The following is a 57,671-nucleotide window of genomic DNA, read 5'->3' as shown; positions in this document are numbered from 1 at the left end:
TACAACCGGTTCCATGCAGTGAGCAGAAGGAGTGGTAAAAGTAGCAGCAGTCCCAAATTATACCATCCTGGCCCGCTGCAACACTTTTAACCAAAGCCTGCACACCGGCCATCAAATTCTGAAACAGAAAACATTACCCGGATGAACTTAGCAAAAGAGAAACAAGTAACCAGCCAGCCCCTGCAAATGAACAGACCACACAACTGGCATACCATCGAGGCTGCCGAAGCCATGGACCTCCTGCAGGTGTCGCCGGAAATGGGCCTGAACACAGAGGAAGTAGAGAAGCGGACGGAGCAGTACGGGCGCAACATCATGACGCCTAAAAAAAGGCAAAGCGCTTTTGTGCGGTTCATGCTGCAGTTTCACCAGCCCCTCATCTACATCCTGCTTGCTGCTACCGTTGTTACCATTGTGCTGGGCGAGTACATCGATGCGGCAGTCATTTTCGGGGTGGTGTTCATCAATGCCGTTATCGGCTACATCCAGGAGTCGAAAGCACTGGAAGCTATTGATGCGCTGGCCAAAAGCATGACCGCCCGGGCACACGTTATCAGGGGCGGCCGGAAGCAGGACATTAATGCGCAGGAGCTGGTGCCGGGTGATATCGTGCTGGTGCAGTCCGGCGACAAATTTCCGGCGGATGTGCGCCTGGTGCAGGAGCGCGACCTGAAAGTAGACGAGTCGGCCCTGACAGGCGAGTCGGTGGCAGTGGATAAAAACACCCGCCCCGTGCCTGCCGATGTCGTGCTGGGCGACCGGCTGTGCATGGGCTTTTCCTCCACGGTTGTCACCTACGGGCAGGGCAAGGGGGTGGTAGTAGCAACCGGCGACCATACCGAAGTCGGCAAAATACAGCAGTCCATCTCAAGTGCACAGAACCTGGAGACGCCGCTTACCAAAAAAATAAAAGAGTTCAGCCACCTGCTGCTATGGGTTATTTTAGGTCTTTCGGTAGTTGTGTTTATCATTGGCCTGCTGCGTGGCGTGGCATTGGCCGACACGTTTATGATGGCAGTGGCGCTGGCCGTTGGGGCCATACCTGAAGGGCTCCCGGTTGCCGTTACCATCATGCTCGCGCTGGGAGTTTCCAAAATGGCCAAACGCCGCGCCATCATCCGGAAGCTGGTGGCCGTAGAGACCTTGGGCAGCACCAACGTTATCTGCTCCGACAAAACAGGCACGCTCACCGAAAACCAGATGACGGTACAGAAAATTGTAGCCGGCGGCACAGCCTTCGAGGTAAGCGGCATTGGCTACCGCCCCGAAGGCGAAATTCTCGAAAGCGGGAAAGCCGTGTACCTGGCGGGCAACAAGGCACTGGAGTTCTGCCTGAAGGCCGGCATGCTCTGCAACGACAGCGCGATCAAAGAAAAGGACGGCCTCTGGACCGTGGAAGGCGACCCAACCGAAGGCGCCCTGATCGTAACGGCACGCAAAGCAGGGTTCGAGGAAACACAACTGGAGCAGGAACAGCCACGGAAAGACACCATCCCGTTTGAGTCGGAGTACCAGTACATGGCCACCCTGCACTGTGGCGACAAACCATCCGTTTACCTGAAGGGCTCCCTGGAAGCGGTGCTGGAGCGCTGCACCAAAATTATGCAATCCGACGGAAACCTCCTGGACCTGGAAAAAGAGCCCATTCACCGGCAGGTAGAGGCCATGGCCGGGGAAGGGCTGCGCGTACTGGCCTTTGCCATGGCCGAAGCTCCTGCAGACAGGCGCAGCATCGCACACTCCGACACCGGCACCGGGCTTGTTTTCCTGGGTGTGCAGGGCATGATCGATCCGCCGCGCCAGGAAGCAGTGGAGGCCGTAAAGCTGTGCCAGTTGGCCGGCATCGATGTAAAAATGATTACCGGCGACCACGCCGTCACCGCTGCCGCCATCGCCAGCCAGATAGGCCTGAAAGGCCGCGAGGAGAAGGGCAAACTGCTTGCCATCACCGGCAGGGAACTGCAGCAGATAGAAGACAAGGAGCTGGAGGAAATTGCGGAGAACACCTCTGTTTTTGCCCGGGTGTCGCCGGACCAGAAACTGCGGCTCGTAAAAGCCCTGCAGGCCCGCGACAAAGTGGTAGCTATGACCGGCGACGGCGTAAACGACGGCCCTGCCCTCAAGCAGGCCAACATCGGCATTGCCATGGGCATAACCGGCACCGATGTTGCCAAAGATGCCGCCGACATGGTGCTCACCGACGATAATTTCTCCTCGATAGAAGGCGCCGTAGAAGAAGGCCGCGGCGTGTTCGACAACCTGACCAAGTTCATCGTCTGGACGCTGCCAACCAACCTGGGCGAGGGCCTTGTCATCCTGGCGGCTGTCGTGCTGGGGTCACAGCTGCCGGTACAGCCGGTGCAGATCCTCTGGATAAACATGACCACGGCCGTACTGCTCGGGCTCACCCTGGCGTTCGAGCCCAAAGAACCCGGCATAATGGAGCGTCCGCCCCGCCCTTCCGGGCAACCCATTCTCACACACGACCTGGTGATGCGTACCTTACTAGTGGGGGCGCTGCTGCTGATTGCGTCCTTTGGTTTGTACCTCTACGAAACAACCCACGGCGCTACCATCGCCGAAGCCCAGACCGTGGCCTCCACAGTGTTTGTGGTGCTGGAAGCTGCTTACCTGCTCAACTGCCGCTCGCTGGTAAGACCCATGCGCGAAGTCGGCTACTTCACCAACCTGTGGGTGTACTATGGCATTGCCGCCATGTTCTTCATACAGGCCCTCTTCATCTACCTGCCCGTCATGAACACCCTGTTCTACTCCGCACCCCTCGACGCCATGCAGCTGCTGCGTGTGTTTGGTGCGGGTATTATGCTGTTCCTGATCGTGACGCTGGAAAAATTCCTGCGCCACAGGCACAGCATCCGGAAAAGAAGAAAAGCGGACCGTTGATGGTAGTGATGAAATGATTTTTGTGATGAGGTATCTCTACATACATTTTACGAAAGCATCACATGCATCATTATCATCAACGGTTCAGACAAAACATGTCAGCACCTGCCTCCATTTCCTCTCCTACACATTTAACCACAACCGGTGCATCCACACCAGCAGTTGTAGCCCTGCTGCCCGTTCAGCCGTAAAAATGTATCAAACAGTCCTCAAATTTCATAGCTTTGCAAATAAGGAACTAAACACAGCAGGAACTATGGTAGCATTAGGCGATTTTAACGAACTGGAGATAGCACGGGAAGTAGACTTTGGCGTGTATCTGACGTCGGAAGACGGCGATATCCTGCTGCCCGCCAAGTACGTGCCCGAAGGTGCGAAGGTGGGCGACTTTGTGCGGGTGTTTGTGTACCGCGATTCCGAAGACCGTGTAATTGCCACCAACTTAACCCCCAAAGCCGTAGTAGGCGAGTTCGCCTGCCTTACCGTAAAAGACAGCACGCCCTTCGGCGCTTTCCTGGACTGGGGGCTGGAGAAAGACCTGCTGGTGCCCCTCCACAACCAGAAAGAAAAGATGGTGCCCGGCCGCAAATACTGCGTGTACCTGTACGTAGACGAAACCACCGACCGCATTGTCGCCACTACCAAACTAGGCAAATACCTGGAGCACGACCACATCGACCTGCAAGAGAACCAGGAAGTAAAGCTGCTGGTAACAGGCTTCTCCGATATCGGCATCAAAGTCATTATCGATGGGCGCTACATGGGCATGCTCTATAAAAACGAGGTGTTTCAACCCCTGAAGCTAGGCGACAAGCTCACAGGCTATGTCAAAGCCATCCGGCCTGATAACAAAATTGATATAACGCTGCGCAGGAGCGGCGGCGGGTTCAACGAAGTAGGCGATGCTTCGGGGAAAGTACTCGACCTGCTCCGCCAGGAAGACGGCTTCCTGCCGCTCTCCGATTGCAGCAGTCCCGAGGAAATTTACAGCAAACTGGGCATGAGCAAAAAGGTTTTTAAACGCGCCATCGGCACCCTGTTTAAGGCCGGCAAAATTCATATCGCGCCAACCCACATCAGCTTGCTGGATCCTTCTGATGAGTAGCAACAGCTTATGCTGCGCCCGCTCAGAAACAGCGTAGTGCCACTACATTTTTTAGTTAAAATACTTTCTTTTCAGACCTTTATTCTTCCGATTCCCGTACTCACTGCGTAAATCAGCATTTATGCAAAGAACCAGAACCGCTCTTATTGCCGGCGCCAGCGGACTAGTTGGAGGTCACTGCCTGCGCCTGCTCCTCAACAGCGACCGCTACGACCAGGTGATCTCCATCGGGCGCCGCGAACTGCCCATGATTCACCCGAAACTCGACCAGCAGGTAATCGACTTTGATAACCTGAAGAAATACCGGATGGAAATGGTTGCCGATGATGTCTTCTGTTGCCTGGGCACCACCATCAAAAAAGCAGGTTCCAAAGAAGCCTTTACCCGGGTAGATTACACTTACGTGACACAACTGGCTGAAATTACGGCGAACAAAGGCGCTTCGCAGTTCCTGGTAATCTCGTCGATGGGGGCCGACCCGGGGTCGCTTTTCTTTTACAACCGGACAAAAGGAAAGATGGAAGAGGATATAAAGAAATTCGGGTTTGAAACGGTGCACATCATCCGGCCCTCGCTCCTGCTGGGGGAGCGCGAAGAGCAGCGTACCGGCGAAGAAATTGCCAGCAAAATCATGAAACCCATCAGCTCCCTGATGATTGGCCCGCTCGAAAAATACAAACCCATCCAGGCAGCAACCGTTGCCCAGGCGATGGTAAACCTGGCCGCCCAGGACAAAAAAGGTATCCACCTGCACCTGTCCGACGACCTGGAGGAACTCGGCAACAAAAAATAACTACAGCCCCCACCGCCAGCTATGCAGGAGCGCCGCATTAAACAAGTTTTCCCGAAAGCAGCCCAGTACGACCCGGAGTGGGTGCGCAAGTACTCCATGGGCGAAAATGTGCTGTTCAACCTCGAAAGCCTCACCAAATCCCTGCGTCTGAAACCGGGCATGCGCGTGCTCGACCTGGGCTGCGGCAAAGCCATCAGTTCGATCTTCCTGGCCAACGAATTTGGCGTTACCGTCTGGGCCGTTGACCCTGCTATCTCGGCCAGCTCCAACTACCAGCGCATCCGGAGCGAAGGCTGCGAAAACAAGGTGATTCCGATTGAGGCAGACGCCCGCGCCCTTCCTTTCGCCGACGAATATTTCGATGTGATCATTGCCGTCGACTCCTTCACCTATTTCGGCACCGACGACAAGTACCTGCCCTACATTGCCCGCTTCCTGAAACCGGGTGGCTGCATTGCCATTGTGGATGTGTGTTTTACAAAAGAAATAGAGTCGCTGAACCAGGTGCCGGATTTCCTGCAGCATGACTTTCAGAATTACTGGTACTACATCCACACCATTGCGTGGTGGCGCAAACACTGGGAGAAAACCGGCCTGGTTGAGATAGTAGCAGCAGAAGAACTGGCAGAGGCAGCAGTGGTGCGCCAGGAGTACATCCGGGATTATAAACAAAGCGACAAAACCGACCCTTTTGCCAAAGCGCTGGAGCTTGACAAGCAAGAGTTTATCACTTTTTTAAACTGATAGGCAGGCGCACCCGCAAAACCGCTTACCTGGAGACGTACACCGACGATTCAAAATATTAAGCCGGTTACACAATATTACTTTTTCTCTTCGTTTATTTCGTAATTTTGCACCCGCAAGAGCAGGTTACTTGTCTGCAAAACAAACTTAAATCAATTTATTTACCATGAAAAAATTTTTCTGCGCAGCCGTTATGTGCTTTGCGCTCGTACTGGCTGCTTCTACCACCCAGGCACAAAGCGGGTACAGTACCGGTATCGGTATCAGGGGAGGTGTTGCCTCCGGTCTTACCATCAAACATTTTATTAAAAGCGATGCGGCCATCGAAGGAATTATCAGCAGCCGCTTTAAGTACAGGGGCACCGTGATCACGGTGCTTTACGAAAAGCATGCCCAGGCGTTTAACACCAGCGGTTTGCTGTGGTATTACGGTTTAGGCGGCCACATTGGTTTTCACGATGGCCGCTACTACTACGACAAACACCATAAATATTATTACGACGACCATGTATGGGGTGTAGGCGTGGATGGCATTTTGGGTCTTGAGTATTTTATCAAAGACATTCCCTTTACCATTGGTGCCGACATCAAGCCCTACATCAACCTGAACGGCGGCGGCGGTTACTGGGATTCGGCCCTGCACGTGCGTTTCGTGTTCTAAGCTGCTTTTTTTACGCTAAAAATTCTGCTGCACCTGGCACCACAGCCTCTGCTCCTCTGAGCTTTGCAGGATGACAGTTAAGAAATCTTTCCGGTAGCGGAAAACTAAAAATAAAAGCGACAGTGTCTTGTACCATAACAGACACTGTCGCTTTTTTTATGACAGCATATTTCAATAAGCAATATGCAGCAGCGCGTCGCCCTGGTTCACGACGGGCATGTTGTTGAGCCCGATAATGTAACCTGCAGCCGGAGAGGTAATGCGTACTTCCATTTCGCCGTAGGGGTCGGTGATGCTCCCGATGGTCTGGCCTTTTGCCAGGTAATCACCCAGTTTTACCACCGCCCGGAACAAACCGGCATTTTTGGCCCGCACCCAGATGTCTTTTTTACAAATGATGGAATCCTGCTGCACCACTGGGGCGCCCGCCATCATCCCTAAATGATGCAGCAAACGGCAGGTGCCTTCTATCCCGGTACTGATGCCGAAGTCGTCGAACCGTAGTGACTCGCCCGTTTCATACACCAGAATACTTTTACCGGCTTTGGAGGCCTCTTTGCGCAGCGAGCCCTGCCGCAGCGAAGAGTCCAGCACGAAAGGAGCGCCGAACGCGCTGGCCAGTTCCAGGTTCTTCGGATTGTCGAGTTCACAGCGTATCTGCGGGTAATTGGAACGGCTGGCCCCGCCGGTATGAAAATCAATCCCATACTCCACATACGGCATCACTTCTTTCATAAACCGGTAGGCCACACGACTGGCCAGCGAACCGTCCCGGCTCCCCGGGAAGCTGCGGTTTACGTCTTTGCCATCGGGCACCTGGCGCGAGAAGTTCAGGAAACCGTAAATGTTAAGAATGGGAACGGCAATGATGGTTCCTTTGAGCGGGTACAGCATTTTGCGGGTGAGCATGCGGCGTACTATCTCGATGCCGTTTACTTCGTCGCCATGCATGCCGGCCATGAGCAGCACCACCGGCCCGTCGTTTACCGACCGGAACACATAAACGGGAATCTCGATCACGGTGCCGCTGGGCAGCTTGGACACTACCAGCTTGGTAAGCACTTTTTCGCCCCGGTCTATCGATTTACCGTTAATGACAATGGTTTCGGGCATACAGATTACTCGTTCACGTTCTTTTTCTTGTTCAGTTTCCGCTGCACAAGCTCTTCGGTAAACTCAATTATTTTTCCGGCAATATCTTTCTGCGTGGCTTTTTCAATACCTTCCAGGCCGGGTGAAGAGTTTACCTCCAGTATCAGCGGTCCCCGCTTCGACTGCAGCATGTCTACACCGGCCACATCCAGGCCGAGCGATTTGGCCGCCAGCAGGGCAGCCGCTTTTTCCTGGCGGGTAAGTTTGATGAGTGTGGCTTTGCCGCCCCGGTGCAGGTTTGAGCGGAACTCGCCCTCCTTGCCCTGCCGTTTCATGGCGCCCACTACCTCGCCGTTCACCACAAAAGCGCGGATATCGGACCCGCCGGATTCCTTCACAAACTCCTGCACAATAATGCGGGCTTCCAGGTTATGAAAAGCCTCGATCACGGATTCTGCCGCTTTCTGGGTTTCGGCCAGCACCACGCCCAGCCCCTGCGTGCCTTCCAGCAGTTTTATCACGAGCGGCGCTCCTCCCACTTCCTTCACCAGTTCCGAGGTTTCTTTGGAGTAGTTGGTAAAAGCGGTTTTCGGCATGCCCAGCCCGGCCCGTGCCAGGATCTGGAGGCTGCGCAGTTTATCGCGGGAGCGCACGATGGCCTGCGAATCTACTACGCTTTTCACCTTCATCATCTCGAACTGGCGCACCACGGCCGTGCCGTAAAAAGTAACTGAGGCGCCAATACGCGGAATAATGGCATCGATGCCTTTCAGGCGTTCGCCTTTGTAGAGGATATGCGGGTTGCCCTGCTCCACAACAAGGTCACAGCGCAGATGGTCGAGCACAATGGCCTCGTGCCCCCGCTGTTCTGCCGCCTCCACCAAACGCCGGGTAGAGTAAAGCTTCGGGTTGCGGGAGAGAATGGCTATTTTCATAAAAGGTTCTGTTTCTTTTTCTGTTTGATTTTATACTTGCTCGCGACATTTTTCCGCGACACATCCACCACGAACCTGCCCTGCAGCAGGCTGCGCCCGATCAGCACCGGGTATTTCATGTCGCTGCGATCGGAGAGCGAGAATTCGGCTTCTATCACTTCGTCGAACAGCTGAATTTTTGTTTTGATGACATACCGCTGCTGCACTTCGCCATTGGAACTCCTGATATCACGGAATGTGAAGTCGGAGAACGTAAGCTTGCGGTGGTTGTACTGCGGATGCGACGGGTCCAGCAAATCCAGGCTGATGACACGCGTGCCATCCGGCAGCGCCTCCTCGTGAATGTCGGAGCAGTGAATGGCGGAGGTAAAGGCGCCCGTATCAATTTTGGCCTCGATGTCCACGATATCCAACTCCGGGAAAGCAACCAGCTCGCGCCTCCCGATCATCTTTTTTTCCGGTTTGGGTTGTAGTGTTTTTTCCTCGCTCATCAGAGGTTAAATATACGAGTCTGGCAGGGATAGTTGCTACAGCAGCCGCCGACATTACAGAAAATTTAAACGCAGCTATCCAGGAAGCACAGGTAGTGAGGCAGTTATTTTATTGCAGCACAAGCAGCAGCGGCTGTGGTGGCAGGTGCAGAAAACTTTTTCAGACGGATTCTTCGCTGAGCGCAGCCGCAATGGCCTCCCACTCTTCCTGCAACGATACTTCGGGTCTTTTCCGGCCGGCTTTACTGTACCAGTAATCGGCATTCCAGAGGTCGCCTTCTTTGCGGTGCAGGTAAGCATGTATCCAGGAAGCATCTTTATCCAGTACATCCTGGATGAGCACATGCGCTTTCTCCCAGTCGCCGCGGGCATCGTGCCAAAGTGCCTGCAGGTAAACAGAGGCAAAGGCAGGCAACTTACCTGTTGCGACACTTTCCTTAAAAGCTTTGAAGTTCATGTTTGTAGAGCGATACATTTTTGAACATTGCGTTAAAACAGCAGTTCTTACCCACCTGTATAGGTGATCCGGTAAACAGCATCGTTTTTATCGTCGGACACCAGCAGCGAGCCGTCGGGCATCACGAGCACATCTACGGGGCGGCCCCAGTCGTTGCCATCCTGCAGCCAGCCTTCGGCGAAGGGTTTGTAGGTAGTGTTTCCGCTGCCATCCTGCGTGACGAGCATTACCCGGTAGCCAATTTTCTCGGAGCGGTTCCAGGAGCCGTGTTCGGCAATAAATACCTGGTTTTTGTACTGACCAGGAAACATGCTGCCCGTGTAAAACTTCATACCAAGCGCAGCCACATGCGGCCCCAGGTTCTGCACGGGTTTGGTGAACTCGCTGCAGTTCCGATTGCTTCCGAATTCCGGATCGGAGATGGTGCCGCCGTGGCAGTAGGGGTAGCCGAAGTGCATGCCTTTGCGGGGCGCACGGTTCAGCTCGTCGGGCGGCACATTGTCGCCCATCCTGTCGCGGCCATTTTCGGTAAACCACAGCTCTTTTGTTTCGGGGTGCCAGTCGAAGCCCACGGTATTGCGGATGCCTTCGGCAAAAATTTCAAGGCCGGAGCCATCCGGGTTAATGCGGGTGATGGAAGCGAAGATTGGCTTTTCAGGTTCACAGATATTGCAGGGCGCCCCCACCGGTACATACAGTTTGCCATCCGGCCCAAAGGCAATGTACTTCCAGCCATGCGAACGCTCGTCGGGGTACTGGTTGTAAATAACCTCGTATTTGGGTTTGTTCCGGAAAGTGTTTTCGATATCGGGAAAGCGCAGGATGCGGCTGACCTCTGCTACATACAGCGCTCCGTCTCTGATGGCCACACCATTGGGCATGTTTAACCCTTTAGCTACTTCCACAACTTCCTCTGCTTTGCCGTCTTTGTTCTTGTCTACTACCGCAAACACTTTTTCGTCGCGGGTACCTACAAACAGGATACCCGAAGGACTCAGCACCATAGAACGGGCACCATCCACCTCTTTGGCATAATAATCGATCCGGAAGCCCTGCGGCAGCTTTATCTTCGCCAGGTCCTTATCTACCGGTCCGCCGGGGTTATCAACGGCAGGAGGATTCCCACTACGGGTATCGCCCTCATTGGAGGAGCAACTTACACTTATCAATGAAAAATAGCAGAGCAAGAGACAGGCAATATATTTCATAGCTTGGATTTAATTCCGGTAGAAGCACAAATAACCGATGGTCAGCTTACCTAAGCGGACACAACCTTTACCTATACTGTTCTGGCTTGGTTTGGTTATTAGATGTGGGAGGTAGAAAGTTTGGAAGTTAGAAAGGTAAAGAGGTAGTTCTTTTGTTGGGGTTGAACATTTTTAACCCTGAAATTTCTTTCTGCTCCTGCCTCCATTGCCTCTGCTGTTTGTCTGAACACGATTAAAAGATTTATGGATTACCAGGAGGAGAGGCAATGGAGGCAGGAGCAGAAGACTTTCTCTGTGCAATTTGAAAAAGGGTTGAAGATTTTCAACCCCTACCTTTCTACCTCCTAAACTCTCTAACTCCTAAACTCCCAAACTCTCTAACTTCCCCGCCGCTGGTGCAGCAGTTCGGCTACTTCGTGCAGGAGGTGCGAGTGGCCTGTCTTCAGCACAATCAGTTCGCCTTTATCGAGGGCTTTTATGAAAGCTTTCATGCGTTTGGCCGTGATGATCTGGTCATATTCTCCCAGGATCATGGTGACGGGGATCTGGTACTTGTTCAGTGTTCGCACCAGTTGGCGGATGTCGACTTTGAGTTTCCGGAACCCGATCCAGCTACGGTAGATGCGGAGGCGCTTGGGTGTGCTGTCCATCTGGCTTCGGGTAAAGCGCAGCAGGCTCCGGGGCATTAAGTTGGCTTTATCGAGCACCCGCACGAGTTGGAAGAAAAAGCCCGGTTTGAGTACCGTTCGTTTAAACAGCTGCTGCAGCCAGCCCGGATAGGTGGCTATATTGTACCAGAAGCTTGTTTTGATGCCGTCAGGGGCAATCAGGTACAGCTCCTCTACCCGCTCGGGCAGCTGCTCTGCCAGGGTGAGCACAAACTTGCCGCCCATGCTAAAACCCATCAGCGTAAACCATTCTATTTTCTGCTCCTCCAGGAAAAATGTAATTAGCTCCTGCAGGTGCTCCTTGGAGAGCGGTATCTGCTGTTTGTACAAGCGGCTGTTGCCATGGTAGAAGAGGTCGAAGGCGTAAATCGTGTAATCCTGCCCCAGCGCCTTCTCCATCGGCAGGTAATACGCGCTGCTCTGCCCATAGCCATGAAACGCCAGCATTATCCGGCTTCCGGAGCCGAGCTTCCGGTAGTGCAGTTTCGAGCTATTGAGGCTGATGAGAGGCAAGGTTAGTTAGAGAGTTTGGGAGTTAGAGAGTTAGAGAGTTAGAAAGTTTAGGAGGTAGAAAGTTAAAAAGGTAGAGAACATGTAGGGGTTGAAGATTTTCAACCCTGTAACGGAAAGGTAGAAAGGTTAGAGGTCTGACTGTAGAGACGCGGTGCCCGCGTCTCCTACACGAACCACAAACAAATCGAATCAATCCTGCTGTTCCTTAAATCTTCTTAATCGTGTTCAGACAACCTTAATCATGAAAATCCCTAAATTCTGTAAATCCTGATTCAGACAAAGTAATCGTGTTCAGACAACTCCTACAGCTTAGATACACCACCGGATACGATGAATTTCATGACTTCGCTGCTGGGGGCGTCGAGGTAAGTCACATTTTTCTTAGGCACGATGAAAAGCTCGCCCGAGAAGTTGTAGGAGTGCGGGAAGTACACGGCTACCCGGTCCTCTACGTTGATGGTGAGCAGCGTGTCCTGCGTAACAAAACCCAGCTTCAGGTTATCGGACTGCTCCGTCATCTTTACCAGCACAGGCTTGTTAAACTTTTGATTATCACCGACAAAGGCATTAAACAAATCCTTGATGCTGGAGTAGATGATGCTGATGAGCGGCACCCGGTGTACCAGGCGCTCGGTGTACAGGATGAAAGGCTTTACAAAAAAAGAAGAGCCGATATAGCCTACCACCGTAAGCAGAACCACCATGATCAGGATACCGAGCCCGGGAACGCCCAGGTCTAAAATACTATCCAGCCAATCCAGAATAGCCACCACTATCCAAACCGTAATGGTAAGGGGGGCTATAATCAACAAGCCATTTAAAAAATAGCGTACGAAGCGATTCATAAAACAAATTCAGCAAAAAAGGCTTTGCAACCGCAAAGCCTGAAGGTACTATTTGTAAAAGCTAACGCAGAGCAGCATCTTCTTAAACAACTGCTTCGGTAAGCGCCGTAATGCCTTTTGCCACCTGCTGCATGAGCCACATTGGGGTTGAGGTAGCGCCACAAATGCCCACACTGGCGGCATCTGTAAACCACTCCCTTTCCAGCTCTTCCTCGTTCTCTACAAAATAGCTCCTCGGGTTGTGCTGCTTACATACGCTGTAGAGCGCTTTGCCGTTCGAACTTTTCTTTCCGCTCACAAATATGATCACATCATGCTCTGCAGCAAAACGGGTCAGCTGTGGCTCCCTATTAGACACCTGGCGGCAGATGCTGTCGTTGGCATCGAAGGCTGGCAGTTTGCTGTCCTGGTTGGCCTGCTGCAGGCGTTCCTCTATCAGGGCTTTGATGTGGTAGAAGCCTTTGGTGCTCTTGGTGGTCTGGCTGAAAAGCGTAACAGGCCGGTTAAAGTCAATTTTGGCCAGGTCTTCCTCGGTTGTTACTATAATAGCCTCGTCCCTTGTCTGGCCTGCCAGCCCGATGACTTCGGCATGGCCCACCTGCCCGTAAATTACGATCTGCGTATCGGCGGCTCTGCCGGAATCAAAGGCATGCTTCACCCGGTTCTGCAGCTTAAGCACCACCGGGCAGGAGGCATCTATCAGCTCGATGTTATTCTCCAGCGCCAGCTTGTACGTCTCCGGCGGCTCGCCGTGCGCCCGGATCAGCACTTTGCAGTCCCGGAGTTCTTTCAGTTGCTCCCGGTCTATAATGCGGAGGCCTTTGGCGTACAGGCGCTGCACTTCCATGCTGTTATGCACAATATCACCGAGACAATAGAGTTCTTCACAGTTCCGCATCTCGTCTTCGGCCATCTCAATGGCAAACTCTACGCCAAAACAGTAGCCAGAGTTTTTATCTATTGTTACTTCCATGTTTACCACTCAACTCTGTTGCTCAGAGTATGCTTCATTTAATATTTTTGAACCCACCTTATGCAGCACAAAATCTACCTGTTCCTCGATCACCATGTGCGAGGTATCGAGCAGGTACGCATCTTCGGCACGGCGCAGCGGACTTTCGGCACGGGTCGAGTCTATCAGGTCGCGCTTTTCGAGGTTGGTTATGATTTCGTCGAGGTTTACAAGCTGTTTTTTCTCCAGTAACTCCTGCTGCCGCCTTTTGGCGCGTGTCAGCACATCGGCAGTCATAAAAATTTTCACCTCGGAATCCGGGAAAACCGCTGTGCCAATGTCGCGGCCATCCATTACCACGCCACGCTTTTTACCCATCTTCTGCTGCTGGGCTACCAGCGCCCGGCGCACCTCTGCAATAACGCTTACCTCACTCACCTGGTTCGAAATATACATTTTGCGTATCTCGTCCTCCACGCTCAGGTCGTTGAGCACCACCTCGTTGCGTTTGGCTTTTGCATTGTACCAGAAGGTAATATCGATATTACTCAGGGCCTTCTGAATCTCTTTGGGATTGGTAAGCGAGATGTGGTGCTGCAGAAAGTAAAGTGTAACCGCTCTGTACATGGCGCCCGTATCGATGTAGGCGTACCCGAGTTCGGCGGCTACTAATTTGGCGGTGGTGCTTTTCCCGCATGAGGAGTAGCCGTCAATGGCGATTACGATCTTCTTCATAAGAGGCTGAAAAGGGTGTTAGTTCGATTCGCAGGGACAAGGTACATTGCCCCGTTTGCTCTTTCTTAGATATGCCGCTGTTTTCTTTTGCTGCGGTGTTTTCATGCTGCAACCGGCCAGTGTGCCTGTTGCCAGAAAGCCGGCCAGTATCATGTATGCAAATATCTTTCTCAAAACGGCTAAATTTAACGCAAATATAAACTAATTTAGGGTTCCTGCCTTACCTGAGGGCAATTTATCTAACCACACACATCCCCATGCAAAGCAATTTTTCCATCAGCGGACGCATTGTAGACCTGCACCAACAGGAGATTTACGAAGGCACTGTTCACGTAACTAACGGACAGATAAAAAAAATAGTTCGTGAAGCCGTAGAAGCCACCCATTATATTCTGCCCGGTTTTGTGGATGCCCACGTGCACATCGAGAGTTCGATGCTGGTTCCCAGCGAGTTTGCCCGCCTGGCTGTTGTGCATGGTACCGTTGCCACGGTGTCGGACCCGCACGAAATCGGAAATGTGCTGGGGGTGAAGGGCGTGGAGTACATGGTGGAGAACGGGAAAAAGGTGCCGTTTAAATTTTATTTCGGGGCGCCGTCGTGCGTGCCGGCTACGCCTTTCGAGACAGCGGGTGCCGAGATTACAGCTGCCGACATCGAAACCTTGTTCAAGCGCGACGAAATAAAGTACCTGGCCGAGATGATGAACTGGCCCGGTGTGCTGCACCGCGACCCGGTGGTGATGGAGAAGATTGAGCTGGCAAAGAAATACGGAAAAGCCGTAGACGGCCACGCGCCGGGGCTGCGGGGCGAGCAGGCGCGGCAGTACGCTGCGGCCGGCATTACTACCGACCACGAATGCTTTACCGCCGAAGAGGCGCTGGACAAGCTGGCCTGCGGCATGAAAATCCTCATCCGGGAAGGCAGCGCCGCCAAAAACTTCGAAGCGCTCATCCCCCTCCTCGCCGACTACCCCGACCGCATCATGTTCTGCTCCGACGATAAGCACCCCGACAACCTGCTGGAGGGCCACCTGAACCTGCTCGTAAAACGGGCGCTGGCCAAAGGGCACAACCTGTTCCATGTGCTGCGGGCCGCCTGCCTCAACCCGGTGGAACATTATAAGCTGGAAGTGGGCCTGCTGCGGGAAAACGACCCGGCTGATTTTATCCTGGTGGATAACCTGGAGGCTTTCAATGTTACCGCTACCTACATCGATGGCACTTTGGTGGCAGCAGCTGGAGAAACGAAGATCAGCTTTACACCCAGCGAGGAAATCAACAACTTTAACACGACACCCAAAATACCTGAACAATTTGCCGTGCCGGCTACCGGCGAGGCCTGCATACGGGTAATCGACGCATTCGACGGGCAGCTGGTTACCCGCGAAAGCTGGGCCACATTACAGGCTCCGGATGGCCTGCTTGTTTCTGATACGAGCCAGGATGTGCTGAAGCTGACAGTGGTAAACCGCTACCACGAGGCTCCTCCTGTAGTGGCCTTTATCCGGAATTTCGGACTGCAGCGCGGTGCTATTGCCTCTTCTGTAGGGCACGATTCGCACAATATCATTGCCGTGGGTGTAGACGACGAAAGCCTGTGCCGGGCCATAAACCTGGTTATAGGCGCAAAGGGTGGCGTATCGGCGGTAGATGGCGCCAGCGAACAGCTGTTGCCTTTACCTGTGGCCGGCATTATGTCTGCCAACGACGGGTACAAAGTAGCAGCAGCTTATTCGGCTATCGACCGTATGAGTAAAGAGATGGACAGCAAACTTGCTTCTCCGTTCATGACACTCTCCTTTATGGCGCTGCTGGTTATTCCGTCGCTCAAGCTTAGCGACAAGGGGCTGTTTAACGGGGAAACTTTTGAATTCGTATCTGTTACCGGGCTGTAGCTAAGCACACCCCGGAAGTTTATACATGCTGGCGCCCTGGCGCTGTTGCGAATGGAAAACTTTTTAATATTTCTTCTGGGCGTTCTGGTAAGCGGATTCGGAACTATCATCGGGTTTGGGGGTGGTGTGTTTATGGTGCCGATCCTGATTATCTTTTTCGGGTATAACATGGAAATTGCCGTAGGCTCCACCATGACAGCCGTAGTACCCGCCGCCATCATTGCCTCTCTTTTCAACCTGCGCGACAAAAGCATCGATTACCTGGTGGGCACGCTCATCCAGTTTCCGGCCGTGGCCGGCACCGTGGTGGGCGCTTTCCTGGTCGCTTTTCTGCCTGTTTTCAGGCTGCAGGTTATTTTTGCAACTTTTGTTGTGCTTATTGGCTCTTTAATGGTTGTACCGCACCGGCTCCGGACACCACCCCGGCATTCGGGCCTGATGTACTCCATTCGCAACATTCCTACCTCGTTTATCCGGGTAAACCGGGAGCACCACCTGGCCTACCGCATCAATGCTGGCCTGGTCGTAATTTTTGGGTTCTTTTCGGGTATAATGGCAGGATTGTTTGGCATTGGCGGTGGTTTTTTGCAGACCCCCATGATGATAAAGCTTTTCCGGATACCGCCTAACGTGGCCACCTCTACCTCGCTGTTCATCCTAGTGATCACCAGCGTGACGGGCTCCATCAGCCATTACCTGATCGGCAACGTATTCTGGCACCGGAGCCTGCCGCTGATTATTGCATTTGCCGTGGGGGCACTAGGCGGAAACATATTCAAACGTTACCTCACGCCCAGGCAAAGCATGGAAACCCTCATTGGCATTGGATTACTGTTGGCCGGCATTGGCGTGGCCATCAACCTGGCGGTTAAATCGCACTTCGGATTTTCGTTTTAAGAGCGAAAAGGTACAGCAGCGGCTGTGGTGGCTGGTGCAGAGAACTTTTTCAGCCCGTCACATCTCGGACAAAGGTTCTTCCTTGCCCTTAAAATATTTATCGAGCAGCATGTTTATCTTCTCGGCAGTCAGCGGCTTGGTCAGGTATTCGGCGGCAAACTTCCGGGAGGTGTCGGTATCATACGGGTGGGTGGAGGTGGTAAGTACCGTCATCACAATCCGGTTCCGGAATTCAGGATTCAGGCGCTCAAACAGGTCCAGCATTTCAAAGCCATCCATTACCGGCATGTTGATATCCAGGAAAATAAGCTCCGGCTGGAAGTAATCCGGGCTTCCGGGCTCATAGTTTCCGTTGCTCACGTTGTAGAGGTAATCAAATGCCTGTTTCCCGTTCACAAAAGTCCGGATATTATCCGCTATCCCCATCCTGCGTAACAGGCGTTCGTTCAGAAAGTTAGTTGTATCATCATCATCGATGAGTAAGATACCAGTAAGTTTTCTCATCATTCCCTATGCTGCTCAACTTTAAACCATGGAAACCTGCTGCAATAGTAGTTTCCTCCCCTATTTTACTAGCTACCTAAATCGTAGCATTATGGTTATCTTATTTTTGTTTTATTCCAGCCCGATAAGGTAGGCAATAAAAAAGCCTGAAACAATTTCCAGGCTTTCGTTTTTTCAAAAATAACTGTTAATCGATGTAGCCCTGCGAACGCATCCAGTCGTCGTTGTAGATTTTGGCCAGGTAGCGGGTGCCGTGGTCGGGCAGCAACACCACCATCATATCTTTTTCAGTCAGGTGCTCGCGCGCGTACTCCAGCGCCCCATAAACGGCAGAACCGCTCGACCAGCCCACAAACAGCCCCTCTTCCCGTGCCAGCCGCCGCGTCATCAGCGCACCGTCTTTGTCCGATACCTTCACAAAGGTGTCGATCAGGTCGAAGTCTACGTTTTTGGGCAGAATGTCTTCGCCTATCCCTTCGGTGGCATACGGGTAAATCTCTTTCTCGTCGAAAACACCTGTTTCTTTGTATTTCTTGAACACAGAGCCATAAGTATCGATTCCGGCTGTTTTGAGAGACGGGTTTTTCTCACGGAGGTACTTGGAAATACCGGAGATGGTGCCGCCGGTGCCAACGCCACAGGCAAAGCAGGTGATGTTGCCGGATGTCTGGTCCCAGATCTCAGGGCCAGTCGTTTCGTAATGGGCCGCGGTATTGGACAGGTTATCGTACTGGTTCGGGTAAAACGAGTTCGGAATTTCCCGGTTCAGGCGGCGCGCCACCGAGTAGTACGAATCCGGATGATCGGGCGGTACATTGGTGGGGCATACCACTACTTCGGCGCCGACCGCTTTCAGGATATTGATCTTCTCCTGCCCCTGCTTATCCGACAGGGTAAAGATGCACTTGTAGCCTTTGGCAATAGCCACCAGCGCCAGGCCCATACCGGTGTTCCCCGAGGTACCCTCGATGATGGTACCACCCGGGCGCAGGATACCTGCTTTCTCCGCGTCCTCGATCATTTTAATGGCCATGCGGTCTTTTACGGAGTTGCCGGGGTTAAAATACTCAACTTTGGCCAGCACGGTAGCCTTAATGCCATCCGTCACTTTATTCAGCTTTACCAGGGGCGTATTCCCGATGGCTTCGGTTATATGATTCAGATACTTCATTTCTGTTCCAGTTATTAAGATGATGCTACAAAGGTACGCAATTTAATTTTTTTAGCAGGCGCATCAGGCTAAACAAGACGGAAGCGGAGCTGCAAGCAAAGAAGCAGCGCATAAAACTTCTCTGCTCCGGCCACCACTCCTTTTGCTCCTGCTTTCTTGTTAAATAAGGCTACTCCCGGCAACTGCACCTGTTCATAAAGGGGCTGTAGCAGTAGTTTTGCATATGTTTTGGAATTAGACCAACTATTTTTTGCATGCCCCACAAAAAAGCCTATTTTTGCACAACCTTTAGTTAGACCCTCTATACATCAACTATTTAAGATACGCACATGAGTGTTTTAGTAAATAAGAATTCCAAAGTGATCGTGCAGGGCTTCACCGGCTCGGAAGGTTCGTTCCACGCACAGCAGATGATTGAGTACGGCACTAACGTTGTTGGTGGTGTAACGCCAGGCAAAGGGGGCTCTACCCACTTAGACCGCCCGGTATTTAACACCGTAGCGCAGGCTGTACAGGAAACCGGAGCCGATGTTTCCATCATCTTCGTGCCGCCGGCTTTTGCTGCCGATGCCATCATGGAAGCTGCCGACGCCGGCATCAAAGTAATTGTTGCCATCACCGAAGGTATTCCGGTTAAGGACATGGTAGATGTTAAAAACTACATCAAAAACAAAGACCTTACGCTTATCGGACCAAACTGCCCGGGTGTGATTACGCCAGGCGAAGCGAAAGTAGGCATTATGCCAGGTTTCGTGTTTAAGCCAGGCCGTATCGGTATCGTGTCTAAGTCTGGTACGTTAACTTACGAAGCTGCCGACCAGATCGTGAAAGCAGGTCTGGGTATTTCTACTGCTATCGGTATCGGTGGTGACCCGATCATCGGAACACCTACTAAAAATGCGGTAGAGCTGCTGATGAACGACCCTGAGACGGACGCCATCGTGATGATTGGTGAGATCGGTGGTAACTACGAGGCTATGGCATCGCAGTACATCAAAGAAACAGGCAACAAAAAACCAGTTGTAGGCTTCATCGCCGGCCAGACAGCGCCTCCGGGACGCCGCATGGGCCACGCAGGTGCCATCGTAGGCGGCGCCGACGACACAGCTGCTGCTAAAATGAAGATCATGCGCGAGTGCGGCATCTACGTAGTAGAGTCACCAGCCGAAATCGGCGACGCCATGGTAAAAGCACTTCAGGAAACTGGCGTGAAAGCGTAATTCCAGCTAAAAACAACATAAGAAGAGCGGCTGTCCTGACTGGGGCAGCCGCTTTTTTTGTCTGAACCTTTGATTTGTGTGATTTTAGAGATGTACCTGATTTTTTGTCTGAACACGATTAAATGATTGAAGGATCAACAGGATTTTTTAGTCTGAACAGTTGATGGTAGTGATGGAATGATGGGTGTGATTTTATGTTTGCTTTGTTGTCTGAATTCGGATTCGTCAGATTTATGGATTAACAGGATTACAACCATTTAACGATTTAGCCATTCAACAATTCAACCCCATTAGCACATCAGCACATTAAAAAATTAGCACACTACCGAATCGCCACCACCTGCTCTTTTTTCCTGTTCCTGATCTCTTCCGGCACCGATTCTATAATTTCCTGCTGCAGCGCCTCAATCAGCTTTTTCTTCAGGAAGCTGCGGTGTACTACCAGGCTTACCTCCCGCAGCGGCTGCGGTTCCTGGAACGGGCGCACCAGTTTCCGCTTGTCGGCTGGCATGTCGAGCACCGACAGCTCCGGGAGCAGCGTCAGGCCGTGCTGGGTTTCTACAATGCGCCGGAGGGTTTCGAGGGAGCCGCTCTTGTAGTCGAAATGCCCTGAGTGAGCTGCCATGGCTTTGCCGCCCCGGTTGCAGATGTTAAGGACCTGGCTCCGGAAGCAGTGGCCTTCATTCAGCACCCACAGATCTTCGAGGCTCAGCTTGTCCGGATCGATGGTTTTACGTTTTGCCAGGGGGTGGCTGGCGTTGATGTAAGCGACAAAGGCTTCGTAAAACAGCGGCAGTTCCTTTATGCTTTTATCTTCGAGCGGGGTCACCAGCAGCCCCACATCCAGCAGCTCATGGTTTAGCTTCTCCACAATCTGGTGCGTAAGCAGCTCCTGTACCGTAACCTGTACCTGCGGGTACTTTTGCATAAAACCGGTAATAAACAGCGGGATAAGGTAAGGCGCCAGCGTCGGAATGACACCAATGCGCAGCTCCCCTGCCAGCTCCTGTTTCTGGTTCTGCACGATCTCCTGAATCTTCTTCGCCTCGGCCAGCACCACACGCGCCTGCGCAATTATTTCCTTCCCCAGCTCCGTGGGCCGCACCGGCACCCGGCTCCTGTCGAACAGCTGCACCCCCAGCTCCTCCTCCAGCTTCTGCAGCTGCATGCTCAGCGTGGGCTGCGTTACAAAACAATTTTCCGCCGCCGTGGCAAAATGGCGGTACGTATCTACGGCCAGTAAATATTCGAGCTGTACTAAAGTCATTTTAGTTAGAGAGTTAGGGAGTTTAAGAGTTTAGGAGGTAGAAAGTTAGATAGGTAATGACTTTGGTAGGGGTTGAAGATTTTCAACCCTTTCACAGATAGCAATGCGGATTACCTGTAGAGACGCGGTGCCCGCGTGCTGGTGCGAGCTTGTAGCTCGTACCTTCATACCTTGAACAAGATTTTTCAATGTAGGTACGAGCTACAAGCTCGCACCAGCAAAAGCTACAGGTTCAAAGCCTCATTCTTAAATTTCAATCATTTTGTAAATCCTGATTCAGATAAACATTTAATCACAAAAATCATTTCATCCTACCATCAACGGTTCAAAATCAAGCAAATCACCGTTAATCAACGATTCAAACAAATCTATAGATTTAATCTATCATATCATAAAAACAATCGATTTGATTTATAATCACAAACCCTGCACCTTTGTATCGAACCTTAAGCACAAGCACGAAACAAAACGAAATTATGAACAAGCTAAATGAAATAGGACTGCAGCAGAAAGATAGCCAGAAGGTAGCAGACCAGCTGAATGTACTGCTGGCAAATTACCACTTATTCTACCAGAACCTGCGGGGCTTCCACTGGAATGTGAAGGGCGTGTACTTCTTCCAGCTGCACGACAAGTTTGAGGAGCTGTACGACAATGTCCTCACCAAGATAGATGCCATTGCGGAGCGAATCCTGACAATTGGCCAGCAGCCGCTGCACACATTCTCCGATTACCTGAAGGTGTCGAGCATAACAGAAGCAGGAAACCTGAGTAATGGCATCGATATGGTGAAAGCCACCTACGAAAACCTGACGGTACTGCTGGGACTGGAGCGCGAGATTCTTAGCCTGGCTGCCGAAACCGGAGACGAAGGAACCGTAGCGCTCATCAGCGAAGACATCAACGAAAACGAAAAAACACTCTGGATGCTGAAAGCTTTCCTGAGCTAAAAAAACAAAAACTACATCTACAACAATTTAACAAGTAAGCAATTAACCATTAAACAACATGTCACAAAATAGAATTTTATCAGTAGGCGCCACGTTTCCGGCTTTCAAAAAACAAGCAGTTGTATCACTGGAAAAAGGCAAAGAGTTCGCCGACATCACCCACGAAACGCACAAAGAAAACGATCAGTGGATGGTGATGTTCTGGTGGCCGAAAGACTTCACGTTTGTGTGCCCTACCGAGATTGCCGAGTTCAACAAAAACTACGACGAGTTCCGCGACCGCGATGCCTTGCTAGTAGGCGCCTCTACCGACTCTGAATTTGTGCACGCCGCCTGGCGCCGCGACCACGACGACCTCCGTGGCCTCCGGTTCCCGATGCTGGCCGATACTTCCAAATCGCTGGCCGAAGAGCTGGGCATTCTGGAAGCCGAAGAAAAAGTAGCTTACCGTGTAACGTACATTGTAGACCCGCAGGGAATTATACGATGGGTTAGTGTTAACGACCTGAGCGTTGGCCGCAACGTGGCAGAAGTGCTGCGCGTGCTGGATGCGCTTCAGACTGACGAACTTTGTCCGTGCAACTGGACAAAAGGGGAAGAAACGTTAGCTGTTTAACACGCCCACTTTCCATATATATAGTGCAGCTTAAGTAGGTTCAGGAAGGGTGGCTGGTTAACAGCCACTGCTTCCGCTGCTTAGGTTGAACATGATCAAACTCTCATCAAAAAGGAAAAAATACCATGCTACTATCTGCAACACAGGAAACTAAAACAGATCTTTTAAAAGACTTAGGGCTGAACGAAGAACAACCGTTCTACAGCCTCGATAAACTCGCCGACGCCGACTCAAGGTACCTGCGCGACCTGCGCGTGAACCTGAAAACCGCCATCGCCGGCGAAACACTTTCTCCAAAAGAAGCTTACCTGCTGGCCTTAGCCGCAGCAGCCAACGAAGAAAACGTAACCCTGATCAGTGCGTTTGAGGAGAAAGCCAAAGAAAACGGCGCTACCGAAGCCGAGACAGCCGAAGCCATTGCCTGCGCCTCGCTGCTGGCTACGAACAACATCCTGTACCGCTTCCGCCACTTCGCGCACAAAGACATTTATGAGCAGCTGCCAGCCCGCGTGAAGATGAACATCATGGGCAACCCGGTATTGAGCAAAGAGTTTTTCGAACTGGTAAGTTTAGCGGTTTCGGCCATCAACGGCTGTGAGCGCTGCGTGGCTGCCCACGAAGCGTCTGTCCTGAAACTGGGAGCTACCGAACAACGCATATTCGATGCCATTCGCGTAGCCGCCGTGGTAACTGGACTAAGCAAAATCGTTAATTAAGTAAAGTGATATAACACCTTGGAAAGGGCCTGCAGTTACTGCAGGTCTTTTTTATTTTGTACCGACTCAAATACACAACCTATCGTTGCCAGCGCCTCTTTTTTCATGTAGAAAGTTCTACTGCACCTGCCACCACAGCCGCTGCTGCTTTCTTAACGCACAGGCTGTCGCTGATTGAGCACAGTTTGAAGGACCAGCCCAAACAAAATCACGCAGCCGCAGCCAATTACATTAAACCACAGAAAGGCAATATCGGTGAAGTAGTGGCAGTAAAGTACTACCGCTTCGGCAAGCAGGGCAGCCATAAACACCGCGTGGCCTTTGATGTACTTGAAGTAAAACGCCACCAGGAAAATACCCAGAATGGTGCCGTAGAAGAGGGAACCGATAATGTTAACTGCCTGGATCAGGTTATCCTGGCGTGTGGCAAAGGTGGCAAACAGAATGGCAATTACCCCCCAGGCTACCGTATACCACCTCGACGCACTCAGGTAATGGCTGTCGCTCGCATCGGGTTTTACAGACCGTTTGTAGATATCGATGACCGTTGTAGAAGCCAGCGCATTCAGTTCCGATGCCGTAGACGACATGGCGGCCGATAAGATAACAGCCAGCAACAGCCCCACGAGTCCGGCAGGCAGGTAGTTGGTTACAAAGGAGATAAATACATAATCTGTGTCTTTGGTCTCTGCTCCCGGTATAGCTTTGGCTACCAATCCTTTTACTTCTGATGATATTTCTTTCGATGCCTGCTGCAGACGTACCACCTCGGCTTGTGCAGTGGCAATGGTGGCATCATCAGCAGAACGTAAGGCCGTAACAAGCTCCTGTACCGCTTCCTGTTTTTGGTTGAAAACTGCCTCGTGCTGCGCCTCGAGCTGCTGCATTTCTCCGGCGTAACTTGTGGCAAACACGCTGTCGCGGGCGGCGCTGTTAAAAAAGGCCGGCGGCTGGTTGAACTGGTAAAACACAAACACCATCACCCCGATAAACAAAATCATAAACTGCATCGGAATTTTGAGCAGGCCGTTGAACAGCAGCCCCAGCCGGCTTTCGGTAACGGAACGCCCCGTCAGGTAACGCGCCACCTGCGACTGGTCGGTACCGAAGTACGACAGCGCCAGGAACAGTCCGCCCGTAATGCCGGACCAGAAATTGTAGCGGTCGTTCCAGTTGAAGGAGAAATCCACGATGTTCATGCGGCCCATTTTACCGGCCACCGCCACGGCATCGCCCATCGATATTCCCTCGGGCAGGTAATGCACCACCATGTAACCGGCAATCAGCATCCCTCCTATCATCACGGCCATCTGCTGCCGCTGCGTCACGCTCACCGCCTTCGTTCCACCGGATACGGTGTAGATAATCACGACAAGCCCGATCACAATACTCGTCAGGTTCAGGCGCCACCCCAGGATGGTAGAGAGGATAATGGCCGGTGCATAGATGGTAATACCGGCTGCCAGTCCGCGCTGCACCAGAAACAGGAAAGCCGCCAGCGAGCGTGTTTTCAGATCGAAGCGATTTTCGAGGTACTCGTAAGCGGTGTAGACGTTGAGGCGGTAAAATACCGGGATAACCGTGATAGAGATAATGACCATGGCAATGGGCAAGCCAAAATAGAACTGCACAAAGCGCATCCCATCTTCGTAGGCCTGCCCGGGTGTGGAAAGAAAGGTGATGGCACTGGCCTGCGTAGCCATTACGGACAAACCGATGGTCCACCATTTCATGCTGTTGTCGCCTTTCAGGTAGCCTTCAATATCCTTGCTGCCGCGGGTTTTCCAGATGCCGTATATCACAATAAAGCCCAGTGTGCCCAGCAATACGATCCAGTCGGATGGTCTCATTCGTAGTATTTGGTGAGGAAATAGAACACAACAACCAGGAACGCCAGGTTGCCCAGCACCAGCAGGTACAGCTTTTTCCAGCTACCCAGGATGGGAGGTCTGTGTTCTTGTTGTTGTAGTTGCTTGTTGTTTTTGTTCATGAATTGAAGAATCGGGAATTACTTAGAACTGTTAAATCAACCTAGATGGCTTCCAGTTCTGTTTTAATAAACTGGACAAGTTTATCGGTACTTGGTAGTTGGAGGAGGTATTTACTTACAAATAAATTTTGGTCCATCCCGGCTGTAGCATACTCTACCAAAGCCTCATTCTTGTTTGTCACCAAAAGTATCCCAATCGGATCATTATCGTTCTCCTGTTTTACCTCCTTTTTGTAGTAATTGAGGTAAGTGTTCAGTTGTCCGGCATTGGCATGATTAAACTCATCTACTTTGAGTTCTATCAGCACATGGCATTTTAAAACCCTGTGGTAGAAGACAAGGTCGATAAAGAAATATTCACTGCCTATCAAAATCCTTTTCTGACGCGCCTCCAGGCAAAATCCATTCCCCAACTCCAGCATAAACTCACGCAGGTGGTCCAGCAACGCAGCCTCCAAATCCGATTCTTCCACGACATCCTTCATAGGAAGGCCTAAGAACTCAAAGGTGTAAATATCTTTTACTAATCCCCTTGTTGATAAGGTTTGAGATTTAGCTTGAATACTTTTTATTAATTGGCCCGGACTCTTCGATATACCTGAACGTTCAAAAAGCAGCGTGTTTATTTGCCTTTTCAATTCTCTGACAGACCAGGTACCTTTGATGGCTTCAGCAACATAAAAAGTGCGTTTTAGGTCATCGTCCAAGGTTAGCAGCAACGTAATATGGGAAAAGGAAAGCGACTGCACCATTTTAGTTGCAACAGCTAGCTTTTCGGAGGTGGGCTCTTTAGAGAGCATATTTTTTGCATCGCGGTCCAATTGGGCAGACAGTGTCTGCCTAATTTTAGATTCTAACAATTCTGCAGACACCGTCTGCAGAATTTTATCACTAATAAAGAACTGCAGAGAACACCCTATTTCAGGAAAAACTAAATAAAATTGTCTATATAGATTCAAGTTTCTATAAGACAAACCACTTTTGTTTAATTGGTCTGCAATAACTTTAAGTACTTTTTCGCCATACTGCGCCCTTTCTTCTCCATGCTGCTCAAACTCAACAATGTAGTATCCAATAAACCAGTTCCTGAGTGTAAGCAATTGGTTTACTGCCTTGTTTGCTTCCTGCGCAAAACCGGCATCAATAGATTGTATATTATAGACCAGGTCTGTTAACTTCATCCTGAAAAATTTTGAAATGGTAATTTATTGAAAGCAGCCTGCCGCTACAACCCCTTCCCAGCCTTACCCGCTCCGGTCGCCGCCTTCCCCGAAGCAGCATCACGCATCCCCAGCGAAATCAGGTTGGCGAACAGCCGGTACGCGCCTGGCACACCCGCAGGCAATTGCCGGAACCAGGAGTAGCCGGTGTAGATGTAGTTGCCTTTGCCATAGGAGGCGATAAGCAGACCGCCGTCGCGGGCAGGTTCGCCGGGGTCGTTGGAGGAGAGGATAGCCTCATACTCTTTGCTCCACTCGCTCGGAAAGTACAGACCGCGCTCCTGCACCCAGCCTTTGAAATCCTGGTGCGTAATTTTATTGGGCGTGTTGAGTACCGGGTGTTCCGGTTTCAGGAAACGCACCTCGGCCTCCTCCACCGTTACCCGCTCCCGCGACAGCTTTAAGGGATAAGGCGCAATTTCAGGTGTTACCAGCGGACCAACGGTGTTGTACTGCACGATCAGGTTGCCACCGTTCCAGACGTACTGCATGAGCAGGGGCTGGTAGTGCTTCAGGCGGTCGACGGTGTTGTAGGCGCGAATACCCACAACAATGGCATCGAACTGTTGCAGCGTGTGCAGGTTCATGTCCGCTTCCTGCAAAATAGTAACATCGTAGCCCATTTGCTGCAGGGTCAGGGGCAGGTCGTCGCCGGCTCCCATCAGGTAAGCAACCCGCTCGCCCTTCTTTTGCAGGTCCAGCTTTACGACTCTGGAAACAGCTTCCGGGAACGTGGTTTGCGTGGGAATGTGGCTGTAGGCGATGGTGCTGAGGCCTTTGCTGTAGGTTTTTCCGGCTACGGTAGCCACGGCTTTTAATACCGCATCGTGCTGCCCCTGCGGCGGATAAACAGTGAACCGCACCAGTTGCTCGGTCCCTTTGGCTTTGAGGTCGAAGGGAATGGAGGCCGGCTCTATGCGCCAGCCCTGGCGGGGCAATTCCAGGGTTACTGCACCAGCCACGTTTGCCTTTCCTGCTGTTAACTTTACCAGCACTTGCTTTGGCTCCTGGTCCGGAAACACAAATACCTTGTCCGGCAGGTTCACGAGCACCGGCGGCGTTACCTCGAAAGGCTGGTACACCTCCCCCTCCACCGGATCAGAGCGTTTGTAAATTACCGGAACCGTGTAATCGATCACCTGCCCTGCCACCTGCACGGTAAACACGACCGGGGCAGCCGGTTTGTTCTCCGGCAAGCCTACCTCCTGCTGCGTTTGTACATGGTACATGCCCAGGCTCGGTTCTTGCCGGAGCCAGTACGGCTGCGTGTAGGGTGTGGCAGCAGGCAAAACAGGCACAACCGTAAATTTCAAGGGTTTATTTTCCAGCAACCTGGTAGCGAGGGTGGTATCTTTGCGGGCAAAGGAAAACTGCATCCCCTGCAGCGTCACCGGCAAAGCCGAACGGTTGGTTGCTTCCACCTGCAGCCGCACGGGCTCTCCCGGAACAACTGCGACGTCGGTAGCCGCCACCTCCAGGTACAGCCCGAGCGCATGCTTCACCACCTCCTCCAGTTCCTGGAGCTTTACCTGTTTCCAGTGGCTACCAGGCAGCTGCTGCATCTCTTTACGAACTGCCAGTAAAGCAGGCACGATGGCAGCCGGGTTATCGGCACGAAAGTCAGCGATAACTTTTTGCAGCAGTTTGCTAACCTTCTCGCCACCTTTCACGCGGCTCCAGGAGGTGTTGATGCCTTCGAACAGCTCTTTCTGCGCCTTGTCGCCTTTGGTGTGGTCGAGGTACTCGATGGAGCTGCCGCGGGTGCTGCTGGTGCCAAAACCCTGGCTCTTGTGCATGCTGCGGCTTTCGGCAGCGATTTCGGGGTAAGATTTTCCCAGCGTGGGGTTGTAACCGCCCACATCAATTTTCAGCAACTGCGCGCCATAAGCGTCGAACTCCTGTTGGTTCCGGAACGACCACACGCCCGTGTTCCAGAGCAGGCGTTTGGGTTGCCACACCTCCACGTACTGCAGTTGCTCCGGAAAGCGTTTCGGGTCTGCCGCTGCCTCGAAAGCCTCTGCTGCAAGTATGGCCGAGGCGCTGTGGTGCCCGTGGCCGGCACGGGCATCGGGCGGGAAGCGGGTAATGATCACATCAGGCCTAAACTTGCGGATTACCCACACGGCATCGGCCAGCACCTGTTCCTTGTCCCAGATGGTAAAAGTTTCGTCGGAGTTTTTAGAGAAGCCGAAGTCGTTGGCCCGGGTAAAGAACTGCTGGCCTCCGTCGATGCGGCGCGCCTGCAGCAACTCCTGCGTCCGGATAATTCCCAGTTCCTCCCGTATCTGCGGCCCCACCAGGTTCTGGCCACCGTCTCCGCGTGTTGCCGACAGGTAAGCTGTGTTGTACAGTTTTTCGTTGGCCAGGTAGGCAATCAGGCGGGTATTTTCGTCGTCGGGGTGTGCGGCCATGTACAGCGCGCTTCCGAGCACGTTTAATTTTTTTATATCCTGCAACAGTTGGGCGGCAGAAGGTTTGGCAGGCATCTGGGCGTTTGTGCTGCCCAAAAACAGAAACCACAGGAACGGTAAAATAAAAAAAATACGCCTGAAACTGGATACGGTTCTCATGGTTCGGTATTATCTAGTATTATGCGAATAACGGTTATTTCGTAAAGCTAAAAAAATACAGCAACAAAAACTTCAGAATCCGAATGGAACACATGTAACGCTGCTTCTTCAGTTATTCATCCCGGATTGGCACAGACCAGGGCACCTTATTGAGGGCAGTTGTATTCTGGTGGCATTTGTAACATGTAATCCTGTTATCCAGTAGATATGCTAAAATGTTGAACTACTAAAATTTACAGACTATGACCCTCATGCTGATAATCATCCTGGCTGTTGTAATTATCATTGGCATCATCTGGTTTAATGCCAAAACGCCAAAATAAACAGCGGCAGCAGACCGATCGCTTTGCCTGGCAGCTATTCCCATTGCTTCAAACCCGATATGGCACAAAACGGCATGCCTGCCAGTGAGAACCAGGCCACCAGCAGCGCTCCGCCCGCCTTCTTACTCCGGAAGCCGTCGCTACTTTTTGCGCCGGCTCAGCTTTCCCTTACCTTCAGAAAAAAAGCGCTTTGGGCACCTCCTCTGAACAGGAGTTCCGCATGCCAGGAACGAAGGTATCCTGTTGTTACGTCCCCCCTTCCGGAATAGTGCTGCTCCACCAGCTTTTGGTGCCACTTATACCAGGTATAACATACGGTATCAGCTGGTTATACCGAAGCGCGGTTAACGGTAAAATTCAATTTTCCGCACTGTTTCACTTTTTAACGCTGGCGCCAGGTGTAGCTAAAATACGGATGCCTGCATAACAAAAATCCCGGTAGCTCACACCACTGCAGTTCTTCTTTACCAGGCTACGGGCAGCAAAGTTCCTATATAGTCAGGGCGCTAAATAATTTTATCAGATCCATAAAATAAAGCACCTGCAGGAGCAGTCTTTTAAAAGTCCTTCATTATTCTCCTACAACATTTGAACACTTTTCAACTCCGATGGTTTAAAGCAGCTCAAATAAATTCTACCTCAATTATTATTCGGGGAACCTTGTGCACAGTAGAAGTTGTAGTAGTAACTGCCAGCATGATTACTTAACAGTTTTTAACCTAAAAATTTGTTTTACTCGATTAGTTAAATAGATTTGCAGTTAATTTAGAAAATTTAAAATTTTCTCACTCAGTTACAGGTCAGCGTGTTGTACAGAGAAGATCCTGCGGAACGCAAAGCAGGAATGACCCTTTACATTTAAGATTTTTACTCTGATACCGAGTTATTTTAATGTTCATAAACATATGCAAAAGAGGATAAATAAGATTGAAGATTTCGCGGACGAATTTCTTCAATCCTATTACACCAGCCACCACAGTGGCTCCAGCCTGTTAATCCGTAAAGGGGAAAAAACAAGGAAAGGCGTTAAAGTAGACGCACTTATCACATTCAAACATCCGAAAGGCTCCCTTTTTACTGCCACCCTGACCACCGCTCATTCAGCTAAACTTTCCGCGCTGCTCACCGATTATAAAAAGAAAGGCTTAAGCAAATTCCGCTTCCTGACTGCGCTTGTCCTGCTCATTGCCACAACCTACCTGGTATCGCTGGCTTTACACTGGGGTATAGCGGCAGGTGTTGCCTTTGTAACGGCTTTAGCAGGCTTTATTCTTCACACAGTTGCAGAAAAACAAGCTCTCCGGAAAAAAATAAATTCTATCCTCAACACGATGCAGCGCTACCATGCAAACAATCAGTGGCTTGGCATCTCCATCAGCAGCCTCACGTTCAGGAACAACCCCTTGGCGGCTTATTTTCTGTCGCTGTGCCAGGAAAGGGGAGTTGGCGTAATAACCGTAGGCCAGCGCGGAAAAGTTGTACTGATGCAGGAGCCACAAACCGTGGAGCTGCATGAAAATGATTTTCTGGCGGAATATACAGAAGGCGAAAAGATCAGGAACACGTTCACGAATCCAACCCTGAAAGTAGCTTAATTACCGGGATCATATACCGAAAAGCCGCCTGTTACAGCACCAGTAGCAGGCGGCTTTTCTTTTATGCAGCAAACATCGTCCGGTTCAGGACAACCTGTTGCCGCAATAAAGAGTAGTAAAATTATCCTTTTCATTATAACATCAGACAGAACAGAAAGCTGACCACGAAAAACTGCGCCATGAAATACTTAGCCACATTTGTCTTTTTATTTGCTGCCTTTGTAACAGGCTGTACAGGCCAGACAGGAAAGGCTATTCCCGACACAATACCGGACATAGAGGGTAGCATTACTACCCTGAAGCGGACGAACCCTAAAATTGAGCAGTCGGTAGCAGTTGTACTGGTAGAAGCCATCGCTGACCTGGAAACAAACTACCCGAAGGCCAGTATCAAAGTCGATGATAAAACACACATAGAAGATGCCGAGGGAAATGTACTGAAGGTAGAGCAGCTGCAGGAACAGCAGCAGGTTGAGGTATGGTTCGACGGACCTGTAATGGAATCGTTTCCGGTTCAGGCACATGCTGCAGCCATACGCGTAAAACTGTAGCACATGAAACCTATCTTTCCTTTGCCACTCCCTTAGCCACGGCACAACCAACCAGCAGAACGAAGTGATTTGCCCCTGCCACAGTTACCTACCCCTACTACCAGGAAATCAGGTGCCCGCATGACCGCCTTACCCGCAGGGCAAAGCCGGAGGCTGTTTTTTACGGAAAAATACAACATGCTTCCATCGCCGGTTCGTTATAGCGCCTGCTGCTGCTGTTTTTGCACCTCCTCCTGCACTTTTCCGGCAAGAAGCTTATAACGCACTACCAACCCGGATTCAGATACGTATAATCCTTATAAATAACCTTTTAAACAGACAGATCAGCTTACCTTAGCAACATCTGACATGGACTACAATGAACCTGAATTCTTACGCTCACCTGCCGGCCAACTGGCCGGAACCAATTGTGCTGACGCATACTGCAGGCGATGTGTTCCTGACGCTGCGGGCGGAAAACGGGTTTCTTGAGGCCAAGTGGACCGGGCATATTTCGGCAGCCGACGTCATTAAAGCTGCACAGGTATCAATTCCCATTTTACAGGCTATGCACTACCAGGGGCTGCTGAACGACAAATCGGAGGTTAGCGGCGAATGGTACGAAGCCAACGACTGGCTGCAGTACGAATGGATGCCGAAGGCCGTAAAAGCTGGCCTAAAATACCTGGCTTATGTTTATTCCAGCAACATGCTAAGCCTTTATTCCTTCCGTGATTTTAGAAGCAGGATACCTCCGGAACTGCAACTACGGACTTTCCATACACGGACAGCAGCAAAAGTCTGGCTCGATAAAAAATCAGCACTGATAGCACCCTGATAAATCAGCAGCTTACCCTGGTTCTTTTCAGATTCAGCAACGCAGCACCCCGACCCTGGCTATTACCACTATTGTCAAGGAGCAGCGGCTGTGGTGGCTGGTGCAGCAAATTATTTCTTTGGAAAAGGGAAGAAAAAAGTCTGCTGTACCTGCCACCACAGCCGCTGCTCCTCTCTGCCCCCAAAGTTATAGCACCCCGACCTGCCGGTTGTTGAAACTTTCCGGACGAGCTGTTGCTTTACTAAATAGCGAGGGTTAAATTACCTCAGAACGGGTAGCTCCCGTACAAGTTAAACCATGAACACGATCTATTTTATCAGCGGCCTTGGAGCAGACTGGCGTATGTTCAGGTCTTTGCACCTGCCACCAGAACTGCCTTACAAGCATGTGCAGTGGATAGCACCTGCCAGTATTGATGAGCCGATACAGGAATATGTGCAGCGCCTGAAAAGCCAGATCGAGGACCCGCATCCTATTTTGGTAGGCCTTTCGTTTGGGGGCGTGGTGGCAACAGAACTGGCAAAAATACTCAAACCCCGGAAACTGGTGATCATTGCCAGCCTGGCTACCAGCAAAGCCTTGCCCTGGCACTACCGTTTGCTGGGCAGCCTGCACCTGCACCGCTACCTTCCCCTGAAACTGATGCAAAGCATGGTGCCGCTGGCGCCCTGGTTTTTTGGCGCACATACACCGGAAGCAAAAAAACTGCTGCGGGAAATAATCCTGGAGATTGATGAAAAATTTTTGCGGTGGTCGATGGGACAACTGTTAGCCTGGCGCCAGCCAATTCCTTTTCCAGGGGTTATCCACATTCACGGCACCAAGGACAAGGTACTTCCGTTCCGGAAGTGGCCCAACGTGATTAGTATCAAAAACGGAGAACACCTGATTGTGCTGCACCAGGCCGAAGAAGTAAGCGCTATCCTGAGCCAGCTTATAACAGCGCCAGCGTATGAACCACAAAAGTAAGTACCAGGCAGGATAAAAAAAAGGTAAACCGTTTTTGCAGTTTACCTTCTTTAACATCTTTGCAATTCCATATTACACTTGAATCCAGGCTTGGTTTAACGATGGGTTGGGCACCATAAACGGTTTGCTAATTTCTTTTTCGGTACGGGGGGTACTTACTTTTTCGGGCCGGGTCATGCTTTCTTTCTCGGCACTGTAAAATTGGTTATACTCATCCTCGCTTAGTTCTTCGCGCAAGGCAATATGAAATTTTGATAGCTCAGGAAATAACTTTTCTCGCTCCTGGCGCTCCTGCGGGCTATCCAGGTTAAAGTCATAAAAATTTTTCATTACATGCAGCTTTTATAATTTTCATAAAACATAATCGACTGAAAATTAACATACTGCCTATTTTACCAATAGGTTACCCCAAATTCAAATTCATGTAAAATAACATAAGGTGAAGGAAAGTTTAGGAGGTAGAGAGGTAGAAAGGTAGAAATTTTGTAGGGGTTGAACATTTTCAACCCATACAAATTCTACCTTTCTACCTCCTAAACCCTCTAACTCCTAAACTTTCTAACTTTCTACAGTCCCAGCACGTCGACGCCCTGCTCGAACACCACATCTACGGGAATATTGTTGCGGCTCAGGCGGTCCAGGTCGGACTGCAGTTGCAGGCTGATGTTGCCCTGTTTCACCAGCAGTTCGCCTACGCCTTCATAGTCGCCATTGCCTTGTAATGTCAGGATGAGTTCCGACAGCTTGTCCATGGCTTTGCGCATCTTTACGTAATTAACCCGGTACTTTCCTGTTTTGGCATCGCGTTCAAAGGCGCCGTGCTCCTTGAAAAAATTAAAGCGAACCATGTTGGCCTTTCCGTGCGCGCTGGCTGCACCAAACCGCACCGACCTGAAAATGCCGGCCAGAAACGTGGTGTAATAATCTTCCAGCTTCCCTTCGAGTTCTTTCTTATTGTGCAGCTGCGTGATCATGTAAAGCCCCAGGATGTCTGCTTTCCCCTCTTCCAGGGCAGAGGCATGCTCTTTGAGCGCCTCGCGCACGGTGCCTTTCCCGTTGATGGTGTTTTTGATGCCGAGCCCGTGGGCTACCTCATGAAACATGGTAGTGGCAAAAAAGGCATCGAAGGTAACGTGCTGCTGCTGGTCGTCGGCAATAAGCTCCTGCGCAATGGGTACCATGATTTTATCGAACTTGGCGCGCATGGCGTTTTTGAGCTGTAGACGGCGCGTTCCTTTTTTCAGCTGTACCTCCTCGTCGTTTGGCAGGTTGATGGCAATGGTTTTGCTGCCTGCGTTACAATCGCCGGCGTAGTATACCACATCGTAGGCATTGAGGTCGGCATCGGCGCCGGGCATTTCTTTTTTATAGTTTTCGCCCACCGGCAGGCCACGCTGCAGTTCAGGCAGGAAAGCGGCGTATTTTTCCAGGCGCTTGCTCCAGTCCATGTCCTTTATCAGCACATAGGCCTCGTGCGCTGCCTTGTACCCGAACAGCTTGTCTTCGTAGGTTTCGATGGGCCCGATCACAACGTCTATTTTGTTTGTTTTCATGTCCATCCAGGCAAGGTCGCTGGGCTGGTAATCGTCGGTGAGCAGCGCCTGCGCCCGCATGTTCAGGTATTTCCGCAGTTCATCGTTCTCGGCCAGCGTTGCCGCCTGCAACAGCAGGTCCGAGGCACGCGTTACCTGTTCCTTAAACAACTCGTGGTAAGGCACCGTCTCCAGTTTTCCGCCGGAATCGCGGCGAAGAAAGGTGTACTGGCTGGTTTTTTCGGGCAGGCTGGCTGCTTCAAACTCCTCCTTCGTTATGTCGCGCGGGTAAAAGTTTGCACCGGCAGGCTTCATACCTACCCCCGGAATAAAAGGAGTGTTGTCGTTCAGGCGGTCCCAGGGGCCGTAGTTTATTTTAACGAACTGCCTGGCCTCCTCGTCGGTGAGGGCATTGAGCAGGGAGTCGCCTCTGCCATAGGCTTCGTACCAGAACATTTCGTCCATGATGTCGGCGGCCTCTATCAGCAGCGGGATCATCTGTCGTTCGTTTTCACTCAGGCCACTCAGGTCGGCAGTAAGCTTTACAGGCGTATACATTTGCAACTTCTGCTTCAGGTTGATGGCAGAGGTTTCAGCCTGCTCTGTAGCGGTAGTTTCAAGCTCCTCCGGCTTATTGCTGCTACAGCCGGCTAATGCTGTGGCCAGGCCAGAGGCTAAAAGTAGATGAAGAACTTTCATTATGGTTTGCTTAATTACAGCGATCGTAGTTTTTTATGTTGAACAGAAGCGAATGCTGATGCTCCTGCAATCGGGTAGTATGGTTTTATCGAGAATCAGCCAATATACAGAAAATAAACGCGGTTCCCAATTCTGCCGGAAACAGGACTGCCTACCGACAAAAATACAACAGGCCTAAAACAGCCCAAACAGCTCCCGTTGTATTTTCTCGACAATCCCGCCCAGGTCTTCCGGCTTCGACACAAAATCGAGGTTGTTTACATCTACTACCAGCACCTTTCCAAGATTATAAGAACTCATCCAGTTGTTGTAGTGCTCGTTCAGGTTCCGGAGATAGTCCAGGCGGATGTTATTTTCATAGGCGCGGTTTCGTTTTTCGATCTGCCCGATGAGCTTGGGCAGGTCTGCCTTCAGGTAAATCATCAGGTCTGGGGCTTTTACCATCGTAATCATCGACTGGAACAGCGCCAGGTAGTTGTTATAGTCGCGGGTGCTCATATAGCCCGACTGGTGCAGGTTTTTGGCAAAGATATAGGCATCTTCGTAAATGGTCCGGTCCTGTATCACGGATCTGTTCCTGCTCTGGATCTGCTTTACCTGGTTAAAACGGCTGTTGAGGAAGTACACCTGCAGGTGGAACGCCCACCGCTCCATATCCTCGTAAAAATCCTTCAGGTACGGATTATCCTCCACTGCCTCCAGGTACAGGTCCCATTTAAAATGATGCGCCAGTTTGGTAGCAAGCGTCGTTTTGCCGGCCCCAATGTTCCCGACGATGGCAATATGCATGGCAAAATTCCGTTTTGAATGAATGCAGCGGCAAAAGTACAGCTTTTCTGGCAGAAGCCACCCTTGCTGCTTCGTTTAACTACTGTTAAACCCGTGTTGCTACATACTCTAAAAACCGGCAAGCCCCGGCTCTACGAAAGTAAGAACCGGGGCTTGCTGGCACTAAATTCAATGTTAAAAACTATTTCTTTTCTTTTTTACTCTCCAGTTTCTCCCGCACATCGTGGCTCTTCCGGAGGGTATTAAACTCAACCTGCAGCGCCGCCACCTTAATTTTGTCGCCGTTGGTCATCTTGTCCAGCACCTGCTGTTTGCGGTCGCTTAGCTGCAGGTATACATGCTCGGCATAGTCCCAGTCGCGCAGGTTCCAGAGCCCGCGGCTGATGCGCACCTGTTCCATAAAGTAGGTAAACGTTTCGCGCATTTCCTCGGCCGTCACACTACTGATGGCACTTGTACCTACCAGGTCAATTTCCCAGCGCCTGGCCTCGTCCCGGTTCAGCGGCTCGCCGTAGCTGCCTTCGGTTTTCTCCTCCCAGGTCTGGTATTTGCTTTTCAGTTGCCCGTATTCCTGCTTGTCAGTTTCGGTCATGCTGTTGGAGTTTCTGTCGAGGCTTGCAGTCATTTCCCGGAACTCCCGCTTAATGACGGGCCATTCAGCACGTGTTATACTATCGGCCTGGCCGGCTTTCCGGCTCATCCAGTCACGCAGGCTGGCAAGGTCTTTTTCAAGTTTGGATTTCTCCTGGGCCTGCACCCCTACGGCCAGGGTGGCCAGCAGCATGGTCAGCACCCATGTTCTTACTATACGCATATGCTATTTTACTTTTTATTGTAACTGTACCTCCTTAAAAATTATGCCAGAACATAGCGTTTGGCAAATATTTAAATTACATCCGGCTTGCACCAAAGCACGTATGTGTCGTAAAACTAAGGGATAGGAAAGAAAAATGTACCATCTTTTGTGCAGGAATTTCGTTTAAAGTAGGGCTGTTAGTCTGTACCTGCCACATGGTTAGTTTAACCTTCAGTTTCCAGCCCCTAATGAGTATACACGATCAGAACTTTTTATGAGTAATAACAGAGGCAGCTTTCACGAAACCGTTGTTTCTATCACCAATAAAGATAGCATACAACTGAGCACGAATGAGTTTCCGTTTAAAACGTCGCTCAGTTTATGGCCGCTTGCTTCGTACTGGGAGAATAAGTTAAAGTGTACGCCAAACTGTAACATGTCGCGTGTAGAAGAACTTTCTAACCTGCTGAAGCACACCCCCGCCTTGCTAAAACCTATCCACGATAGCAGTGTCATAAAAAAGCATATCAATACGGTAAACACCCTCATGGAAGATATTTTCCCGAGTGCTTTATGGGAAAACGACCTGAGAGCCGCCGTTATACCGTTTCATTTCGAAAGCTTTTATGCCACCCCGCGCCTGGAAGAGTTGCAGCTGCTGGATGGCGCCAACTATCCCGAAAAGCTGAATATCGACAAAAAAACGCTCCTTTTCAGGCAGATCCTGTCGGCCTACACCCTGATCCTGGACAAGTTCTACAACGCGAACTTTACGGTGGATGAGCCGTTCATTTTCACGTTTAAGGATAAGTTTACCCAGCTGGAGCGCCACTACAAGCTTACCATCGATTTGAAGTTTATGGAAGTAAAGGCAAAAGGCGAACTTAAAACGCTCAGCCCCCAGATGATAAACTTCCTGATAAACCGCTACCACGACCTGGACCTGTGGATGCAGAAGCTGCCCCCGGAAAACTTTGAATTTACGGGCTTTGCCATTTACGACTTCACGGATGTTACCAACGAGGAAACCATTTCTTCGCTGCGTTTCGACCTGCTGGACCAAGATGCCATCAGCACGGATGAAGGATTCGAAAATCTGCAGCAGAAGCTTCGGGTGCTCTTTAAACTGCCCGGCATACAACTTGGTATTGCTACCTGCCCGGAGCTGCATGAATTCGACTCGAACTATGCCCGCAAAATATGGCAGGGACTTGTACTTTCTACCACCTGCAGCCTGCGCCTGGCCGACCTGCGGGGCTCCGTTTATGAGCCGGTTATCCGCTACGGGCATACCATTATCGTGGAAGACCTGGAGGTTTTTAAGCACCCCACGCTCGTAGAGAACCAGTTGCTCGAATCGGGCATACGCAACCTGATTATTGCCCCGCTCGAGTTCGAAGGGAAAAGAATCGGCCTCCTGGAGCTGGCCTCGCACATTCCCGGAGAGCTGAACGCCCTGACCACCATCCGCCTGAAAGAAATATTGCCGCTTTTTGCCTTAGCCATGAACCGGGGCCTGGACGAACTCAGGAGCAGCATCCAGAACATCATCAAGGAAAAATATACCGCCATTCATCCGATTGTGGAATGGCGCTTTACGCAGGCCGCCATTAACCTGCTGGAAAAACGCGAACGAAACGCCAGCTCCGAAATCGAGCCCATCGTTTTCAAGGATGTATACCCGCTGTATGGGGTATCTGACATAAGAGGATCGGCCACAGAACGCAACAAGGCCATCCAGGGCGACCTGCTCGAGCAGCTTGTGCTGGCAAAGGAGGTGCTGCTGGCGGCCAAAAACAACCTGTCGCTGTCTATTCTGGATGAACTCGTTTTTAAGCTGGACAAATTCTCGCAAAGCATTGTGCACGAACTCACTACCGGCGACGAAGATGTGATTCTCGACTTTTTGCGAAGCGAGATAGAGCCGCTTTTCGACCACTTCCTGGAAAAGAACCCTACGGCAGCCGGCCCCATAAAGGCCTACCAGAAAGCCATCGATAACCCCTATGGCGTGGTGTTTAACAAGCGGCGGGCCTACGAAGAAAGCCTGTACATGATTAACGAAACCATCTCCTCGTTCCTGGACCGGGAGGAGGCGAAGGCGCAGCAGATATTTCCGCATTATTTTGAGAAGTATAAAACCGACGGGCTGGAATACAACATCTACATTGGCGCTTCGCTGCTCAACAATGGCGCCTTTCAACCTATCTACCTGAAAAACATGCGCCTGTGGCAGCTCATGCTCTCCTGCGAAATTGCGCGCCGCCTACAGAACATGCGTGCTAACCTGAAGCTGCCACTCGAGATCACACAGCTGATCCTGGTTCACAGCGCCTCCATCTCCATCCGGTTCAGGCTGGACGAAAAGAAATTTGACGTGGATGGGGCCGAAAACATCCGCTACGAAATTTTAAAGAAGCGCATCGACAAGGCTACCATCCGCGACACGGAAGAGCGCCTGACGCAACCGGAAAAAATTGCCATCATTTATACCCAACCCAAAGAAGCACAGGAATACATGCGTTACATCGAGTTCCTGCAATCGGAAGGCTATATTACGGATGAAGTAGAGCACCTCGAACTGGAGGAAATGCAGGGCGTACAGGGGCTGAAAGCCTTGCGCGTTTCGGTGAACTTTCAGGAGCACCTGCGCCACGACATCGATGCCGGCGACGAGCTTTTATCCATTGTGCAGAATGCCACCATGCTGTAAATCAGCCTTCGCCGCACCAGGTCCGGGTGCTTTGCCTGTTGCAGCAGCCCTGCAGGCGCCGTAATGCCAGCAAAGTAAACCACAAAAACAGGCAATCTGTAGCGCAAAAGCAGTATATTTGTTAACACGTGTAATATTTAGAACAACGAAACTTATGGCAACAACAAGACTTACAATAAACAACAATGGCTCGGTACGGGTAGAAGGCGACTTCGAGATTGTAGACAAAGACGGAAATGTGTACCACCTGGGCGGCCGGTCTGTGGTGTCGATCTGCCGCTGCGGCATGTCGCAGAACAAGCCTTTCTGCGATGGCTCTCATAAAGGGCATTTCGAGCACAATGCGGTCGCGTTTGACCTTCCTCCCAAAAAACAGTAGCCTGCTAAAGCTGCACAACATATGTCGAATCGCCTGGTAACTATCGCTACGTTCAATGAGCCAACCGAAGCCCATATCGTGAAGGGGCGGCTGGAGGCGGAGGGTATTCCCTGTTACCTCGGCGATGAGCATATTGTATCGGTGCAGCCGTTTTATTCGGTGGCAGTGGGCGGTGTAAAGCTGCGCGTGCCCGAGGACCGCGAAGCCGTTGCCCGCCAACTTGTGGAACAGGTACTGGAAGGTACCAGCGAATATTATATCGACGACGACATTGAACTGGCGCCGCCCATGCCCGAGCATGTGCATGAAGAAACCTGCCCCCGCTGCAACTCCACGCACATAGCAGAAGAATCTTTCTCGAAAACCGTTTTCTCTATTTCTTACCTCATACTTGGTTTCCCGCTGCCTTTCTTCAACCGCAAATTCAAGTGCTACGACTGCGGCTACGTCTGGAAACCGAAAAAAGAAACTAAATAACAGGAGCAGCGGCTATGGTGGCAGCGGCAGCAGATTTTTTTGAGGGCGGAGCTATCATTTTATTCTGCTGCCCCTGCCACCATAGCCGCTGCTCCTGCAAAACGGGGCTGCCGGTGCGGCTACTCCCCTACTTTTACTATTATTTTCCCGAACTGCTTGCCGGCTTCCATGTAGCGCATGGCCTGCTCGGTTTCTTCCAGCGGAAAGATTTTATCAATCACCGGCTTCAGCTGCTTGTCGCGTACCAGTTGCACCATATTGGCAAAATCGCTGGCGGTACCCATGGTACTCCCAAAAATGGAGAGCTGCTTCCAGAAGATATCGGCAGGATTTACAAGTTGAATCAACCCGGTGGTGCCGCCATAGACTGCAATTCGTCCGCCAGGCTTTGCCAGCTTTAGCAGCTGCGCAAAACCTTCGCCTCCGGCAGCATCCAGCACCACATCGAAACCGGTTGCTGCCTTTTTAAGTTCTTTACCCCAGTTTTCCTGCTTATAGCTGATGCCGCCTGCAGCACCCAGCGCTATTGCCTTCGCTATTTTTTCTTCTGAACCGGAAGTTACCCATGCTTCAGCGCCTGTGGCTACAGCAAACTGCACCGCCAGTAAGGCTACGCCACCGCCTGCTCCTGTTATCAGCACACGCTCCCCGGGCTGCAGGCCGCATTTGGTAAACATAGCTCGATAGCCTGTCACACCGGCCAGCGGAAGGGCAGCCGCTTCTTCAAAAGTCAGGTGCTCCGGCTTGGGGTGCAGGTTGGCTGCTTTTACTTTTACAAATTCGGCAAACGTACCTGCTTCGGGCATTCCTAGAACCTTAAAATCAGCAGCCTGCACATTATGTCTATCACCCCAGTCGGTTGTCGGATCAATCAGCACCTGCTGTCCCAGCCAGTCTTCCGTTACCCCCTCACCTACTTCTGTTACTATGCCTGCCCCGTCGGAGCCGAGTATGGCGGGGTATTCTTTTATAAAATACCGCCCCTGCTGTATCCACACATCGCGGTGGTTTAAGGCGGCTGCTTTTACCTGCACAACAACTTCTCCGGGACCAGCCTCAGGCCGGGGTGTTTCTATCAGTTCAAACGGTTTGTTTATATCTTCTAAATAAATTGCTTTCATGAACATTCATTTCAGTACAACAGCAAGGTACTAAAAATTGTAAGTTGCGAAGTTGCTAAAGCGGGTGATTGATATCATCAATTTTCCCCGGGAAACAAACCAACACAGGAAAGCCTGCACCGGATAATTCCGTTTCTGATGATTTTTAGTTTTAACTTGCAGTATCATCATTGGGAATCATGAACAGCAACTTTCATATCCGGCAAGCCACACCTGCTGATGTGCCACTGCTGCACCAGCTTGCCGCCCGCATCTGGGAGCCAACTTACTGCCGCATTTTATCGAAAGAGCAGATCGATTACATGTTCGAAAAGATTTATGAAGAAGAAGCGCTGCTGCAACAGCTGGAAGAAGGGCAGGTGTTTCTGCTACTGTATGCTGCAGATCAGCCGATTGGCTTTGCTGCTTTCTCGCTAAAAGCCACCACTACAGCCACTTATAAGCTAAACAAACTATACCTGCTCCCGGAAGCGCAGGGCAAAGGCACCGGCCGGAAGCTGCTAGAAGCTGCCGAGGAAGCCGTAAGGGCAAGAGGAGCCAAAGTACTGGAGCTGAACGTAAACCGGCATAATCCCGCCAAACTATTTTACGAAACCTGCGGCTACACCATCGCCCGGGAAGAAGATATTCCGATAGGCCCGTTCTGGATGAATGATTTTGTAATGCAGAAGCGGCTGGTATAGCAGCAAAAGCAAGAGAGGCAGCCGCCTGGCTGCCTCTCTTGCTTTTTATCTGAATAGCACTTGGTTATTTGTGGGCAATCGGGTCAGCGTTGCCATCCGGATCATTTAATACATTTCCGTCTGTACCAAGGCTACCACTAGTTCCTTTCAGTAACAGTAATCCTGCAACATGTGGAGCAGCCATGGAAGTACCACTGATTGTAGCATAGCCTTTATCCTTCCAGGTAGATTTGATGCTTACACCCGGAGCGCAGTAATCTACAGGAGGGTTACCATAGTTAGAGAAGCTGGCAAAGATATTAGATGAGTTCATGGCAGACACCGTAAACACTTTGCTATGGTTTACACGAGCAGGTGAATAACTACCGGCATGGCTACCATTGTTTCCTGCGGCTATCGCGAAAAGAACTCCTGCATCAGCAGCTTTCACTACAGCATCGTCCAAAGCCTTTGAGCCAGGTCCTCCCAGACTCATATTGGCAACATCGCCAGAGGAAGCATTAGCAGCTACATAATCTAGCCCGGCTATTACGCCCGAGTAAGAACCACTGCCCTGTGCGTTAAGCACTTTTACAGCCACCACGGTCGCACCGTAAGCTACTCCGATTACACCTGTAGAATTATTTTTGGCAGCTATCGTACCGGCTACGTGAGTACCATGACCGTTACCATCGTCGGCAGATTTGGCATCCCTCCCGGTTGTCACAAATGTTCTGCTTTTGCTGGTATTTACCCTCAGATCTGGATGATCCAGGTCTATTCCGGTGTCTATTATCCAGGCTGTTTTACCATTCCCATCGGCATACCCTACACGGTTGATTCCCCAAGGAGTTTCCTGTGCTGCTGCGTTTACGTCATCTTCTTCTCTACTTGGTTTTCCCAAAGAAATTACCCTGTCCGGCTCAATATAAGCTACTCTGAAATCCTTCCTGAGTTTGGCCACTTCTTCATCAGACAAATCTGCCACAACACCCAGAATTGCTTTTCCGAATACCCTGTCTATTTTTTCTTTGCTGATAGTGCTGCCGCTAAAAACCTGCACCCCCATCTCCCGCACCAATTCAACCCGGTCAGTGTAGCTCGCGTTGGGGCTGATGCGCATGTTTTCATTTTCTTTGAACACCACGATGTATTTACCGGGGATAACTGCTCCGTTATCCTGGCTGGACTGTACCTCCACTACCGGGGATTGTGCCTCTATGGCATCATCGCTACAGGCTGTAAACGAAAATGCTGCTGTCGCCACTGCCGCCCCCATTACCATAGTGCGCAGTAAGTTGCTTGGGTAAAAAGCTTGTTTCATAAGGGATAATTTAAATAGTGGATAGATAAACAGATTGTTTCAACAATAAAACTACTTACTTGTGTCCTACTAACGTACGTAATTGATTTAAAATAAGCAATCATTTTTATCAAAATAAATTACAATAAAAATCCGAATCACTTCATTAATTTTGCATTATATCAACATCATACAAGCAAATAATTAAACACACCCTAACGAGAATTATAATTTTCTTCAAAAAACCTTTTTTTATTCACAATTCAACAACCTTCTATATATACAATTTCTATATTGCTGCTGCACCAGCGCGGCCACACCACTACATGGCTGGTTTAAATGGCTTTGGAGCTGGAAAAATGTGTACCCGAGGTGCGCAGGATAGATTTTTTCAGCCATAATTGTTAGCTTAGAGATTCAGAAAAACAACCTATGATACCGACACTTTCAACTACCTTTTCAACAAAAAGCATGAAACTGCTGATTGGCTGCCTGCTATTCCTTATGGCCTGCAACGGAAAAACAGAACAGGAAACTGCGGATGAGGTAGCTGCAACAGCAAAAAAGGAACCGAAACTGCAGCCCCTGAAAGCAGAAAATGCGGAGGAAGTTTTAACGGCCTACGGAAAAGAACATCCCGATACGCTAGCTGTTATCAGCACCCGCCACGGCGACATAAAAGTGCGGCTCTACAAAGACACGCCCCTGCACCGCGCAAATTTTGTACGGCTTGCCAGGTCCGGTTTCTACGACCAGGGCGAATTTTACAGGGTGGTAAAAGGACTGGTGATTCAGGGAGGAGATTCCGACAACCGGACCATGAAACAGGGCCCCTACAAAGTTCCGGCAGAGTTTAATCCGAAATATGTTCATAAAAAAGGCGCCCTGGCAATGGCACGCTACGGCGACGAGCGGAATCCGGAGAAAAAATCATCGTCTCATAACTTTTACATTGTGCAGGGCAAACCCAGAACCATTGAGGAAGTACGCGCCTACGAAGCCCAGTATGGCAAGAAATACACGCCGGAGCAGGTTGAAGCCTACACCACCATCGGCGGCGAACCCAGCCTCGACCACGAATACACCGTGTTTGGCGAAGTGATTGAAGGTCTTGACGTGGTAGATAAAATTGCAGAAGAGCCGGTTGACGGCAACGACTGGCCGAAAGAAATTGTGCCTCATAAAATTAAAATTATCGAGGCAGAGAAACAGTAAATAATGCAGTAACACAAACGGGGCGGTAACAAAAGTTGCCGCCCCGTTTGTGTTACTGCTGCATGAACATATTTTTCCTGCTGCTACCAGATTTTAATCCGGTCTTTTTCCGGACGGTAGAGCTTGTCGTTTTCGTTGCAGTTAAAGGTTTCGTAGAACTGGGGCAGATTGGAAACCGGCCCGTTGGTGCGGAACCTGCCCGGCGAATGCGGGTCGGTCAGGATTTGCTGGTTCAGATACTCGTCGCGCACATTGATGCGCCAGATCTGCGCCCACGCCAGGAAGAAACGCTGCTCCGGTGTAAATCCTGCAATTTTTCCGGGGTTCTTTTTGCTGAGCGCCTTCTGCAGCGCCGTATAGGCAATGTTCAATCCGCCGATATCGGCAATGTTTTCGCCCATTGTCAGTTTTCCGTTTACGTGCAGGTTGTCGAGCACGGTGTACTGGCTGTACTGGTCGGCTACTACGTTAGCGCGCGCCGTAAACTGCTCCTGGTCGGCTTTGGTCCACCAGTCTTTCAGGTTTCCTTCAAAGTCGTACTGGGCGCCCTGGTCGTCGAAGCCGTGGGTAAGTTCGTGCCCGATCACAGCTCCCATGCCGCCATAGTTTACCGCATCGTCGGCCTGTGGGTCGAAGAAAGGCGGCTGCAGGATGCCTGCCGGAAACACAATTTCGTTCATGGTGGGGTTGTAGTAGGCATTCACCGTGGGCGGCGACATAAACCACTCGGCCCGGTCCACGGGTTTCCCAAGCTTGTCGATGTTCTCCTGGTACAGGAACTGGTTGGCCCGCATCACGTTCGAAACATAGGCATCGCGGCTGATGCTCAACCCCTTGTAGTCTTTCCACTTATCGGGGTAGCCGATTTTAACGGCAAAGGCATTTAGCTTCTCCAGCGCCTGCTGCTTGGTTTCTTCGCTCATCCAGTCCAGGTCGCGCACGTGCTCTTTAAACGCCAGTTGCAGGTTGTTCACCATCTCCAGTGCCTTCTGCTTTGCCTGTGGTGAAAAGGTTTTCTGCACATACAGCTGCCCCAGCGCCTCGCCCAGCGCGGCATCGGTGGAGCGGAGTACCCGCTTCCAGCGGGGCTGCATCTGCTCGGTCCCGCTCAGGACTTTGCCATAGAAGTTGAAGTTCTCCTGCACAAACTCCTGGCTCAGGTAAGGGGCTGCGGTCTGTAACAAATGCCACTGCATGTAGGTTTTCCAGTCGTTTACAGCAGTGGGCGTAAGCATGCTGTTCAGTTCTTTAAAGAAAGGAGGCTGGCCTACAATGATTTCATTTACATTTTGTGCGCCTACACCCGCCAGCACCAGTGGTAAGCGCAGGTTCGGGTACTGCCTGTTAAACTCCTGCACACTAATCTTGTTGTAGTTCGCATAAGGGTCGCGCAGTTCCACCCGGGTCCTGGAGGCTTTGGCCAGGCTTGTCTCGAAACGGAACACCGTCTGTGCCTTTTGCTGCGCCGTGGCCGCATCATCGCCCAGCAAGCGGAATATGTTCTGCAGGTGCTCTACATAGGCTGTTCTTATTTTTTTGGAGCGTTCGTCGTTTTTCAGGTAATAATCCCGGTCGGGCAGCCCGAGCCCATCCTGGTAGGCCTGCAGCGCGTATTGGGTGCTAATTTTATCGTCCTGGGCCACATAGAGGTTATAGAAGCCGGTCATGCCTTTCTGCAGGAGCTCCGCCTGGACCTTTACCAGGTCATCTGCCGTTTTAATAGCTTCTATCTTTTCCAGTTCCGGCTGAATGGGAGCCAGGCCAGCCTTGTTGGCAGCAACAGAATCCATACCGGTTGCATAGAAGTCGCCGACGAGTTGGGTGGCAGTGCCTTTGGCAGCGGTGGCATTGGAGGCAGCTTCCGTGAGCAGTTCCAGCAGAATAGCATAGTTCTTTTCGGCCAGTTCGTTAAAAGCACCCCAGCGGCTCTCCGAAGCCGGAATCGGGTTGTTCGTGATCCAGCCTCCGTTTGCATACTGGTAGAAATCCTCGCAGGGATTAACCGTGGTATCCATGTTGGCAAGATCCAGCCCCTGCCCCATGGCAGCCTCAGCTGAGTCGACGGTAGTTCCTTCTGTAGTAGCGGAAGAACTGCAGCCTGTTGCAAGCAGACCGGCAAAAGCAAGCGATAGAAACGCCAAGTGTCTTTTCTGCATAAAAATTCTGGTATGGTACGCCTACAAGTTAACTATTTTGAAGAGCAAAGTAAATACGCAGCAGGTAAAGGAATGGTGGCAGGTGCAGTACTATTTTTAAACTCCGTTCTGCTCCTTAACTTTAAACCCGCAAAGGAGTACATTAGCATATGAGCAAAGGATTTGAGATACCCGATAAAGTAATTTATGTGTGCACAGGCAGCAAGTGCAAAAAGAAAGGCGGCAAAGAACTGGCTAAGCTCTTCCGAAGCATGATTAAGGATATGGGCCTGAAAAACACCGTTGAGGTAATAAAAACCGACTGCACCGACCGCTGCGACTTCGCTCCTGTTATGAGCATGCAACCCGCCAATGCCTGGCTGCACCATGTAAACGAACAGCAGGCGAGGCAGGCGTTCCAGGAGCACATCCTGGATTCTGACAAAAAGTAGCCATGCACCACTGCTGCTGCTGCAGAAACCACAAAAAAGGCCTCCGGACATTTCCGGAGGCCTTTTTTGTTAAGCTTCGTAAGTGTCTTCGTAAGAGATCTTGGGAACCCGCTTGTCTATTTCGTAGCGTCCGGTTCCTTCCTCTCCAATCATTTCGAACAGCTCCAGGGCACGACGCGCCACGTATTCTTCTTCTATCTGCTCTTTCAGGAACCACTGCACAAACGAGAAGGTCATATAGTCTTTGGCCTTCATGCAGCGGTCGGCGATGCGGTTAAAGGAGTTTGTCACATCGATCTCCTGCTGCAACGCCAATTCAAATATTCCCCTGAACGAGTCGAACTCCACCGGCACGTTGGCGATGGACGGCGAAACGGCCCTGCCTCCCATGTCGGATACATATTTGAAAAGCCGCAGCATGTGCTCCCGCTCTTCGTCGGATTGTTTTTTAAAATAGCCTGCACTAAAGTCGAAGCCGTTGCGGTCGCACCACGACGACATAGCCAGGTACAAAGCCGATGATTCGGCTTCCATTTTTATCTGATCGTTTAGAATTTTCTCTATCTCTTCTGTAAGCGATGTTCTGAGCCTGAGTAAGTCCTTCATAGTTATTTCCTGTTTTTTATATTTCTGATAAAGCGGGTGCCTTTAACGGAAAGCACCTCTTCTGTAATACCCTAAATATAAGCGATTGGTTGTTACGAAGTATGGCTGCGCAGAAATATGGAAGAAGTCTAAATACAAAAAGCACAGCCTTCGCTGTGCTTTCCACTATAAATAATTGCTCCTGTTATTGTTAGGCAAGGGTGCAGCTCAGGCACTCGTGCAGCATGCGGTTGAGCTCCAGAGCAAACTTTGCGCCTGCCAGTAAATCGTTCAGTGCGTAAAGTTCGGGCAACGTGAGCACAAAACAACGATCGCAGCCGAAAACCGAAATTATTTCCAGGTCCGAAGCACGGTTGGTACTTGCTGCCATTTCCTCCAGGTCGATGGCGTCAACGGCTTTCTGCAGGCGCAGGAACGTATCGAGTTTCAACACCGTTACGGAACCGGAAAAGCTCAGCAGCAGCCTGTTCCGGCGGTCGCACTGGTAAACGGTTCCTGCTGGGGTTGCGTAAATTTCGGTTTTATCTGTTGTCGGGTGCATGGTCTTCTGTTGTCTTCGCAGGGGCTGCTGTTCAATTACACAACAAAGGTAACACCTATTTAGAATCAGTCCAAATAAAAAGAAAAATTTTTAGCAGACCATTTGCCCACCTGTGGCGCCTATACTTTGCCTGCCTTTATTTTAGGCTCGCGGGTAAGCACGGTTTTCAGGTTCAGCCGCACCAGGTCGCCCATCGACTTGCATTTCAGGAACTCATCCGACTTGTGGTGTTTGGCCAGTTCCTGCTTCAGCATCTCCACTTTTTCGGGTGTCGAGATGGTGTCGCAGCGCATGCAGTCGATCAGGTCTTTAAGGCGGTAGCGTGCCGTTTTCAGCCTCCGGAACAGCAGCGTGCGCTCCTCGCTCTGGTACTGCTCCATGGTTTTGGGGTCGAGCAGGCTGAGCACGAGGTTGATTACCTTGTTGTTGTCTTTAAAGTACTTGGGAAAGTACATGGACTTGTGCCCCTCGTACGACTGCTGGTCGAAGTCGATGGCCCGCACCCGGTACTGCTCATCCTCGAAATCAGGCGTTATGTCGATCACGTAGTTGTAAGAGCGCATATCGCCCAGCAGCCGGATAAAGCAACGTTCGTTAAATTTCACAAACTCTTTGGCTATGCGCACCTGGTTCGACAGCGGCCTGTTCAGGTACTCGTTCATAAACACGTCGCCCGGAATACCGGCAATATGCTCCTCTATCAGCGTTTCGTCGAACACCAGGTAGTTAATCCGGCTTGGCGAGAGAATGTGCTCCAGCTCCAGCCCGTACACCCGCGACGCATCGGCCCGCTTGATGTAATAGTACTCGTAGTTGTCGTTGAGCTGGTTCATGACCTGTATCCGGAAGGGCTGCGAATTGCCAAAGGTACAGTGGTCGATGCGGGAGATGTAGAGGTGCTCCATCACCGACATATCGCCGTCTGTTTTGAGAAGGGCATAAATCTGGGTAAGCCCCTCGCGCAGCTCATCCTGCATGTAGTTGTCGTACATCACGGTTTCCCATAGCGTGTCCTTTCCCTTTTTGTCGTAATGCGGAAACGAATCGGAGAAGCGCAGCAGGTCCTCGTATTTTATGGGCAGCTTTAAGGTCCGGTGGTACGATTTCAGGTACTGCCGCAGTCCTTTTGAAATCGGGTAGTATTGTTTCTTTTTGGTGATATTCACGATTTAACAGAAATAAATAAGTTTTACGGATGCAGGACGCCACAGCCCGGAAGCCCCGAACGCCTTGTTAATTTCCCGCCCAATGAAGATACAAAGTAATCTGACAGCTTTGCACCTGTTCCTGTAACAACGCTCCTGTATTTTTTAATTCAACAGGCCGCTTTTTTTATCTGCAGCAGCCACCACAGCCTCTGCTCCTCCTGCCCAGCACCGGCACTTATCTACGCAACCTCCTGATTCGGAAGAACATCACGTCACAGCCGCCCTCCCGTTTGTCGATACTTTGCGCTCCTCCAAAAGCGTTTGTCCGGATAATATTGCCCTCGGGCTAGAACTACCCCGGGTTAGTCTAAATCACGAGCCCGGTTCCATAAATTCAGCCTATATTTGTATCGTTCTCTGGCAGTTACAGGCTCCCGGGCAACAACGCAAACTAAAACCTAAAAAAATAAAACAATGAAAAAAGCAGTTATTTTCCTACTGGCAGCCGTGCTGCTGGTATGGGCAGCCCCCATCACTAAAGCGCAGAAAGCAAAAAGAGTTACAACCGAAGAAGCAAATGAACTCCTGCAAAAAGTGGCAGGCAACTGGCAGGTAGATTACTCGTTGTGGCAACCGCAAAGCAAGCAGTTCCTCACTTCTAAAGGCAACGCCAGCTTCAGCAAACAGAACCAGGCCACCTATGTGCGCGAGCAGTTTAAAATTGTAAAACCCGACGGTAGTATCGAAGAAGGCGAAGGCTTTTTAAGCTATTCCGAAAAAAATAAACGCTTTGAGTTTGTGCAGATAGACAACACCGGCAAAAGCACCCTCCTGCTTACAGGCGAGTGGTTCCCGGAAAACAACACCCTGCTGCTGACACCCGAATCGGGGCTGGAGAAATGGGGAAGCCGAAACGGCACCCCTATGCAGCTGCAATACATCTTCTTCCCGGACGGCACCTTCATGAAAGCTATCCGCACGCCGGATGCCCAGGGCAATTATACGCTCTTCTCGCAGTACCACTACAAAGCCAGAAGCTAAGATTTTAGTACAGAGTAGTTTTTAGACAGATTGAGTACAAGCCCCTGACCTGGTAAAAACCGGTCCAGGGGCTTTACTTTTTTAGCAAAACGCTACAACAGTTCTTTGGAAGGATCCCAGAAGAGTTGCTCAAATGCCACTACCCTGTCGTTTTCTACCTGCACACCCTCCTGCTCCAGGCGCTCCTGCATGGCATTGGCCGCTTCGAAATGCTGCTTCCCGGTCAGCAGTCCGTTCCGGTTCACTACCCGGTGCGCGGGAATGCCGGTAAAAGGCTGCGAGGCAATCAGCGCCCATCCTACCATCCGTGCCGATCCTTTTGCCCCCAGGTAACCGGCAATGGCACCATACGAGGTCACCCTCCCCGGCGGGATCAGCTTGACGACTTCGTAAACATTCTGAAAAAAGTTTTCTTTCGTACTTTTCATGTGGCGCAAATTCTTGTTTGTAAATTTTTCAGTTTTATTCCGCTTCCTGTTTAAACCAAACGCGCTGAATTTTGTCTTATACCTACGGAACAACCGGTACCGGAACTAAAGAGGCTTTGTAAGTTTTGTTTTTTAGGGTGAACTTTACAGGCTGATTTACTGGTTTACGCTTAGTTTAATGTTTAAACTTTAAACCAGCTTTCATCTAAACTTACAACAACTGGCCTGGCCAGTTACCAAATTTTGCCATAATAAGCGCTTTATTACCTAAATGAACAAATCGTTAAAGACAATTTTGCTGTTGGCTGCACTTACTGCGGTAGCGTACCTACTTGTTACAAAATTTTTTACGGGCGAGGATACAAAAACACAGGCGGGACCGCCGTCAGGACCGATGGCCCAGAAAGTGGCCGTGGATGTGTTTGTAGTTTCTCCTACTGCTTATCAGAACAGGATCTCCACGACCGGCACCGTACTTCCCAACGAGGAGGTGGAGCTGCGCAGCGAGATTCCGGGCCGGGTCACCAACATCCGGTTCGAGGAAGGCAGCCACGTGAAACAGGGGCAACTGCTGCTCACCGTAAATGCCGAAGACCTGCGGGCACAGCTCCAGAAACTCAAATCGAACCAGAAACTGTACCGCGACATGGAAGAGCGCCAGCGCACGCTGCTGGAGAAAGAATACATCAGCAAACAGGAGTACGAGCAGGTCAGCAACCAGTTGGCCATGGTCAATGCCGATATCCGCGCACTGCAGGCCACCCTGGACAAGGCCTACATCCGGGCTCCTTTCAGCGGCGTGGTGGGCCTGCGGCAGGTAAGCGAGGGGAGCTTTGTAACTGCCACTACGCCTATTGCCCGTATTGTGGATGTGAGCCCCGTTAAAATAGAGTTTTCGATTCCGGGCCGCTACAGCCAGTCCGTTAAAACCGGCGACAAGGTAACATTTACTTCGGAAGGAAGCCCGGAAATGTACGAGGCCCGGATTTACGCCATCCAGCCCAGCATCGATCCTGCTACCCGCACTCTTCCGATCCGGGCGCTGTACGAAAACAAAAACGAGGAAATAAAGCCAGGCGCTTTTGTACAGGTGAACCTCACGTTAAAGCAAATGGACGAGGCAATTCTTATCCCGACCGAATCCATCATCCCGGAAGCCACCGGCCATAAGGTGTTTTTAGCTAAAAACGGCAAAGCGCAGCCGCAGATGGTAAAGATCGGGCAGCGCTCCGAAACCATGATCCAGATCATGGAAGGCATCGAGCCCGGCGACACCATTATCAGCTCCGGTATTTTGCAGGCGCGCCCGGGCTCCGATCTTAGAATCCGGAAAGTAAAAAAAGGCAACGAAGATATTCCGGATCAGCAGCAAACCGCAGCCCCTGCTCCGGGCGTATAGCAACCGGAGCCGAAAAACGAAACCAACACTCCACCTATTCTGCAGACCACTTTTCGAAGCGGAACGCAGTCTCCTGCAGCGGAAACCAATGCTGTTTCTGTTTTGATTTTAGCGTTACCAAAAAGTTAACATAGTACTTCCGGTGAAACGCCACCGGAACTGAAGGAAATATATGGCAAGTTTATCAACCATCAGTATCAGGCGCCCCGTGCTGGCCATCGTGATGAGCATCACGATTATCGTGTTCGGGGTAATCGGCATTAAATTCCTGGGGGTACGCGAGTATCCCAGCGTCGATCCGCCTATCGTGAACGTGTCCACAAGTTATGCCGGCGCCAACGCCGAAACCATCGAGTCGGAGATAACGGAACCGCTGGAAGAGTCCATCAACGGGATTGCCGGCATCCGGACCCTTACCTCTACCAGCAGCGACGGTAGCAGCAACATTACGGTGGAGTTTAACTTAGGTGTGGATATGGAGGCAGCAGCTAACGATGTGCGCGACCGCGTAGCGCGGGCGCAGCGCAGGCTCCCGGAGGATGCTGAACCACCCACCATTGCCAAAGCAGATGCTGATGCCAACCCGATCCTGTTCCTGGGCATCCGGAGCGAAACCCGTTCGCTGCTGGAGCTGTCCGACATCGGCGCCAACGTGTTTAAAGAGCAGCTGCAGACCATTCCGGGCATCAGTGCCATCAGCATCTGGGGCGATAAGCGCTATTCTATGCGCCTCTGGATGGACCCGGAAAAGCTCTCGGCACTACGCATAACCCCGCTGGAAGTGCAGCAGGCCCTGGGGCGGCAGAACGTGGAACTGCCTTCGGGCAGTATAGAAGGTGCCACCACAGAGCTCTCCGTACGGACCATGGGCCGCATTTCCACGCCCGAAGAATTCAACAACCTGATTATCCGCCAGGATGCTGACCGGCTTATCCGGTTCCGCGACGTGGGCTATGCGCAGCTGGCTCCTGAAAACGAAAAAACGGTGCTGCGCTACAACGGCATTCCCATGATTGGCGTCGTGCTCATTCCGCAGCCCGGCTCGAACCAGGTAGAAATTGCCGATGAGTTTTACAAACGCCTCGAATTCATCAAAAAAGACATTCCCGACGACCTGGAGCTGACCATCGGCTTCGATAACTCCAAGTACATCAAAGCTTCCATTTCCGAGGTAAAGGAAACCATTTTTGTGGCTTTCGGCCTGGTGGTGGTCATCATCTTCCTGTTCCTGCGCGACTGGCGCTCTACGGTTATCCCGGTGGTGGCTATTCCGGTTTCGCTGATCGGCGCTTTCTTCATCATGTACCTGATGGATTTTTCCGTCAATGTGCTCACGCTGCTGGGTGTGGTCCTGGCCATTGGCTTGGTAGTGGACGACGCGATTGTGATGCTGGAGAACATCTATACCCGGATAGAGAACGGCGAACAACCCATGAAGGCAGCTAAGAAAGGCGCTGCCGAGATTTATTTTGCCATTATCTCCACCACTGTTGCCCTGGCAGCCGTGTTTATGCCGGTTGCCTTCCTCGAAGACACCACCGGCCGCCTGTTCCGCGAGTTTGGTATCGTAGTGGCGGGTTCGGTAATTATTTCGTCGTTTGTGTCGCTCACGCTCACGCCCATGATGTCGTCGCGCATGCTCAAGCACCGCGAACGGCCGAACTGGTTCTACCGCAAAACCGAGCCTTTCTTCGCTGCCCTCACCAATGCTTACCGCAGCAGCCTGGAGAGCTTTATGCGGGTACGCTGGGTTGCCTTTGTGCTGATCGTGCTATCGGTAGGCGCTATCTGGTGGCAGATGACGAGCCTGCAGTCGGAGCTGACGCCTGACGAAGACCGCAGCGGCCTCCGCATCAATGCCACCGGTCCGGAAGGTGCCTCTTTTGAATTCATGGACCAGTACATGAACGAACTGACCGCTTTGATCAACGATTCGATAAGCGGCATTTCAAGCATCACCACCATGACCCGCAACTCCAACTCCGGTTTTATCCGGCTGCGTTTGGTTGGGCCGGAAGAACGCAATCAATCACAACAGGAGATCGTGGAAGAGCTGCCACGCCTGATCAACCAGATACCCGGCGCCAGGGCTTTTGCTTCCGGCGATAAGGGCTTGGGTGGCGGACGGGGTGCCGGTCAGCCGGTGCAGTTCGTGGTGCAGTCGCAGAGCATGGAGAAGCTGCGCGAGATCATTCCGCCCTTCCTGGAGGCGGCCCAGCAGGACCCAACCTTTGCGTTTGTGGATGTGAACCTGAAGTTTAACAAGCCGGAACTGCGCGTAGAAATTAACCGCGAGAAAGCACAGGCCATGGGCGTCACTATCCGCGATATAGCCCAAACCATCCAATTGGGCATGAGCGGGCAGCGCTTCGGGTACTTTATCCGGGGCGGCAAGCAGTACCAGGTGCTGGGGCAGGTGGCACGCGAAAACCGTAGCGAACCGCTCGACCTGCGCAGCCTCTACGTCAAAAACAACGCCGGCGAACTGGTGCAGCTCGACAACCTGATCGACCTGAAGGAAGAAAGCGCCTCGCCGCAGGTGTACCGCTTTAACCGCTTCGCCGCTGCCACCTTCAGCGCCTCGCTGGCCAAAGGCAAAACCGTGGGCGACGGTATCGCCGCCATGGACGCCATAGCAGACCAGGTGCTCGACGAAACCTACCAGACCTCCCTGGCCGGCCAGTCCCGCGACTTTGCCGAGAGCGCCAGCAGCCTGATGTTTGCTTTCCTGCTCGCCCTGGGGCTGATTTACCTGGCACTGGCCGCACAGTTCGAAAGCTTCCGCGACCCGGTTATTATCATGTTCACGGTGCCGCTGGCGCTGGTGGGGGCGCTGCTTAGCCTCTGGTTCTTCGACCAGACCCTCAACATCTTCAGCCAGATTGGTATGATCATGCTGGTGGGGCTGGTAACGAAAAACGGCATCCTGCTCGTGGAATTTGCCAACCAGAAAAAAGAAGCCGGTCTGCACAAACTGGAAGCAGCCAAAGAAGCAGCCGTTTCCCGTTTCCGCCCCATCCTGATGACGTCGCTCTCTACGATCCTGGGCACCTTGCCGATTGCGCTGGCCCTGGGTGCCGGTTCCGAAACGCGGGTATCGATGGGTATTGCCGTGGTGGGCGGTCTGATCTTCTCGACGGGGCTTACGCTTTACATCATCCCCGCCATTTATTCCTACTTCTCTACGGCTTACATCAAGCCAACCCACCTGGGCGACGAAGATGAAAAGCATCCGAATCAGGCAGCGCAGGAGCCTGTGCCGGCACTAAAGTAACCGGCATATTCAGAGTACACAAAGTTCAATCGCGTTAGAAATAAAAATAAATGTCATCCATAAAGAATACTGCACTTTTCCTGGCCGGTGTCTTGTGCTTTTTCCAGAGTAAGGTTTTTGCCCAGGAACAACTAACCCTGGAGCAGGCTGTCCGGATAGGACTTGCCCATAATTACGATATCCAGATCGTCTCGAAAGAGCAGGAAATTGCCGCAAATAATGTTACCCTGGGAAACGCAGGCTTCCTGCCGTCCGTAGACGCCCGCCATACCCGCGATTTTTCCCGGAACGACGTCCGCAACCAGTTTGAGAATAACGAGCCCCGTATTGTCAACAATTCCACCAACAGGTCCTCCAACAGCAGCATGGTGCTGAACTGGACTCTTTTTGATGGCGGGCGCATGTTTATCAACCACAACCGCCTGAAAGCGCTCGAAAAGTCCGGGGCGTTTTTTACAAAGGCAACAGTGGAGACAACAGTGGCAGATATCAGCAATGCCTACCACGATGTGGTGCGCCAGGCGCGTAAAATAGAGGCGATCGAAGATGCCATTGCCATTTCGGAAATGCGCGTTACCATTACACAGGAGCAATACAACGTAGGGGTAAGTGCCAAAGTGGAGATTCTGCGTGCCCGGGTCGACTACAACGCCGACCGCTCTGAGCTGCTCCGGCAGCAGGAACTGCTGCAGCTGGCCAAGGTAAACCTGAACCAGTTGCTGGGCCGCGACCCCAACACCAACTTTACGGTTGAGGATGTGATTGAAGTGGAAAAAGACCTCCGGTTGCAAACAGTGTCTAACCAGCTGCAGTCTTATAACCCTACCCTGCAGCGCCTGCGCATAAACCGTGAGATTGCCCTTTTTGATTTACGAACTGCCCGTGCACAACGCCTCCCCGTGGTTGGTATTGCCGGCGCCTATGGCCTCAACCGCTCTTTGCAGGATCCTGTTATATTTGGTAATACGGTTGGTACCAACGAAAGCAGAAGACAAGGCTTTAACTATGGCTTAACGATAAGCATACCTGTGTTTAACGGCTTCGAAATAAACCGGCAGGTCCAGAATTCCCAGATTGCCATCGAGACAAATTCACTTGCGCTTCAGCGGGAGCAGAACCGCCTGCAGTCGGATGCGACACGTGCCTACAACCGCTACACCAACCGGCTACAGCTGCTGGACCTGGAGACCTCTAACCTGGACCTGGCCCGGCAGAACGCCGAAATTGCCCTGGAACGCTACAAACTGGGCTTGTTAACCGCCATTGAGCTGCGCGAGGCCCAGCGGAACCAGCTGGTGGCCGAAAACCGGCTCATTGATATCCAGTACGAAGCCAAAGCGGCAGAAACTGAGTTAAAGCGCCTGAGCAGTACCTTACTACAGGAAAACCAGGAGTAATACCAGATAGTATTTACTCAGTTCCACAAAACTTTTCCTCCTTTGTCATCCCCGTGGGGATCTCATACCTTTACCACAAGCGTATACAGTACAAATTTTATATACTTTTAAAAGACAGATGCAGGAAGGTAACTATAGGGAATCTACATACACTTGGTGATATGGACCACAAGGAATCTCCTTCCTGTAT

General features: G+C 51.2%; 51 protein-coding genes and 1 pseudogene. 25 read left to right on the top strand and 27 right to left on the bottom strand.

Going from position 1 to position 57,671, the window contains the following annotated elements; translation table 11 throughout:
• The first annotated feature begins 141 nt into the window (after positions 1-141).
• The 5 genes from DCW36_RS00515 (at position 142) to DCW36_RS00495 (ending at position 6,207) form a co-directional block, all read left to right on the top strand.
• Positions 142-2,904, top strand: coding sequence for a cation-transporting P-type ATPase (locus tag DCW36_RS00515; protein WP_114782496.1), 2,763 nt, complete (start codon positions 142-144; stop codon positions 2,902-2,904).
• 256 nt (positions 2,905-3,160) lie between these two features.
• Positions 3,161-4,009 carry a CvfB family protein gene (locus DCW36_RS00510; RefSeq protein WP_114782495.1) on the top strand — a complete coding sequence of 283 codons (849 nt, stop codon included), beginning with the start codon at positions 3,161-3,163 and terminating at the stop codon, positions 4,007-4,009.
• A gap of 121 nt (positions 4,010-4,130) precedes the next feature.
• Entirely contained in the window at positions 4,131-4,802 is a 672-nt protein-coding gene (locus DCW36_RS00505) for an oxidoreductase (RefSeq protein WP_114782494.1), read from the top strand.
• A 21-nt stretch (positions 4,803-4,823) separates the two neighbouring features.
• The gene (locus tag DCW36_RS00500; RefSeq protein WP_114782493.1) at positions 4,824-5,546 is read left to right on the top strand and encodes an SAM-dependent methyltransferase; all 723 of its coding nucleotides are present in this window, start codon (positions 4,824-4,826) and stop codon (positions 5,544-5,546) included.
• Between the two features lie 166 nt (positions 5,547-5,712).
• Positions 5,713-6,207, top strand: coding sequence for a hypothetical protein (locus DCW36_RS00495; RefSeq protein WP_240675986.1), 495 nt, complete (start codon positions 5,713-5,715; stop codon positions 6,205-6,207).
• A gap of 171 nt (positions 6,208-6,378) precedes the next feature.
• Here DCW36_RS00495 and DCW36_RS00490 read toward each other — a convergent pair whose 3' ends face one another.
• From DCW36_RS00490 to cmk, 9 genes are all read right to left on the bottom strand, one after another.
• On the bottom strand, positions 6,379-7,320 hold the full coding sequence (locus DCW36_RS00490; RefSeq protein ID WP_114782492.1) for a succinylglutamate desuccinylase/aspartoacylase family protein: 942 nt from the start codon (positions 7,318-7,320) through the stop codon (positions 6,379-6,381).
• Between the two features lie 5 nt (positions 7,321-7,325).
• Positions 7,326-8,234, bottom strand: a complete 909-nt coding sequence (gene rimK / locus DCW36_RS00485) for a 30S ribosomal protein S6--L-glutamate ligase (protein WP_114782491.1) — start codon at positions 8,232-8,234, stop codon at positions 7,326-7,328.
• Positions 8,231-8,725: an ATP-dependent zinc protease family protein gene (locus tag DCW36_RS00480; protein ID WP_114782490.1), complete on the bottom strand. Its 495-nt coding sequence runs from the start codon at positions 8,723-8,725 to the stop codon at positions 8,231-8,233. The genes rimK and DCW36_RS00480 overlap by 4 nt, the downstream gene beginning before the upstream one ends.
• Before the next feature lie 160 nt (positions 8,726-8,885).
• On the bottom strand, positions 8,886-9,182 hold the full coding sequence (locus DCW36_RS00475) for a hypothetical protein (RefSeq protein WP_114782528.1): 297 nt from the start codon (positions 9,180-9,182) through the stop codon (positions 8,886-8,888).
• A 47-nt stretch (positions 9,183-9,229) separates the two neighbouring features.
• On the bottom strand, positions 9,230-10,390 hold the full coding sequence (locus tag DCW36_RS00470; protein WP_114782489.1) for a PQQ-dependent sugar dehydrogenase: 1,161 nt from the start codon (positions 10,388-10,390) through the stop codon (positions 9,230-9,232).
• A 377-nt stretch (positions 10,391-10,767) separates the two neighbouring features.
• Positions 10,768-11,571 carry an alpha/beta fold hydrolase gene (locus tag DCW36_RS00465; RefSeq protein ID WP_240675985.1) on the bottom strand — a complete coding sequence of 268 codons (804 nt, stop codon included), beginning with the start codon at positions 11,569-11,571 and terminating at the stop codon, positions 10,768-10,770.
• 302 nt (positions 11,572-11,873) lie between these two features.
• Complete coding sequence (locus DCW36_RS00460; protein WP_114782487.1) at positions 11,874-12,416, bottom strand: DUF502 domain-containing protein; 543 nt, start codon at positions 12,414-12,416, stop codon at positions 11,874-11,876.
• 82 nt (positions 12,417-12,498) lie between these two features.
• Positions 12,499-13,389, bottom strand: a complete 891-nt coding sequence (locus tag DCW36_RS00455) for a 4-hydroxy-3-methylbut-2-enyl diphosphate reductase (RefSeq protein ID WP_114782527.1) — start codon at positions 13,387-13,389, stop codon at positions 12,499-12,501.
• A gap of 9 nt (positions 13,390-13,398) precedes the next feature.
• Positions 13,399-14,103, bottom strand: a complete 705-nt coding sequence (cmk, locus tag DCW36_RS00450; RefSeq protein ID WP_114782486.1) for a (d)CMP kinase — start codon at positions 14,101-14,103, stop codon at positions 13,399-13,401.
• A gap of 257 nt (positions 14,104-14,360) precedes the next feature.
• Here cmk and ade point away from each other — a divergent pair, with 257 nt between their 5' ends.
• Positions 14,361-15,998, top strand: coding sequence for an adenine deaminase (gene ade, locus DCW36_RS00445; protein WP_114782485.1), 1,638 nt, complete (start codon positions 14,361-14,363; stop codon positions 15,996-15,998).
• Positions 15,999-16,049: 51 nt separating this feature from the next.
• On the top strand, positions 16,050-16,895 hold the full coding sequence (locus DCW36_RS00440; RefSeq protein ID WP_114782484.1) for a sulfite exporter TauE/SafE family protein: 846 nt from the start codon (positions 16,050-16,052) through the stop codon (positions 16,893-16,895).
• 57 nt (positions 16,896-16,952) lie between these two features.
• On the opposite strand, the gene DCW36_RS00435 is transcribed toward DCW36_RS00440, so the two are convergent.
• On the bottom strand, positions 16,953-17,402 hold the full coding sequence (locus tag DCW36_RS00435; RefSeq protein WP_240675984.1) for a response regulator: 450 nt from the start codon (positions 17,400-17,402) through the stop codon (positions 16,953-16,955).
• A gap of 187 nt (positions 17,403-17,589) precedes the next feature.
• Positions 17,590-18,570, bottom strand: a pseudogene (locus DCW36_RS00430) (PLP-dependent cysteine synthase family protein); the annotation flags it as partial.
• 329 nt (positions 18,571-18,899) lie between these two features.
• Here DCW36_RS00430 and sucD point away from each other — a divergent pair.
• The gene (gene sucD / locus DCW36_RS00425) at positions 18,900-19,790 is read left to right on the top strand and encodes a succinate--CoA ligase subunit alpha (protein ID WP_114782482.1); all 891 of its coding nucleotides are present in this window, start codon (positions 18,900-18,902) and stop codon (positions 19,788-19,790) included.
• 322 nt (positions 19,791-20,112) lie between these two features.
• Here the strand turns inward: sucD and DCW36_RS00420 are convergent, their stop codons facing one another.
• On the bottom strand, positions 20,113-21,057 hold the full coding sequence (locus DCW36_RS00420; RefSeq protein ID WP_114782481.1) for a hydrogen peroxide-inducible genes activator: 945 nt from the start codon (positions 21,055-21,057) through the stop codon (positions 20,113-20,115).
• 476 nt (positions 21,058-21,533) lie between these two features.
• Between DCW36_RS00420 and DCW36_RS00415 the strand changes: the two genes are divergently transcribed.
• The 3 genes from DCW36_RS00415 (at position 21,534) to DCW36_RS00405 (ending at position 23,339) form a co-directional block, all read left to right on the top strand.
• Complete coding sequence (locus tag DCW36_RS00415) at positions 21,534-22,007, top strand: Dps family protein (RefSeq protein ID WP_114782480.1); 474 nt, start codon at positions 21,534-21,536, stop codon at positions 22,005-22,007.
• Between the two features lie 58 nt (positions 22,008-22,065).
• Positions 22,066-22,623, top strand: coding sequence for a peroxiredoxin (locus DCW36_RS00410; protein WP_114782479.1), 558 nt, complete (start codon positions 22,066-22,068; stop codon positions 22,621-22,623).
• A gap of 125 nt (positions 22,624-22,748) precedes the next feature.
• Positions 22,749-23,339, top strand: coding sequence for a carboxymuconolactone decarboxylase family protein (locus tag DCW36_RS00405; RefSeq protein ID WP_114782478.1), 591 nt, complete (start codon positions 22,749-22,751; stop codon positions 23,337-23,339).
• A 152-nt stretch (positions 23,340-23,491) separates the two neighbouring features.
• On the opposite strand, the gene DCW36_RS00400 is transcribed toward DCW36_RS00405, so the two are convergent.
• Genes DCW36_RS00400 through DCW36_RS00390 form a run of 4 tightly spaced genes read right to left on the bottom strand, consistent with a single transcriptional unit; the run spans position 23,492 to position 29,119 of the window.
• A complete protein-coding gene (locus DCW36_RS00400) occupies positions 23,492-25,189 on the bottom strand; it encodes a sodium:solute symporter (protein WP_114782477.1) in 1,698 nt (565 codons plus the stop codon).
• On the bottom strand, positions 25,186-25,329 hold the full coding sequence (locus DCW36_RS22405) for a hypothetical protein (protein WP_164890990.1): 144 nt from the start codon (positions 25,327-25,329) through the stop codon (positions 25,186-25,188). The genes DCW36_RS00400 and DCW36_RS22405 overlap by 4 nt, the downstream gene beginning before the upstream one ends.
• 41 nt (positions 25,330-25,370) lie before the next feature.
• The gene (locus tag DCW36_RS00395) at positions 25,371-26,510 is read right to left on the bottom strand and encodes a PDDEXK nuclease domain-containing protein (RefSeq protein WP_114782476.1); all 1,140 of its coding nucleotides are present in this window, start codon (positions 26,508-26,510) and stop codon (positions 25,371-25,373) included.
• A 44-nt stretch (positions 26,511-26,554) separates the two neighbouring features.
• Positions 26,555-29,119: a PIG-L family deacetylase gene (locus tag DCW36_RS00390; RefSeq protein WP_114782475.1), complete on the bottom strand. Its 2,565-nt coding sequence runs from the start codon at positions 29,117-29,119 to the stop codon at positions 26,555-26,557.
• 1,228 nt (positions 29,120-30,347) lie between these two features.
• On the opposite strand from DCW36_RS00390, the gene DCW36_RS00385 reads away from it, so the two are divergent.
• From DCW36_RS00385 to DCW36_RS00370, 4 genes are all read left to right on the top strand, one after another.
• The gene (locus tag DCW36_RS00385) at positions 30,348-31,037 is read left to right on the top strand and encodes an MnhB domain-containing protein (protein ID WP_114782474.1); all 690 of its coding nucleotides are present in this window, start codon (positions 30,348-30,350) and stop codon (positions 31,035-31,037) included.
• A gap of 179 nt (positions 31,038-31,216) precedes the next feature.
• Positions 31,217-31,588, top strand: a complete 372-nt coding sequence (locus tag DCW36_RS00380) for a DUF3221 domain-containing protein (protein WP_164890989.1) — start codon at positions 31,217-31,219, stop codon at positions 31,586-31,588.
• Between the two features lie 358 nt (positions 31,589-31,946).
• Positions 31,947-32,405: a hypothetical protein gene (locus DCW36_RS00375; protein ID WP_240675983.1), complete on the top strand. Its 459-nt coding sequence runs from the start codon at positions 31,947-31,949 to the stop codon at positions 32,403-32,405.
• A gap of 297 nt (positions 32,406-32,702) precedes the next feature.
• Positions 32,703-33,374: an alpha/beta fold hydrolase gene (locus DCW36_RS00370; protein WP_114782473.1), complete on the top strand. Its 672-nt coding sequence runs from the start codon at positions 32,703-32,705 to the stop codon at positions 33,372-33,374.
• 72 nt (positions 33,375-33,446) lie between these two features.
• Here the strand turns inward: DCW36_RS00370 and DCW36_RS00365 are convergent, their stop codons facing one another.
• The 4 genes from DCW36_RS00365 to DCW36_RS00350 all read right to left on the bottom strand — a co-directional run bounded on the left by DCW36_RS00365 (position 33,447) and on the right by DCW36_RS00350 (position 37,208).
• Complete coding sequence (locus DCW36_RS00365) at positions 33,447-33,704, bottom strand: hypothetical protein (RefSeq protein ID WP_114782472.1); 258 nt, start codon at positions 33,702-33,704, stop codon at positions 33,447-33,449.
• A gap of 236 nt (positions 33,705-33,940) precedes the next feature.
• Positions 33,941-35,605, bottom strand: coding sequence for a dipeptidyl-peptidase 3 family protein (locus DCW36_RS00360; protein ID WP_114782471.1), 1,665 nt, complete (start codon positions 35,603-35,605; stop codon positions 33,941-33,943).
• Positions 35,606-35,779: 174 nt separating this feature from the next.
• Entirely contained in the window at positions 35,780-36,394 is a 615-nt protein-coding gene (locus DCW36_RS00355) for a deoxynucleoside kinase (RefSeq protein ID WP_114782470.1), read from the bottom strand.
• 181 nt (positions 36,395-36,575) lie between these two features.
• Positions 36,576-37,208, bottom strand: a complete 633-nt coding sequence (locus tag DCW36_RS00350; RefSeq protein WP_114782469.1) for a hypothetical protein — start codon at positions 37,206-37,208, stop codon at positions 36,576-36,578.
• A gap of 256 nt (positions 37,209-37,464) precedes the next feature.
• On the opposite strand from DCW36_RS00350, the gene DCW36_RS00345 reads away from it, so the two are divergent.
• From DCW36_RS00345 to DCW36_RS00335, 3 genes are all read left to right on the top strand, one after another.
• The gene (locus DCW36_RS00345) at positions 37,465-39,903 is read left to right on the top strand and encodes a GAF domain-containing protein (protein WP_114782468.1); all 2,439 of its coding nucleotides are present in this window, start codon (positions 37,465-37,467) and stop codon (positions 39,901-39,903) included.
• 154 nt (positions 39,904-40,057) lie between these two features.
• Positions 40,058-40,282, top strand: coding sequence for a CDGSH iron-sulfur domain-containing protein (locus DCW36_RS00340; RefSeq protein ID WP_114782467.1), 225 nt, complete (start codon positions 40,058-40,060; stop codon positions 40,280-40,282).
• A gap of 21 nt (positions 40,283-40,303) precedes the next feature.
• The gene (locus DCW36_RS00335; protein WP_114782466.1) at positions 40,304-40,759 is read left to right on the top strand and encodes a putative signal transducing protein; all 456 of its coding nucleotides are present in this window, start codon (positions 40,304-40,306) and stop codon (positions 40,757-40,759) included.
• Positions 40,760-40,878: 119 nt separating this feature from the next.
• Here the strand turns inward: DCW36_RS00335 and DCW36_RS00330 are convergent, their stop codons facing one another.
• Entirely contained in the window at positions 40,879-41,880 is a 1,002-nt protein-coding gene (locus tag DCW36_RS00330) for a quinone oxidoreductase family protein (protein WP_114782523.1), read from the bottom strand.
• Between the two features lie 179 nt (positions 41,881-42,059).
• On the opposite strand from DCW36_RS00330, the gene DCW36_RS00325 reads away from it, so the two are divergent.
• The gene (locus tag DCW36_RS00325) at positions 42,060-42,563 is read left to right on the top strand and encodes a GNAT family N-acetyltransferase (protein ID WP_114782465.1); all 504 of its coding nucleotides are present in this window, start codon (positions 42,060-42,062) and stop codon (positions 42,561-42,563) included.
• A 64-nt stretch (positions 42,564-42,627) separates the two neighbouring features.
• Here the strand turns inward: DCW36_RS00325 and DCW36_RS00320 are convergent, their stop codons facing one another.
• Complete coding sequence (locus DCW36_RS00320; RefSeq protein WP_114782464.1) at positions 42,628-43,866, bottom strand: S8 family peptidase; 1,239 nt, start codon at positions 43,864-43,866, stop codon at positions 42,628-42,630.
• A gap of 450 nt (positions 43,867-44,316) precedes the next feature.
• Between DCW36_RS00320 and DCW36_RS00315 the strand changes: the two genes are divergently transcribed.
• Positions 44,317-45,060: a peptidylprolyl isomerase gene (locus DCW36_RS00315; protein ID WP_240675982.1), complete on the top strand. Its 744-nt coding sequence runs from the start codon at positions 44,317-44,319 to the stop codon at positions 45,058-45,060.
• Positions 45,061-45,143: 83 nt separating this feature from the next.
• On the opposite strand, the gene DCW36_RS00310 is transcribed toward DCW36_RS00315, so the two are convergent.
• Positions 45,144-47,216: a M13 family metallopeptidase gene (locus tag DCW36_RS00310; protein WP_114782462.1), complete on the bottom strand. Its 2,073-nt coding sequence runs from the start codon at positions 47,214-47,216 to the stop codon at positions 45,144-45,146.
• A gap of 149 nt (positions 47,217-47,365) precedes the next feature.
• Between DCW36_RS00310 and DCW36_RS00305 the strand changes: the two genes are divergently transcribed.
• Positions 47,366-47,647, top strand: a complete 282-nt coding sequence (locus DCW36_RS00305; RefSeq protein ID WP_114782461.1) for a (2Fe-2S) ferredoxin domain-containing protein — start codon at positions 47,366-47,368, stop codon at positions 47,645-47,647.
• Positions 47,648-47,716: 69 nt separating this feature from the next.
• Here DCW36_RS00305 and DCW36_RS00300 read toward each other — a convergent pair whose 3' ends face one another.
• The 3 genes from DCW36_RS00300 to DCW36_RS00290 form a co-directional block, all read right to left on the bottom strand.
• Positions 47,717-48,253, bottom strand: coding sequence for a ferritin (locus DCW36_RS00300; RefSeq protein WP_114782460.1), 537 nt, complete (start codon positions 48,251-48,253; stop codon positions 47,717-47,719).
• 190 nt (positions 48,254-48,443) lie between these two features.
• Complete coding sequence (locus tag DCW36_RS00295) at positions 48,444-48,794, bottom strand: hypothetical protein (protein ID WP_114782459.1); 351 nt, start codon at positions 48,792-48,794, stop codon at positions 48,444-48,446.
• Positions 48,795-48,913: 119 nt separating this feature from the next.
• Positions 48,914-49,963: a hypothetical protein gene (locus tag DCW36_RS00290; protein WP_114782458.1), complete on the bottom strand. Its 1,050-nt coding sequence runs from the start codon at positions 49,961-49,963 to the stop codon at positions 48,914-48,916.
• A 453-nt stretch (positions 49,964-50,416) separates the two neighbouring features.
• Here DCW36_RS00290 and DCW36_RS00285 point away from each other — a divergent pair, with 453 nt between their 5' ends.
• On the top strand, positions 50,417-50,983 hold the full coding sequence (locus tag DCW36_RS00285; RefSeq protein WP_114782457.1) for a DUF1579 family protein: 567 nt from the start codon (positions 50,417-50,419) through the stop codon (positions 50,981-50,983).
• 92 nt (positions 50,984-51,075) lie between these two features.
• Here the strand turns inward: DCW36_RS00285 and DCW36_RS00280 are convergent, their stop codons facing one another.
• Positions 51,076-51,411 (bottom strand): MGMT family protein, encoded by a 336-nt coding sequence (locus tag DCW36_RS00280; protein ID WP_114782456.1) that lies wholly within the window; start codon positions 51,409-51,411, stop codon positions 51,076-51,078.
• 271 nt (positions 51,412-51,682) lie between these two features.
• On the opposite strand from DCW36_RS00280, the gene DCW36_RS00275 reads away from it, so the two are divergent.
• The 3 genes from DCW36_RS00275 to DCW36_RS00265 all read left to right on the top strand — a co-directional run bounded on the left by DCW36_RS00275 (position 51,683) and on the right by DCW36_RS00265 (position 57,481).
• Positions 51,683-52,810: an efflux RND transporter periplasmic adaptor subunit gene (locus tag DCW36_RS00275; RefSeq protein ID WP_114782455.1), complete on the top strand. Its 1,128-nt coding sequence runs from the start codon at positions 51,683-51,685 to the stop codon at positions 52,808-52,810.
• A gap of 172 nt (positions 52,811-52,982) precedes the next feature.
• Positions 52,983-56,084 carry an efflux RND transporter permease subunit gene (locus tag DCW36_RS00270; RefSeq protein WP_114782454.1) on the top strand — a complete coding sequence of 1,034 codons (3,102 nt, stop codon included), beginning with the start codon at positions 52,983-52,985 and terminating at the stop codon, positions 56,082-56,084.
• A 50-nt stretch (positions 56,085-56,134) separates the two neighbouring features.
• A complete protein-coding gene (locus DCW36_RS00265; protein WP_114782453.1) occupies positions 56,135-57,481 on the top strand; it encodes a TolC family protein in 1,347 nt (448 codons plus the stop codon).
• The last annotated feature ends 190 nt before the right edge of the window (positions 57,482-57,671 follow it).

The organism is Botryobacter ruber, from assembly GCF_003347595.2.
Taxonomy (GTDB): domain Bacteria; phylum Bacteroidota; class Bacteroidia; order Cytophagales; family Hymenobacteraceae; genus Pontibacter; species Pontibacter ruber_A.
The sequence above is the reverse complement of the archived record's forward strand: the minus strand, read 5'-3'. Positions and strand labels throughout refer to the sequence as shown.

Excerpts from the sequence above, each read along its gene's own strand:
- DCW36_RS00515 (WP_114782496.1), top strand. The coding sequence starts at position 142 with ATGAACTTAGCAAAAGAGAAACAAGTAACCAGCCAGCCCCTGCAAATG.
- DCW36_RS00510 (WP_114782495.1), top strand. The coding sequence starts at position 3,161 with ATGGTAGCATTAGGCGATTTTAACGAACTGGAGATAGCACGGGAAGTA.
- DCW36_RS00505 (WP_114782494.1), top strand. The coding sequence starts at position 4,131 with ATGCAAAGAACCAGAACCGCTCTTATTGCCGGCGCCAGCGGACTAGTT.
- DCW36_RS00500 (WP_114782493.1), top strand. The coding sequence starts at position 4,824 with ATGCAGGAGCGCCGCATTAAACAAGTTTTCCCGAAAGCAGCCCAGTAC.
- DCW36_RS00495 (WP_240675986.1), top strand. The coding sequence starts at position 5,713 with ATGAAAAAATTTTTCTGCGCAGCCGTTATGTGCTTTGCGCTCGTACTG.
- DCW36_RS00490 (WP_114782492.1), bottom strand. The coding sequence starts at position 7,320 with ATGCCCGAAACCATTGTCATTAACGGTAAATCGATAGACCGGGGCGAA.
- rimK (WP_114782491.1), bottom strand. The coding sequence starts at position 8,234 with ATGAAAATAGCCATTCTCTCCCGCAACCCGAAGCTTTACTCTACCCGG.
- DCW36_RS00480 (WP_114782490.1), bottom strand. The coding sequence starts at position 8,725 with ATGAGCGAGGAAAAAACACTACAACCCAAACCGGAAAAAAAGATGATC.
- DCW36_RS00475 (WP_114782528.1), bottom strand. The coding sequence starts at position 9,182 with ATGAACTTCAAAGCTTTTAAGGAAAGTGTCGCAACAGGTAAGTTGCCT.
- DCW36_RS00470 (WP_114782489.1), bottom strand. The coding sequence starts at position 10,390 with ATGAAATATATTGCCTGTCTCTTGCTCTGCTATTTTTCATTGATAAGT.
- DCW36_RS00460 (WP_114782487.1), bottom strand. The coding sequence starts at position 12,416 with ATGAATCGCTTCGTACGCTATTTTTTAAATGGCTTGTTGATTATAGCC.
- DCW36_RS00455 (WP_114782527.1), bottom strand. The coding sequence starts at position 13,389 with ATGGAAGTAACAATAGATAAAAACTCTGGCTACTGTTTTGGCGTAGAG.
- cmk (WP_114782486.1), bottom strand. The coding sequence starts at position 14,103 with ATGAAGAAGATCGTAATCGCCATTGACGGCTACTCCTCATGCGGGAAA.
- ade (WP_114782485.1), top strand. The coding sequence starts at position 14,361 with ATGCAAAGCAATTTTTCCATCAGCGGACGCATTGTAGACCTGCACCAA.
- DCW36_RS00440 (WP_114782484.1), top strand. The coding sequence starts at position 16,050 with ATGGAAAACTTTTTAATATTTCTTCTGGGCGTTCTGGTAAGCGGATTC.
- DCW36_RS00435 (WP_240675984.1), bottom strand. The coding sequence starts at position 17,402 with ATGATGAGAAAACTTACTGGTATCTTACTCATCGATGATGATGATACA.
- sucD (WP_114782482.1), top strand. The coding sequence starts at position 18,900 with ATGAGTGTTTTAGTAAATAAGAATTCCAAAGTGATCGTGCAGGGCTTC.
- DCW36_RS00420 (WP_114782481.1), bottom strand. The coding sequence starts at position 21,057 with ATGACTTTAGTACAGCTCGAATATTTACTGGCCGTAGATACGTACCGC.
- DCW36_RS00415 (WP_114782480.1), top strand. The coding sequence starts at position 21,534 with ATGAACAAGCTAAATGAAATAGGACTGCAGCAGAAAGATAGCCAGAAG.
- DCW36_RS00410 (WP_114782479.1), top strand. The coding sequence starts at position 22,066 with ATGTCACAAAATAGAATTTTATCAGTAGGCGCCACGTTTCCGGCTTTC.
- DCW36_RS00405 (WP_114782478.1), top strand. The coding sequence starts at position 22,749 with ATGCTACTATCTGCAACACAGGAAACTAAAACAGATCTTTTAAAAGAC.
- DCW36_RS00400 (WP_114782477.1), bottom strand. The coding sequence starts at position 25,189 with ATGAGACCATCCGACTGGATCGTATTGCTGGGCACACTGGGCTTTATT.
- DCW36_RS22405 (WP_164890990.1), bottom strand. The coding sequence starts at position 25,329 with ATGAACAAAAACAACAAGCAACTACAACAACAAGAACACAGACCTCCC.
- DCW36_RS00395 (WP_114782476.1), bottom strand. The coding sequence starts at position 26,510 with ATGAAGTTAACAGACCTGGTCTATAATATACAATCTATTGATGCCGGT.
- DCW36_RS00390 (WP_114782475.1), bottom strand. The coding sequence starts at position 29,119 with ATGAGAACCGTATCCAGTTTCAGGCGTATTTTTTTTATTTTACCGTTC.
- DCW36_RS00385 (WP_114782474.1), top strand. The coding sequence starts at position 30,348 with ATGCAAAAGAGGATAAATAAGATTGAAGATTTCGCGGACGAATTTCTT.
- DCW36_RS00380 (WP_164890989.1), top strand. The coding sequence starts at position 31,217 with ATGAAATACTTAGCCACATTTGTCTTTTTATTTGCTGCCTTTGTAACA.
- DCW36_RS00375 (WP_240675983.1), top strand. The coding sequence starts at position 31,947 with ATGAACCTGAATTCTTACGCTCACCTGCCGGCCAACTGGCCGGAACCA.
- DCW36_RS00370 (WP_114782473.1), top strand. The coding sequence starts at position 32,703 with ATGAACACGATCTATTTTATCAGCGGCCTTGGAGCAGACTGGCGTATG.
- DCW36_RS00365 (WP_114782472.1), bottom strand. The coding sequence starts at position 33,704 with ATGAAAAATTTTTATGACTTTAACCTGGATAGCCCGCAGGAGCGCCAG.
- DCW36_RS00360 (WP_114782471.1), bottom strand. The coding sequence starts at position 35,605 with ATGAAAGTTCTTCATCTACTTTTAGCCTCTGGCCTGGCCACAGCATTA.
- DCW36_RS00355 (WP_114782470.1), bottom strand. The coding sequence starts at position 36,394 with ATGCATATTGCCATCGTCGGGAACATTGGGGCCGGCAAAACGACGCTT.
- DCW36_RS00350 (WP_114782469.1), bottom strand. The coding sequence starts at position 37,208 with ATGCGTATAGTAAGAACATGGGTGCTGACCATGCTGCTGGCCACCCTG.
- DCW36_RS00345 (WP_114782468.1), top strand. The coding sequence starts at position 37,465 with ATGAGTAATAACAGAGGCAGCTTTCACGAAACCGTTGTTTCTATCACC.
- DCW36_RS00340 (WP_114782467.1), top strand. The coding sequence starts at position 40,058 with ATGGCAACAACAAGACTTACAATAAACAACAATGGCTCGGTACGGGTA.
- DCW36_RS00335 (WP_114782466.1), top strand. The coding sequence starts at position 40,304 with ATGTCGAATCGCCTGGTAACTATCGCTACGTTCAATGAGCCAACCGAA.
- DCW36_RS00330 (WP_114782523.1), bottom strand. The coding sequence starts at position 41,880 with ATGAAAGCAATTTATTTAGAAGATATAAACAAACCGTTTGAACTGATA.
- DCW36_RS00325 (WP_114782465.1), top strand. The coding sequence starts at position 42,060 with ATGAACAGCAACTTTCATATCCGGCAAGCCACACCTGCTGATGTGCCA.
- DCW36_RS00320 (WP_114782464.1), bottom strand. The coding sequence starts at position 43,866 with ATGAAACAAGCTTTTTACCCAAGCAACTTACTGCGCACTATGGTAATG.
- DCW36_RS00315 (WP_240675982.1), top strand. The coding sequence starts at position 44,317 with ATGAAACTGCTGATTGGCTGCCTGCTATTCCTTATGGCCTGCAACGGA.
- DCW36_RS00310 (WP_114782462.1), bottom strand. The coding sequence starts at position 47,216 with ATGCAGAAAAGACACTTGGCGTTTCTATCGCTTGCTTTTGCCGGTCTG.
- DCW36_RS00305 (WP_114782461.1), top strand. The coding sequence starts at position 47,366 with ATGAGCAAAGGATTTGAGATACCCGATAAAGTAATTTATGTGTGCACA.
- DCW36_RS00300 (WP_114782460.1), bottom strand. The coding sequence starts at position 48,253 with ATGAAGGACTTACTCAGGCTCAGAACATCGCTTACAGAAGAGATAGAG.
- DCW36_RS00295 (WP_114782459.1), bottom strand. The coding sequence starts at position 48,794 with ATGCACCCGACAACAGATAAAACCGAAATTTACGCAACCCCAGCAGGA.
- DCW36_RS00285 (WP_114782457.1), top strand. The coding sequence starts at position 50,417 with ATGAAAAAAGCAGTTATTTTCCTACTGGCAGCCGTGCTGCTGGTATGG.
- DCW36_RS00280 (WP_114782456.1), bottom strand. The coding sequence starts at position 51,411 with ATGAAAAGTACGAAAGAAAACTTTTTTCAGAATGTTTACGAAGTCGTC.
- DCW36_RS00275 (WP_114782455.1), top strand. The coding sequence starts at position 51,683 with ATGAACAAATCGTTAAAGACAATTTTGCTGTTGGCTGCACTTACTGCG.
- DCW36_RS00270 (WP_114782454.1), top strand. The coding sequence starts at position 52,983 with ATGGCAAGTTTATCAACCATCAGTATCAGGCGCCCCGTGCTGGCCATC.
- DCW36_RS00265 (WP_114782453.1), top strand. The coding sequence starts at position 56,135 with ATGTCATCCATAAAGAATACTGCACTTTTCCTGGCCGGTGTCTTGTGC.